The sequence below is a fragment of the Pseudomonas fluorescens genome (assembly GCF_902497775.2).
GTDB lineage: Bacteria > Pseudomonadota > Gammaproteobacteria > Pseudomonadales > Pseudomonadaceae > Aquipseudomonas > Aquipseudomonas putida_F.
Genome location: NZ_OZ024668.1, coordinates 1,241,177 through 1,297,675, shown reverse-complemented (window position 1 = coordinate 1,297,675; position 56,499 = coordinate 1,241,177). Strand labels below are relative to the sequence as shown.

The following is a 56,499-nucleotide window of genomic DNA, read 5'->3' as shown; positions in this document are numbered from 1 at the left end:
CGCTCGACGCGCAGGGCCTTGAGGGCACGCACGCGGCCTTCGTTGCGGGTACGCCGGGCCTTGATGCCCTGGCGGATCCAGACTTCTTCCTGGGCCAGTTTCTTGTCGAACAGAGCATTGGCGGTCTCTTCAGCCGCCAGTGCCGCTTCCTTGTGCACCAGGAAGCTGGCGTAGTCGCCGTTCCAGTCGATCAGGCCGCCGCGGTCCAGCTCGAGGATGCGCGTGGCCAGGTTCTGCAGGAAGGAACGGTCGTGAGTAATGAACAGCACGGCGCCGCCGAACCCGCTGAGGGCATCTTCAAGCCAGGCAATGGCGCCGATGTCCAGGTGGTTGGTCGGCTCGTCGAGCAGCAGCAGGTCGGGCTCGGACACCAGTGCCTGGGCCAGCAGCACGCGGCGGCGCCAGCCACCGGAAAGCTCGGCCAGGGTCTTGTCGGCCGGTAGTTGCAGGCGGCTCAGGGTGCTGTCGACCAGTTGCTGCAGGCGCCAGCCATCGCGCGACTCAAGGTCGTGCTGGACGTGCATGAGCTTTTCCAGGTCGGCATCGGTGTGGATGTTCTGGCTCAGGTGGTGGTATTCGGCCAGCAGGGCGCCGACGCCATCCAGGCCTTCGGCCACCACGTCGAATACGGTACGGCCGTCGGCCACCGGCAACTCCTGCGGGAGCTCGCCAATCTTCAGCCCAGGGGCACGCCAGACATCGCCTTCATCAGGCTTCTGATCGCCCTTGACCAGGCGCAGCATGCTCGACTTGCCAGTGCCGTTGCGGCCGATGATGCACACCCGCTCACCACGGGCGATCTGCCAGGACACCTTGTCCAACAACGGCGTGGCGCCGAACGCAAGGGACACATCGCTTAATTTGAGCAGGGTCATGATCTTCTCCAAAAACCGGGCGCGCATTCTACCCGACTTGGGCCGGCTTCACATTAGGCAGAGCGTCCTACAGCACCTTCCGACGACAGGCCCCTTCTTTACAACCAGATACAAGCACAATGCTTTCATCCGCCTGCGGCAACCGGCTAAGCTAAGGCAATGCAACTCCAACAGTGCTGGCTTCGCCGTCACTTTTCATGGTCAAACTGCCCGGAAGTCTCATGCGCAGCCGCCTGTTCCGCCTAGTATCCAGCCTGCTTCTCACTGCCTCGGCAGTGGGTGTTGCCCAGGCCACCGACATCACCCAGCAACGTCAATATTACGATGAAGCCAAACGCGCCCTGGCCAAGGGCGACAAGGGTCCGTACCTGCGCTATGCCGATGCCCTGCGCGATTATCCGTTGACGCCTTACCTGGCCTACGACGAACTGACCGCCCGGCTTAAAGGCGCCAGCAACGACGAAATCGAGAAATTCCTCGCCGCCCACGGCGACCTGCCCCAGGCCAACTGGATGAAGCTGCGCTGGTTGCGCTGGCTGGCCGAGCGTGGTGACTGGGCGACCTTCACCAAATACTACGATCCGAAGCTCAATTTCACCGAACTGGACTGCCTCAACGGCCAGTACCAGCTCAGCCATGGCCTGCGCGCCGAAGGCTACGCCAGTGCCGAGAAGCTCTGGCTGGTTGGCAAGTCGCAACCGGCAGCCTGCGATGCCCTGTTCGAACGTTGGGCCGCCGAAGGCCAACTGACCGAGCAAAAACGTTGGGAACGCGCCAAGCTGGCGGCACAGACCCGCAACTATGCGCTGGCCAACACCCTGGTCAAGAGCCTCAACACCCTGGCGCCACAAGGCCGCCTGCTCATCGACGTGGCGCAAAAACCCGAGCTGCTCAACCAGCCCGGACGCTTCGCCCCGGTCAACGAGGCGATGTCCGACGTGGTCAGCCTGGGCCTGCGCCGCCTGGCCCGCCAGGATCCGGAGCGGGCCATGAGCCTGCTCGATGACTACGCCAACCGCATGCACTTCTCCCGTGACGAGAAAGTCGCCATCGCCCGCGAAATCGGCCTGACCCTGGCGCGTCGCTACGACCCGCGGGCGCTGGACCTGATGACCCGCTACGACCCGGAGCTGCGTGACAACACCGTCACCGAGTGGCGCCTGCGCCTGCTGCTGCGCCTGGGCCGCTGGGAAGATGCCTACGAGCTGACCAAACGCCTGCCGCAAGACCTGGCCACCAGCAACCGCTGGCGCTACTGGCAGGCGCGCAGCCTGGAGCTGGCACAACCGAAGAACCCGCAGATCCCGCTGCTGTACAAAACCGTGGCCCGCGAGCGCGACTTCTACGGTTTCCTCGCCGCCGACCGCTCGCAGACGCCTTACCAGTTGAACAACAAGCCGCTGGTGCTGAGCCAGCAGCTCGTCAGCAAAGTCCGCAACACCCCGGGGATCAAGCGCGCGCTGGAATTCCACGCCCGCGGGCAGATCGTCGATGGTCGCCGCGAGTGGTACCACGTCAGCCGTCATTTCAACCGTGACGAGATGGTCGCCCAGGCCAAGCTGGCCTACGACATGCGCTGGTACTTCCCGGCAATTCGCACCATCAGCCAGGCCAAATATTGGGACGACCTGGACATCCGTTTCCCGATGGCCCACCGCGACACCCTGGTGCGCGAAGCCAAGGTGCGCGGCCTGCATTCGAGTTGGGTGTTTGCCATTACCCGCCAGGAAAGCGCGTTCATGGAAGATGCCCGCTCCAGCGTCGGCGCCAGCGGCCTGATGCAACTGATGCCGGCCACCGCCAAAGAGACCGCACGCAAGTTCAGCATCCCGCTGGCTTCACCGGCGCAGGTGTTCAACCCGGACAAGAACATCCAGCTGGGCGCCGCCTACCTGAGCCAGGTGCACAGCCAGTTCAACGGCAACCGCGTGCTTGCCTCCGCCGCCTACAACGCCGGCCCCGGCCGTGTGCGCCAGTGGCTGCGCGGCGCCGACCACCTGAGTTTCGACGTTTGGGTCGAGTCGATCCCGTTCGACGAGACGCGTCAGTACGTGCAGAACGTACTGTCGTATTCGGTGATCTACGGGCAGAAGCTCAATTCACCGCAGCCGCTGGTGGATTGGCATGAGCGGTATTTTGACGATCAGTGATTGATGCCATCGCGGGGCAAGCCCGCTCCCACAGTGCAATGTTGTGGGAGCGGGCTTGCCCTGCGATAGAAGTCCACAGCCGAACTACTCCAGCACCGTCACCGCCATCCCCACCTCAAGCACCCCCGCCCCATCTGCCACCAGGTTCTGGCCAAACAGCACATCCCCTTCCTTCTGCCGATAGGTTCTGAGGGTCGCCAGTGGCTCGCGATCCGGGCTGCGCTCGCCGGTCTGCGGGTCGATGGTGGTCATGATGCAGCGCTCGCAGGGCTTGAGCACACGGAACTCGACTGCGCCGATACGGATGCGCTTCCAACCATCCTCGGCAAAGGCATCACTGCCCTCCACCACCAGGTTGGGACGAAAGCGCAGCATCTCCAACGGCCGCCCGACCTTGGCGACCAGGTCATCCAGCGACGCCTGGCCAATCAGCAGCAACGGGAAACCGTCGGCGAACGCCACACGGTCGCTGTTCAAACCATAACCATTGGGTAGGTAACGCGCGCGTTGCTCGGGCACATGCACCAGGCGCACTTCCTTGCCGATGAACTCGCTGAGCCACTGGGCAGCGGCGTCGCCGGCATCCGGCACGCGAAACGTATCGCGCCAGATGGTGATGCCGCGCAGGTCGCTATCGGGGTGCGGCACGGCAACGTGCAAGGCGGGGTAGCCCGGCGCCTGCAGGATGAGGCTGCCATCGGCATGGTGCAAGGCTGCCAGCTGACTCATCTGCGGGTACATGCGCTGGGTCAGGAAACGCCCATTGTCGCGTTCCACCAGCAGCCAGCGGCGGTCCCCGCTCAAGCCCAGAAGGTCCAGCGAGGAAGTCTGCAGCGCCTCGCCGCGCGCTGATTTGAGCGGGTATCGGTACAACGCACTCAGGCGCATCATGACCTGCCTTGTGTCGGTTAAAACCCTAGCTTATACCGACTCAGGCCGTGGCTTCATCCAGCATCAGCCGTTGGCGCACGACATCGACCAGTTTGTCGGGCTGGAATTTGGACAGGAAGTTGTCGCAGCCAACCTTCTTCACCATCGATTCGTTGAAGCTGCCCGACAGCGACGTGTGCAGCACCACATACAACGAACGCAGGCGCGGGTCGTTGCGGATTTCGGTAGTCAGGCGATAACCGTCCATTTCCGGCATCTCGGCATCGGTGAAGACCATCAGCAGCTTCTCGCAGACATCCTCGCCGGCATCGGCCCAGCCCTTGAGCATGCGCAAGGCCTTGAGGCCATCACTGGCCACGTGCATCTTCACCCCCAGTTGCGACAAGGTGTCGCGCAACTGTGCCAGGGCTACGGTGGAGTCGTCGACCAGCAACACTTCGCGACCGCGGGCACGGGCCAGCACCGGATCTTCGAGCTTGTCGCGCGACACCTTGGCGCTGTACGGGACGATTTCAGCCAGCACCTTCTCGACGTCGATGATTTCCACCAGTTGCTCGTCGACCTTGCTGATCGCCGTCAGGTAATGCTGGCGACCGGCGCTGGTCGGCGGCGGCATGATGGCTTCCCAGTTCATGTTGACGATGCGGTCGACACCGCCCACCAAAAAGGCCTGCACCGAGCGGTTGTACTCGGTGACGATGATGGTGCTGCCCGGGCCTGGCTCCAGCGGACGCATGCCGATGGCCTGGGACAGGTCGATCACCGGCAGGGTCTGGCCACGCAGGTTGACCACGCCGCAGACGTACGCATGACGCTGCGGCATCAGGGTCAGCTTGGGCATCTGTAGCACTTCCTGGACCTTGAACACGTTGATCGCGAACAATTGCCGGCCCGCCAGGCGGAACATCAGGATTTCCAGGCGGTTCTCGCCTACCAGCTGCGTTCTTTGGTCTACCGTGTCGAGAATGCCAGCCATCGAAGAGCCCCCAGATGTGTCGAAAATGATCCCAATGGCCCTGTATCGGCCGTTTACCGCAGAGCTTGACCCCTTGAAGAAAATGCTCTGCAGCCCATTGATGTCATTTTACCATCATGCTTTACTGCGCTCACCTCTCCGCGGTTGCAAACACCCGCAAAGGGTCGTATCGAAACCACCGTATCAGGGAATCCCCTAGTGACAATCGGGTGAGACCTGATGTTCGCAATATCCATTAGCCATTAATGTGACGCCATTCTCATTGCATGAACGGAGTCAGGCTTTTGTCAGCGATCGCCTCATGGTGGCCAGCCCCTGCTCCAGCCTTTCGCGCTGGAGCCAAATGATGGCTAACGACGCACTGCACAACAGCGCCCTGCAGGATTTCCTGATCGACGCTCAGGTGCTGCTGACCAAGGCAGAAGAATGCCTGCTGCACCTGCAACTGATCGACAACGATCCGGATGCCTGCCACTGCCTCAACGATACCCTGGCGACCCTGGTGGAACGCGCGCAGGCCCTTGGCCTGGTCGAAGTCGCGGCCTACAGCCAGCAATTGCAAGCGCTGCTGGAGCCGGCGCAGGCGCAACCGGCGCTGCAAGGTGAAGCCCTGCAAGCCCTGGAAAGCTGCCTGACCCTGCTGGCCTGGCAATTGGAATTGATCGATCCGCACACCGGCCGCCTGAGCCTGGACACCGAGGAACAGGTGCAGTTGCTCGACACCCTGGCCAGCGCCCTGAGCCCGCAAGACGCTCTGGCCTGCGCCTCATGCATCGAAACCCGGCACACCTGCGAACACCCCGCCCCGTCACTGACTGCGCCTGACGCCGCGCATGTCACTGCACTTTCTTCGCCAATCAGGGGCAACTAAGGGACATAACAACACTGCCCTGATGAAGATAACCAGCCTTTTGACGAGTGCACACTAAGCTCAAACTTAGTGTATTTTCCGGCACCTCTAATTGCCTGAAAGAAACACTCCGTTTAATTGATATCGGACAAAAATACTGTTCCGCAAACTGATGGCAAAGTGCTAGATTCGAAGGCAATCGGAACCGCCGTGCCAGCCCGTAAAATCTGGCTATTCAGTCAGTTATCAGAGTTCGCGACCAATTGTATTTGAAGTGATACCATGCGCGCTGATGAACACCTGCAGCGCACCCGGATCCACAAGATGCCGAGCGCAGACTTTCATCCCCGTAACCCCAGCGCCGGCATTTAAACGTTATTGAAGGCAATTCGACAAAAGCCTCTAGTTCGACCTTTGCAAGGCTTTCAACAGCGATATTTCAGTGGCTTCATTTTCTATGTTCTCAAGCCTCAAGACACTCAAGTGCTGGCGCCCCGGAGCCGCTCTGTTGCGCTGGGCGACCGCCCTGCTGTGCCTGGCTTCGGTTGCCGTCAACCTGGCCTTGTACCTGCTTGAGCGACCGCTGCCGGCGGCGGCCCTGGCCCTTCAGCTGATTGCCCTGCTGAGCATTGCCTGGCAACTGCGCCAGTGGGCGCGTTCGATTGCCCTGCGCCCGGCGGAACTGGCCGACCGGCTGCTCAAGGTGCAGGAAAGCGAACGCCAGCGCCTGAGCCGCGAACTGCACGACGACATTGGCCAGTTGCTGACTGCCGCCAAGCTGCAAGCCGACTGGCTGCAACGCCGCGCCCCGGCCGAACTGCAGGAGCACTGCAGCACCTTGCGCAGCACGCTGGACGATACCCTGGCCAACGTGCGCGATGTCACGGCGATCCTCAATCCAAGGCAATTGGCCAGCCTGGGCCTGGAGGCCAGCCTGCGCGCGCACCTGCTGCGCGCCCTGGAAAACACCGACGTGCACTGGAGCCTGGAGTGCCGCCAGCGCCTGGGCGGCCTTCCCGAAGACATGGCCATTGCCGCCTTTCGCATCACCCAGGAGGCGGTGACCAACATCCTGCGCCATGCCAAGGCCAAGAACCTGATGGTGCGCATCCAGCGTCAGCCCGAAGGCCTGGCGCTGTCGATCAGTGATGACGGCCTGGGCTTTTCGCCTGCCAGCAGCCCGGCCGATGAAGGCCAACGCGGCATGGCCGGAATGCTCGAGCGCGTCGGCCTGCTCAATGGCACACTGTCGGTCAACAGCCAACCCGGCCTGGGCACCCAGATCGACGCCCTGTTTCCCTGGCCTGCGCGCACCCTTGAACGCGCCAAGACAAGTAACGCCCCATGACCTGTACATTGCTGTTGGTCGATGACCACTCACTGATCCGCGCAGGAGTTCGCGCGCTGGTATCCGACATACCCGGTTATGCCGTGATCGGCGAAGCCAACGACGGCAGCCAGGTGCCCGAACTGGTCATGAAACTGGACCCGGACATCGTCCTGCTGGATATCTCCATGCGCTGCACCAGTGGCCTGGACGCCCTGGCCCGCTTGCGCACCGCTGGCTGTCGCAGCAAGGTGCTAATCCTTTCCATGCACACCGACCCGGAGCTGATCATGCAGGCGCTGGAAAGCGGCGCCCATGGTTATCTGCTCAAGGACACCACTGCCACCGAGCTTGAGCAGGCCCTGGCCGCGCTGCGCGGCAACGAGCGCTACCTGAGCCCGGCGATTGCCCACACGGTGATCAACCAGGCGCTGCTGCGTGCCCAGTCGAACAAGCCGGAAGCGGCCGAAAAGCACAACCTCACCGCCCGCCAACTGGAAATCCTGCGCCTGATCGTGCGCGGCAAATCGACGCGGGAAATCGCCCAGGGCCTGGGCCTGAGCATCAAGACCGTGGAAACCCACCGCTCGCAGATCATGAAACGCCTGCAGATCTACGACGTCGCTGGCCTGGTGCTGTTTGCCGTGCGCGAACAAATCATCAGCCTCGACGACTGAGCAGCGGCGAATCTGCTGGCAGGTGCACGCGCAAAGCCGCCGGCAGCGCCTGAAAGCGCAGGTCGTCGCCCTGCAGCGGCTCGCCATCGAGGTTGATGTCCAGGCCTTGCGAGCTCTTGATCTCGACCCACGGCAGGCGCGCACGAACAAACATGCTGTCCAGCCCGAGACCATCGCTGAGCAAGCCGCGCAAGGTACCGACCACTTCCTGGGGCGCTGGCAGGATGCTGATATCGAGCAAACCATCATCGACGTGCGCCTGCGGGCACAGCACGTGCCCGCCTCCGGCCTGTCGACCGTTGCCGATGCCCAGCGCCAGCAGCTCGCCCTGCCATTGAAAATCCGGGCCATGCAACTCGACCGAAGCGGCGCGCAGCTCGCTGAAGCGCGACAGCCCGGTGAACAGGTAGGCCGCAGCGCCGAGGACCTTTTTCAGGTCTTCGGAGGTGTTGGCGGTGACCTGGCTGCCGAATCCACCGGTAGCCATATTCAGAAAAACCTGCCCACCGACCTCGCCCAGGTCAATGGTCTGGGCGGGCACCTCCAGCAACGCCAGGGCCTGTGCCGGCTCCAGCGGCACGCCGGCGGCCCGGGCGAAGTCATTGGCGGTGCCCAGCGCCAGCAACACCAGGCTGGCGTCGGTATCGGCACGGGCCATGGCCTCGGCGACATCGCGCAAGGTGCCATCCCCCCCCGCAGCCACCAGGTGCGGATAGCCGGCTGCCAACGCTTCTTCCACCAGACGCTGGGCGTCACCGGCCTCCCAGGTCAGGCGCACATCCAGCTGCCAGCCACGCTCACGCATGGCGGTCACGGCTGCGCGTACCTCCTCGTTCATGGCCTGCTTGCCATGCAGGATCACCAATGCCTTTTGCTGCGCCATGTGTGCGTTCCCCAAAGAATTGAGCGTCGAGTATCTCGACCTTTTCTTACGTGCCTTTACTGCATCACCGTTAACGTTTCAGCAGAAATTCGCACACGATTCACACAAATATCATTGAAAGCTTCGTCGCCGAGGGGCATCATTCGACAAATATTTGGCCTTCATGGACGACGCCAGTGGTAAAAGTCAGTTTATTGACTCATTGCGCAAAAGCCTGCCAGGTTGCTCTGTTTACTTTTGCCGCACTGCCCAGGCAGTGCCCCTGACTCGAGGCTGTGAGATGAGTGTTCTGATCCCTTGCATCATCGCTGGCGGCGCCGGCACCCGCCTGTGGCCGGTTTCGCGCGAAACCATGCCCAAGCCGTTCATGCGCCTGCCCGATGGCCAGAGCCTGCTGCAAAAGACCTTCGCCCGCGCCAGTCGCCTGGCTGATGTCGAGCGGGTCCTGACGGTGACCAACCGCGAGGTGTTCTTTCGCACCCAGGACGAGTTCCGCCAACTGAACAAGGCCAACCTGGCCCTGGACTACATCCTGGAACCCTTTGGTCGCAACACCGCCGCCGCCATCGCCGCCGCCGCCCTGCACTGCGCCCGCCTGTATGGTGAAGATGCGCAATTGCTGGTGCTGCCTGCTGATCATCTGATCAGCGACCTCAACGCCTTCGACCAGGCTGTCAGCCAGGCCCGCTCGCTGGCCGCCCACGGCTGGTTGACCACCTTCGGCCTGGTGCCGACCCGCGCCGAAACCGGTTTTGGCTACATTGAAAAAGGCCAGGCTCTGGACGCCAACGGCTTCAAGGTCGCACGCTTTGTCGAAAAGCCCGACAGCGACACCGCCCAACAGTACCTCGATGGCGGCCAGCACCTGTGGAATGCCGGAATGTTCTGCATGCGCGTCGATGCCATTCTGCACGAACTGGAACAGCACGCCCCGCAACTGCTGGCGGCGGTCAACCACTGTTTGGCCCAGAGCCCGTGCAAGGAAGGCGCACGCGAGTGCCAGGTGGAGCTGGACCCGGACAGCTTTGCCCAGGTGCCGGACATTTCCATCGACTATGCAGTGATGGAAGTCTCGCAGCAGGTCGCGGTACTGCCCAGCCAACTGGGCTGGAGCGATATCGGCAGCTGGGAGGCAGTGCGTGAACTCAAGGCCGGCGACCATCAGGGCAACCGTTGCACCGGCGAAACCGTGCTGCACGATGTGCGCAATTGCTACATCGACTCGCCACGACGCCTGGTCGGCGCGGTGGGCCTGGACAACCTGATCATCATCGACACCCCCGATGCCCTGCTGATTGCCGATGCCGCACGCAGCCAGGAGGTCAAGGTGATCGCCCAGCAGCTCAAGCGCCAGGGCCACGACGCCTTCCGCCTGCACCGCACCGTCAACCGCCCGTGGGGCACCTACACCGTGCTCGAGGAAGGCCCGCGGTTCAAGATCAAGCGCATCATGGTGCGTCCCGAGGCCTCGCTGTCGCTGCAGATGCACCATCACCGCAGCGAGCACTGGATCGTGGTCAGCGGCATGGCCTGCGTAACCAACGGTGAAGAAGAGTTTCTGCTCGACACCAACGAATCGACCTTCATCAAACCCGGGCGGGTGCACCGCCTGACCAACCCGGGCGTGATCGATCTGGTAATGATTGAAGTACAAAGTGGCGAATATCTGGGCGAGGACGACATCGTGCGCTTTACTGATATCTATGGACGCGCCCCGGAGCCAGCCGCAAGCTGACTGCCACGACGCGTCCATTTTTATTTGCATGCCGTTACCCGCCTGAACACAGAGGAAAGGGGTCATGCGCGTACTGTGGACACTACCTTACCTGCCCTGGCCGACCACCAGCGGCGGTAAAACCCGGCAATACCACCTGCTGCGCAACCTGGCGCAGCGCGGTCACCGCATTACCCTGCTGGTGCAGTCGAAAATCCCTCCCAGCGAGGCGGCACGACAGGCGTTGGAGCCCTTGCTCGAACGCCTGATCGTGCTGCCCAGGCGCCCCTTGCACAGCCCGCTGAACCTGCTGGCGGCGATCTACGCCAGCTACCCGATGCGCGCCAGCATCAATGGCCTGGCGCCGCACCTGCGCCACTGCTTCGAGCAATTGCTGGAAGAGTCCTGGGACGTCATCCAGATCGAACACAGCTACAGCTTCCAGCCGTTCGAGAAAGCCCTGCAGGCGCGCGGACTGCCGTTCGTGCTCAGCGAGCACAATATCGAATCGATCAACGGCGCCGCCTGTCATGACCGTTTGCCGTTGTGGCTGCGGCCATTCAATGCCTTCGATCGCTGGCGCTATCGGCGCTGGGAAAACCGCGTACTCAGCCAGGCTCATGAAGTGGTGGCGGTCAGCGCGACGGACGCCGAGCACATCAGCCAGGCGACCGGCTCGGCGGTTTCGGTGGTGATCAATGGCGTGGATTGCGCGCATTACCAGGATATCCAGCCATCGCTGTGCAGCCAGCGCCTGCTGTTTGTCGGCAACTTCGAGTACGGCGCCAACCTCGAGGCCATCGAATGGGCACTGGAGGACATTCTGCCGCAAGTCTGGCTGAGCAACCCGGCGGTGCGCCTGGCAGTAGTTGGCCACGCCCTGCCGCCCAGCTGGAAGTTGCGCTGGCCTGACCCGCGGATCGAATGGATCGGTTACCTGCCTGACCTGCGCGAGCTGCAACGCAACTCGGCGATCTTCTTTGCGCCACTGCGTTATGGCGGCGGCTCAAAGATCAAGGTACTGGAAGCCATGGCTGCCGGGCTGCCAGTGGTGACCACCGCCAAGGGCGTGTCAGGCCTGCAGGTGATTCAGGGCGAGCATTACCTGGCCAGCGAAGACGGCGATCAGTTGGCGTTGATGATTACCCAGCTGCTCAATCAACCCTGGCGGTTGCGCCAGCTGTCGCAAGCGGCGCGTGAGTTTGTCTGCAGCCGCCACGACTGGAGCATCGCCGCAGCCCAGCTGGAAAGCGTGCATGCGCGCCCCAGCCTGCGCGCGCCGAGTGGTGCCGCCCTGATCGACGGCACCCTGCTCAGCCGTTCAACCAAGTAGCTCGCTCAAGGGAATGAACTGCACGATATCGCCCTTGCCCGGGGTCTGGCCCTCACGGACTTCGACCAGCCCCTGGGCCCAGGCGGCGCTGCGCAGCACCCCCGAACTCTGGTTCTTGTAGATCAGCGCACTGCCCTGCTCCAGACGGCCACGCAGGTACTCGCGGCGGCTGCCGGCCTTGGGCCAGTCGAAACCTGCGGGTACCGGGAACTGCAGCGGCGTGACCTCGGCAACGCCCTGGCGGCGCAGCAGGTAAGGCCGGGTCAGCAGGCCGAAGGTCACCAGGGTCGAAGCCGGATTGCCCGGCAGGCCGATGACCGGCACACCTTTGTAATGACCGAATGTCAGCGGTTTGCCGGGCTTGATCGCCAGCTTCCACAACGACAGCTCACCCTCTTCACGCAGGGCGATACCCAGGTAGTCCGCCTCACCCACCGAAACGCCTCCGGTGGAAAGAATCAAGTCAACGTCCTGCAACCCGGCCAGACAATTGCGGGTTTTCTCCAGGTCGTCGGCAAGAATGCCGGCATCGATCACTTCGCAGCCCAGGCGTTGCAGCCAGCTGCCGAGCAGCCGCCGGTTACTGTTGTAGATCTGCCCGGGGCCCAAGGGCAAACCGGGCTCGACCAATTCGTCACCGGTGGACAGCACCGCTACTTTCACTCGCCGTACAACGGTCAATTCGGCGCAGCCCAGTGACGCGGCCAAGCCCAGCTCGATGGGCCCAAGGCGCGTGCCTGCAGCCAATACCGCTTCGCCCACCCGGGTTTCCTGCCCTTGCGGGCGAATGTTCTGACCGATGCGCAGTGGCTCGGTGAAGCGCACGCGCTGGTCGCCCAGGACCTCGGCGTTCTCCTGCATTTCGACGCAGTCAGCCCCCACCGGCAACGGCGCACCGGTGAAAATCCGCGCGCAGGTACCAGGCTGCAGCGGCTCGGGCGAATGCCCGGCAAAGACCCGCTGGCTGACCGGCAATGGCTCGCCCGTCCAGTCGGCCAGGCGCAGCGCGTAACCGTCCATGGCACTGTTGGGCCAGGGCGGCAGGTCGAGGCTCGACACCAGTTCGTGGGCCAGCACGCGACCTTCGGCGGCGGCCAGGGCGACCTGCTCGCTGCCCTTGATTGGCGCAGCTTCGGCCAGCGCCAGCAGTTTTTCCAGGGCTTCTTCAACCGGCATCAGTGGACTGTGCATGGGCGCCTCAACCACGGCTTTCGCAGGGTGCAGCCTGCTTGAGGTGGGTAACGAAGTTGCACGGGCGATGACGGGCATCGAGCTGTTCGGCGAGGATGCCGTCCCAGCCGGTGCGCACGGCATTGGTCGAACCCGGCAGGCAGCACACCAGGGTGCCATTGGCAAGGCCCGCCAGGGCCCGGGACTGCACAGTGGAGGTGCCGATATCGGCCAGGGAGATATGACGGAACAGCTCGCCGAAGCCATCGACCTGCTTGTCCAGCAGGCAGGCCACGGCTTCCGGGGTGCTGTCGCGCCCGGTAAAACCGGTACCGCCAGTGATCAGCACCACCTGCACCTGCTCATCGGCGATCCAGGTGGCGACCTGGGCGCGAATCTTGTACAGATCGTCCTTGAGCAGCACCCGCGCCGCCAGGGCGTGGCCGGCCTCGGTCAGGCGGTCGACGAACACCTGGCCGGAGGTGTCGGTTTCCAGGGTGCGGGTATCGCTGACCGTCAATACGGCAATATTCAGCGGCACGAAAGGTACATCTGCCTTGGCTTTCATGGGACCTTGAATCCATTGATAGGAACGAATGAGCGGTGTTATATCACAGCCCTGGCTGCCTCGCGCCCGCCAGCGGCCCAGGCATTGTTGCCGGTCAATAATGCTAGTTTGCCGCTATGCTGCAATCTGCATGGAACTTGCGCAGGCGCTATGCGTCTCAAGAAACATTACGCACCATCCTTTACTGGAGAAACACAATGATTCAACGGACTCTTCCCGCTTTCCTGCTCGCCCTGGGTCTTGGCACTCTGGCTGGCTGCGCCTCGCCGACCGTCATCACCCTGAACGACGGCCGCGAAATCCAGGCGGTCGATACTCCGCAATACGATGAAGACTCGGGCTTCTACGAATTCGAACAACTGGACGGCAAGCGCACCCGCATCAACAAGGATCAGGTCCGTACCGTCAAGGACCTGTGATCTGATCGACAAGCCGCTTCAGGGGCTTGTCGAGGAGAAGATTTTGAGTAATATTTTCTCCATCGGAGTGTAGCGCAGCCAGGTAGCGCGTCTCGTTCGGGACGAGAAGGCCGCAGGTTCGAATCCTGTCTCTCCGACCAGATTACTCAGTGAAAAGCCCGCCCTCGTGCGGGCTTTTTCGTGCCTGACAGACGAGCAGCACTGGCCAGCATTGCGCGGCGGCGACGCTGCCAGCAAAATGCGCGCCTTTTTGAATATTGAGGTTGATTCACATGCGTAAGACTCTTGCCGCCCTGACCCTGGGCCTGCTGTGCGCACAAGGCGCCATGGCCGGTGATGGCCAGACCGCTGTAGGCGGTGGCCTGGGCGGTGTTCTGGGTAACGTGGTCGGGCAAAAGCTTGGCGGTAGCACCGGTGCGGCCATTGGTGCCGGCGTCGGCGGTGCAGCGGGCAGTGCCATGGGCGCGAAGAAAGGCAACAAGACCAAGGCGGCCATTGGCGGCGGCCTGGGTTCGGCCGGCGGCTCGCTGGTAGGCGGCAAACTGGGCGGCAGCACCGGCTCGGCGATTGGCGCTGGCCTGGGCGGCGCGGCCGGTGGCGCGCTGGGCAACAACCTGGCGGACAGTCATCGCAAGAAGCGCCACTGATTTTTAACCTTATCGCGGGACAAGCCCGCGCCTACACATCTGTAGGGTTTCGGCACTTCCAAAAACAAACAAGCCCCTGAAAAGGGGCTTGTTTGTTTCTACCAAAGCGAAAGCTTACAGCGCAGGCTCAGCCTGTACCGCAGCCGGAGCTTCTTCCGGCAGCACCGGAACGTACAGCAGGCCCAGACGCGAGCTGCTCCATTCACGGGTCTTGTTGGTCAGCTCAAGGTTGTTGTTAAGCTTCTGGCCATAGGTCGGAACGATTTCCTTCAGCTTGGCCTGCCACTCAGGGGTCTTGATGCGATCCTTGAAGGTCTTTTCCAGCACGCTCAGCATGATCGGCGCAGCGGTCGAAGCACCTGGCGAGGCGCCCAGCAGTGCGGCGATGGTACCGTCCTGGGCAGCGACGACTTCGGTGCCGAACTGCAGAATGCCGCCGTGCTCAGGGTCCTTCTTGATCACCTGAACGCGTTGACCGGCCTGCAGCAGTTTCCAGTCCTCGTTCTTGGCGTTCGGGAAGTACTCGCGCAGGGCCGCCATGCGGTCATCGAAGCTCAGCATCAACTGACCCATCAAGTAGGTGCTCAGGTCGATGTTGTCGATACCGGCGTGGGTCATCGGCATGATGTTGTGAGTGGTCAGCGCGGCAAACATGTCCAGCAGCGAGCCGTTCTTCAGGAACTTGGTCGAGAAGGTGGCGAACGGGCCGAACAGCAGTACTTCCTTGCCGTCGATCACGCGGGTGTCCAGGTGCGGAACCGACATCGGCGGTGCACCGACCGAAGCCTTGCCGTACAGCTTGGCCTTGTGGCGGGCAACGATGTCCTGGTTGTCGGTCATCAGGAACTGGCCACCCACCGGGAAACCGGCGTAACCGTCTGCTTCAGGGATACCCGACTTCTGCAGCAGCTTCAGGGCGCCACCACCGGCACCGATGAAGACGAACTTGGCCTTGACGCTGCTCTCGACACCTTTGTTGGCCAGGTCGGCGACGACCACGGTCCAGGTGTTGTCGGCGTTACGGACGATGTCACGCACTTCATGCTGGACATGCAGCTTGACGTTGTCGTGCTTGGTCAGCGAGGCGATCAACTGGCGGGTGATCTCGCCGAAGTTGACGTCGGTGCCGATCGGCATGCGCGTGGCGGCGATCTTCTGGTCGGCGGCACGGCCTTCCATCACGATCGGTACCCACTTCTGGATCTGCGCGTGGTCTTCGGAGTACTCCATGCCACGGAACAGCGAGCTGTGCTGCAGGGCTTCATGACGCTTCTTGAGGAACTCGACGTTCTTGTCGCCCCAGACGAAGCTCATGTGCGGCACGTTGTTGATGAACGACTTCGGGTTGCTCAGCACGTTCTGCTCGACCTGGTAGGCCCAGAACTGCTTGGAAATCTCGAACTGCTCGTTGACGCCTACAGCCTTGCTGATATCGATCTTGCCGTCGGCACCTTCGCTGGTGTAGTTCAGCTCGCAGAAAGCGGAGTGACCGGTACCGGCGTTGTTCCAGGCGTTGGAGCTCTCTTCGGCGACCTTGTCCAGGCGCTCGTAGATGTCGATCGACCAACCGGGTTCCAGCTCATTGAGGTAGGTACCCAGGCTTGCACTCATGATGCCGCCGCCGATCAGCAGCACGTCTACGGTTTTCTCGGGCTCACTGGGCTTGGAGCAACCGATGACACTCAGGCACAGGAGCGTCAGCAGGATTTTTTTCATAGTTCAATCCAATTGAAGTGAAGTAATTGGCAATGACCGCAGGTCCCGTAGTGCACGCCCGGATTCTTGTTGTTGCTCGCGCAGTCCAAGGCTTAGCGTAGCTGGTGCTCAGGCAATCGGCCTGAACACGCGCGCAATGGATGGCGGCTGGGGTTGTTCGATGGATCGGGAACGGTCGTCTCGCCAGACGCGGGGCATGGCCGCCGCTGTCAGGGTGGGTCGCCTTAAAGCAGGAAACGGGCCAACTTTTACAAGACCAACGGCTAATAGCTAGGACGAGTCGTCGCACCCCAACTTTAACGGTTTAGCTGGCGACAATCCGCCACATGTACTGCCTCAAGGCCAGTCATGTGGCGGATTGTCGCCCTTATTCAGGCGCTCAGGCGCGCCGTCACTTCACCGAGCTGCCCGGACAACCCGTGCAAATGCTGCCCCGCCTGCTCGGTCTGCTGCACCGCTTGCTGGTTGGTGGTGGCAATACGGGTGATCTCCACCAGGTTGCGCGAGATGTCCTCAGCAACGCTGGTCTGCTCTTCAGCGGCGGTGGCGATCTGCCGGTTCATATCGCGGATCGCCTCTACGGCAACAGTGATGCGCTGCAGCATCTGCCCGGCCTGCTGCACCTGTTCGGCGCCCTCCTCGCTGCGCTGCTGGCCGCTTTCGATGGCCTTGACCGCTGCCACGGCGCCGGACTGCACGGCGCTGATGATCTGGTTGATTTCAGCAATGGAGGCCGCAGTGCGCTGGGCCAGGCTGCGCACTTCATCGGCGACCACGGCAAAGCCACGCCCGGCCTCGCCGGCCCGCGCCGCCTCGATGGCGGCATTGAGCGCCAGCAGGTTGGTTTGCTCGGCGATGCCGCGAATCACTTCCAGGACCTTGCCGATGCGACCGCTGTCGGTTTCCAGGTGGCGAATCACCGCCGCGGTACCGGCGATTTCCTGGTTGACCACGGCGATGGTGGCGATGGTCGCCTGCATCACCCGCTCGCCGGCCTGGGCGCCGTGGTCGGCTTGGTCGGCGGCGCGCGCGGCGTCGGCGGCATGGCGAGCGACTTCCTGGGCGGTCGCCGACATTTCATGCATCGCCGTGGCGACCTGGTCGGTACGCTGGAACTGATCGTCGGTGCCGCGGGCCATGTTGCCGGCAATGCCGCGCAGTGCACCGCTGGCGCTTTCCAACTCACCGGCGTTGCGCTGCAGGCGGCTGAAGGTGTCGGCAAGAAAATCACGCAGGGTGTTGGCCGCTACCGCCAGCCGTCCCAGCTCATCCTGACGATCGCTGGCGACCCGCGCCGCGAAGCGCCCCTGGCTCAACTGGGCGACATAGTCGATCAAGCCGCGAATCGGCTCGATCAGGCTGCGGTTGACCAGCCACAGGCTGAACAGCCCGACCAGCACCGCCGAGCCGAACATCACCAGCAAGCCCAGCCAGACCGTGCGCTCAGCCGACTGGTTAATGGCCTGGGCGCGCGCCTGGGCATCATTGCGCAGTTGCGTGACCAATTCGCTCATCTGCTCACTGGCCGCGCGGTCGACGCCTTTTACCGCCTGGTCACCCGCGACCGGATCGCCGCCCGCCGCCAGAAACGCCTGCCGACCACGAGCATAGGCCTCACCCAACTGCCGATGGCTGTCCTTGAGCTGCTCGGCACGGGCCTTGAGCGGCTGCTCGCCGTGAGCGATCAATTGCTCAAGGATGCCTTGCACCTGCTGCTCGCGGGCCAGGAACTGCTGCCAGTACTTATCCAGTTCGGCGGGCTGCTTGCCGCGCAGCAGCACGTTCTTCCACTCCTGGACCTGGACCTTGAACTGAAGGTTGGCTTCATCGATCAACTGCGAGGCCTGCAACGGCCCGTCGATCAACTGGCCGTAGCCTCGCACGCTGGACGACAACAACTGAAAGCACACCAGGGCGATCAGCAGGATCGCCACCAGGCTGCCGCCGAGCAGGGCGAGAATTTGCACTCTGAGGGATTTACGCAACATCGGAAGAAGTCCCGAAACAAGGAATAAGGGAACGACGCCATTGGCGCCGACCAGGCAAAGACGTCCCTGTCCTCGTTCACTGGCCACTGACGGCGGGCCAAAAAAAAGCTGCCATCGATCGATAGCAGCCAGGTTCGAGCATTACGCAACAGCTGGAACAGATAGTCTCAAGGGATTGCTACAGAAATGTGACAGCCTGTAGGAAGCTGTCACATTTCCGTCACGCTATTGAACTGCAACGCCGCCAGCCGTGCGTACAAGGGGCTCTCGGCGATCAACTGGCGATGGCTGCCAATGGCCACCAGACGGCCCTGGTCGATCACCGCAATACGATCCGCATGTTGCACCGTGGCCAGGCGATGGGCGATCACCAGGGTGGTGCGCCCGCTCATCAAGGTTGGCAACGCCTGCTGGATCAGGTGCTCGCTCTGGGCGTCGAGGGCGCTGGTGGCTTCGTCGAGCAGCAGGATCGGGGCGTCCACCAGCAGGGCCCTGGCAATCGCCAGGCGTTGGCGCTGGCCACCGGACAGGCCCAGGCCGGCATCGCCCAGGTGGGTCTGGTAGCCATGGGGCAATTGCAGGATGAACTCATGGGCATGGGCACTGCGGGCGGCGGCCTCGACCTGGGCGACCGTGGCATCGGCGCGCCCGTAGCGGATGTTGTCTTGCACTGTGCCGAAAAACAGCGCCGGGTTCTGCGCCACCAGGGCAAAGTGGCGGCGCAGGTCCTGGGGATCCAGGCGGCTGACGTCCTGGCCGTCGAGCAGGATGTGTCCTTGCTGCGGGTCGTAAAAACGCAGCAACAGGTCGAACAGCGTCGACTTGCCCGCCCCCGACGGCCCGACCAGGGCCAGGGTTTCGCCTGGCTCGACGGTAAGACTCAGGCCATCGATGGCCGGCGGCGTGGGCCGCGATGGATAGGCGAAATGCACATCCTGCAACTCGACCCGGCCACTGACCCGCGGCGCCGAACGCTGCAGGTCTTGCGCGGGAGCAACGATCTCGCTGCGCGCCGCCAGCAGCTCGGCGATCCGCTCGGCCGCGCCGGCGGCGCGCTGCAGCTCGCCGATCACTTCGCTCAGGGTACCGAAGGCACTGCCGACGATCAGGCTGTAGAACACAAAAGCGGCCAGCTCACCGCCAGAGATACGCCCGGCGATCACATCCATGCCACCGACCCAGAGCATCACCCCGACCGCGCCCAGCACCAGCACGATCACCAGGGTGATCAGCCAGGCACGCTGGAGAATGCGCTTGCGCGCCACGTCGAAGGCCGCCTCGACCGTCGCGCCGAAACGTTGCTGGTCGCTGGCCTGATGGTTATAGGCCTGCACGGTCTTGATCTGGCCGAGGGTTTCGGCCACATAGCTGCCGACATCGGCGACCCGGTCCTGGCTTTGCCGCGACAGGCTGCGCACGCGCCGGCCGAAGATCAGGATCGGCGCCAGCACCAGCGGCAAGGCCAGCACCACGATGCTGGTGAGCTTGGGGTTGGTGACAAACAGCAGGACGATGCCGCCCAGCACCATCAGGGCGTTGCGCAGGAACAGCGACAACGACGAACCGATCACCGATTGCAGCAAGGTGGTGTCGGCGGTCAGCCGCGACTGGATCTCCGAGCTGCGGTTGCTCTCGAAAAAGCCCGGGTGCAGGTAGATCAGGTGATCGAACACCTGCTGGCGGATATCGGCCACACAACGCTCGCCAATCCATGACACCAGGTAGAAGCGACTGAAGGTGCCGATCGCCAGGGCCAAAACCAAAAGCAGGAACAAGCCGATGGACTGGTTGAGCAGGTGCGGCGACTGGGTCATGAAACCCTGGTCGACCAGCAGGCGAATGCCCTGGCCCATGGACAGGGTGATCGCTGCGGTGATTATCAGAGCCAGCAAGGCCAACAACGCCTGCTTGCGGTAAGGACGGATGAAACGCCAGCCCAGGCGCATGGCCTGGCGCTGGCGCGAAGAAAACCGGTTGAGCATGGAGTACGCCGTTTGTCCGCTGTTTGCAGCAGCCTACACCGGACCGCTGATCGAGCGCCAAGGAACTCCGGGCAATGATCAGGCATCGGAACCAGAACCTGGGCATATAAGACCCAGGCTACAGCTGACTAGACCGTTTCGGTCTAAAGTACCACTGGAGGTTTACTCAACTTTCTGGTGGACTGGACCCGTCGCACAGTGATACCCAAAAGAGCTGTCACAGGCCGGTCACGAGGCGATTCTAGTCTGAGCTTGCAACCTGATGAGGAGACAGGAAATGAGCTTGCAACATCAAGGCAATACCCAGGAAAAATCGGTGCAGAACCCGCAAGCGCCGGTAGGTGGTTCGATCATCGGCCCGGATGGCAAAGAAATCATCATCACCGAAGAGATGGTCCAGCAAGCCTGCAAGAAGCTGGAAGAAAGCCGCGAAGCCCCCGCCAAGAAAGACTGACCCACCCGAATTCTTCAACCCGGCGCACGCGCCGGGTTTTTATTGCCCGCGATTCAGACCAGCACACCACCCAGAGCACGGACCATCTGCGCCAGCTGCGGCGCTTCTCCGTGCAGGCGCACCGCCAGGCCTTCGATCTCGCGGCGCGGCGGGTAGTGTTTGCGCAGGTTGTCGAAGGCGGCCTTCTGCTGCACCGGGTCGCGGCTCAGGCTGCGGCGAAAATCGGCATCGTCCCGGCGCGGGTCATACACCGCGCGGCACAAGGTAGCCAGAGCCCAGGCCGGATCGGCCTCAGCCTGCAAGGCGATTTCGGCCAGCCACGGCTGCGGCAGCAGGTCGGCCAGTTGCACCTGCTCAGGCTCGCCGCGCCAGGTGCAGAACGCCTGGTAGATCTGCGCCGTGCCGCGTTGCTTGCCGTCCAGGCTGTAACCAGCAATATGCGGGGTGGCAATCACGCAAAGGTCGGCCAGGGCCAGGTCGACCTGGGGCTCGCCTTCCCAGACATCGAGCACCGCCTGTACATCATCGCGCTCGCGCAGCAGCTGGCGCAGGGCCTGGTTGTCGACCACCGGGCCACGGCTGGCATTGATCAACCAGGCGCCAGGGCGCAGACGGGCCAATTGCGCCTGGCCCAGCAGGTGCCAGGTCGGCAACTCGCCGTCACGGGTCAGCGGGGTGTGCAGGCTGATCACGTCGCACTGTTCAAGGATCTGCTCCAGGCTCACATAGTCGCCGCCCTCGCGCGCCTGACGCGGCGGATCGCAGACCAGCACCTGCCAGCCCAGCGCACGCAGCACCTCGATCAGGCGCCCACCGACCTCCCCGGCGCCCACCACCCCGTAGGTGCGCGCAGGCAAGCGGGCGCCGTCGAGCTCGGCCAAGGTCAGCAGGCTGCCGAGCACATAGTCGACCACCCCGCGGGCGTTGCAGCCCGGCGCGCTAGACCAGTGGATACCGGCCTCGGCGAAATACTCCAGGGCCAGGTGATCGGTGCCGATGGTGCAGGTGCCGACAAACTTCACCTGGCTGCCCTTAAGCAAATCGCGGTCGACCCTGGTGACCGAACGCACCAGCAGCACATCGGCATCCTTGACGCAGGCAGCATCGATTGCCCGCCCGGGGTAGCGGCGGATCTCGCCGAAGCCGGCAAAGAAGGCATCGAGCAGCGGGATATTCTCGTCAGCAACAATCAGCATGGCGCTCTCCTATCGGGGTGCGCAGTGTAGGCCGATACGGGTGGGCCGATCCACAGGCAGGCAAGGTTCCTGACTGCCGCGTCAAGGCGTAGACTAGCCGGCTTTGCCCATCTTTTATGTGGACACCTGCCTTGTGACACCGATGACTGCCGACACCCAAACCCCCGCCCTGTCACGCCCGACGCGGATTCGCACCGAGCTGCGCGGCCTGCTGATGCTGGCCACGCCCATCATCATTGCCCAGTTGGCGACCACCGCCATGGGCTTTGTCGATGCGGTGATGGCCGGCCGGGTCAGCCCGCGCGACCTGGCTGCGGTGGCCCTGGGCAACTCGATCTGGATTCCGGTGTACCTGCTGATGACCGGCACCCTGCTGGCCACCACGCCCAAGGTCGCCCAGCGCTATGGCGCCGGCCAGCATGCCGAAATCGGCCCGCTGGTGCGCCAGGCGCTGTGGCTGGCGCTGAGCGTTGGCCTGATCGCCAGCGGCCTGTTGCTCAGCGCCGAACCGATCCTGCAGTGGATGAAGGTCGACCCGCAGTTGGTGGCGCCGAGCATGGGCTATTTGCAGGGCATCGCCTTCGGCTTCCCCGGCGTCGCCCTCTATTACGTGTTGCGCTGCTACAGCGATGCCCTGGGCCGGACCCGGCCGAGCATGGTCATTGGCTTGTCCGGCCTGCTGCTGAACATCCCACTGAACTATGTACTGATTTACGGCCACTTCGGCATGCCGGCCCTGGGCGGCGTCGGTTGCGGCTGGGCCAGCGGCATCGTCATGTGGTTCATGGCCCTGAGCATGGCCGCCTGGACCCGCTGGGCCCCAGCCTATGCCCAGAGCCGGGTGCTGGTGCGCGTCGACAAGCCGCAATGGCCGGTGATCAAGCGCCTGGTCGGCGTCGGCCTGCCGATCGGCATTGCGGTGTTCGCCGAGTCGAGCATTTTCGCGGTGATTGCCCTGCTGATCGGCAGCCTCGGCCCGACCGTGGTTGCCGGGCACCAGATTGCCCTGAACATCAGCTCGCTGCTGTTCATGATTCCGTATTCGCTGGGGATGGCGGTGACCGTGCGGGTTGGCCAAGCTGTTGGCGCCGGGCTGCCACGCCAGGCGCGCTTCGCCGCCCTCGTGGGGCTGGGCGCGGCGCTGGTGTTTGCCTGCTTCTCGGCCAGCCTGATCCTGCTGATGCGCGAGCCAATCGCCTCGATCTACACCCCGGACACCGCAGTGATCCAGATTGCCGCGATGCTGATCGTGTATGCCGCGCTGTATCAGTTCTCCGACGCCATCCAGGTGATTGCCGCCGGGGCCCTGCGCGGTTACCAGGACACCCGGGTGACCATGATCCTGACCCTGTTCGCCTACTGGGGCATCGGCTTGCCGGTGGGCTACGTGCTGGGCCTGACCGATCTGCTCGGCCCGGCCAGCGGCCCTAACGGCCTGTGGGAAGGCCTGATTGCCGGCCTGACGTGCGCGGCCCTGATGCTGGCGATTCGCCTGGCGCGCAGCAGCGCCAAACACATTCGCCGCGCCGAAAAGCGCTAGTCGAGCTTCTTGCGGATCCAGTACAGGTAAGTGCCCGCCTCTTCCTGCTGCTGGACCAGCTGGTGGTCGAGGAACACGCAGAACTTGGGGATATCGCGACGGGTCGAGGGATCGGTGGCGATCACCTTGAGCAGGCCGCCGGGGGCCAGGTCGCGAATGTGCTGGTGCAGCATCATCACCGGCTCCGGGCAGTTCAGGCCGGTGGCGTCGAGGGTGGCGTCGGGGGTGAGGTCAGTCATGTAGAACTCCGGAAACAATCAGCTATTGTCGCTCATGCAGGCGACAGGGTCATCTTCACTGGACTCACCGCCGGCAACGCCGGCTCCCACAGGTTGTGTTGGCAACCTTGCCAGCAAGGGCCTCAACGCGGTTTCAGATCCAGGCGGCGCAGGTGGCAGGTCACTTCTTCACGGTCGTGATACAGCTGCTTGCAACCGATCGACACCTTGACCTTGCGCGCCTTGAAGCCTTCCTCGATGCGCTCAAGCAAGCGCCGCACCTCGGCATAGCGCTGCTTCATCGGCAGCTTGAGGTTGACCACCGCTTCCCGGCACAGGCCCTCGCCCAGCCAGGTTTCCAGCAAGGCGGCACTGCGCGCCGGCTTCTCGACGATGTCGCAGACCATCCAGTCCACAATCTGCTTGGGCTTGTAGGTAAAACCGTCAGCCATCAGGTGCTGTACCAGGCCGGTGTCCATCAGGCTTTCGGCCATCGGCCCGTTGTCGATGGCCGTTACCAGCATGCCGCGCTTGACCAGCTGATAGGTCCAGCCGCCTGGCGCCGCGCCGAGGTCAACCCCGGTCATGTCATCGGACAACCGCGCATCCCATTGGTCACGAGGGATGAAGTGGTGCCAGGCCTCTTCCAGCTTCAGGGTCGAACGACTCGGTGCTTCACGGGGGAACTTCAGGCGCGGGATGCCCATTGGCCACATTGCCGAATTATCTGCCGCCGCCAGGCCGACAAACACCCGCCGGCCACTGACGAAGGTCAGCAGCAAACGTGGCTTGCTCGGGTCTTCAACCAGGCGCCCGGCCTTGCTCAGGGCCTTGCGCAGCGGCACTTCGAACTTGCGGCAGAAGGTCGAAAGCTCCTTGCCGTCGTTGGTGTCCATCACCTCCAGCCACAGGCTGCCGCATTGCGGATAGTCCGCCAGCGCTTCGAGTAGCACGCTGATGCGGTCGGTTTCCGGCAGTTCGATGAACGCGCCGCGGGCCCATTGCCGGGGGAAGATCAGCTGGGCAAAACGCAGCTCGCACATCATCTGCTCGGCACCTTCGGCGTCATTGCAGATGAATTCGGCGCAGGCGCTCTGCGGCTTGGCCTTGGCGTAGCCGGCGACGTTCAGGCGCGCGGCATGCTCGGCGATTTCGGCACAGACTTCACTTTCGAAACCGGGCCGGCAATGCATAAACAGGGTATTCATCTTCACTCCAGGACGGCTGGCGCCCAATCACGCCAACCCTGACCGGGCGCAATACGCAGCGCCGGTAAATCGGCGAATGATAAAGGAAGTTCGGAACCTGCGACACGTCCCGCCGGTCCAGTACATGGTCAGGTCCGCCAAACAGGGCTAACCTGACCGTTCAGCCAGGTCCGTGCCGTGCGGACTGTCACAGAGGCGGTGAACCGGCGACAGCAGGGAAGATTGCCGTTCACCGGCGCAGAAGGAGTTGGTAATGCCCTCGCTCGATAGCCTGAAAACCCTCAAGACCCTGACGGTCGATGATCGTCTCTACCACTATTACAGCCTGCCCGACGCCGCCCATAGCCTCGGCGACCTGCAGCGCCTGCCGATGTCGCTCAAAGTGCTGCTGGAAAACCTGCTGCGCTGGGAAGACGGCAAAACCGTCACCAGCGGCGACCTCTCGGCACTGGCCAACTGGCTCAAGGAGCGGCGTTCCGACCGCGAGATCCAGTATCGCCCGGCGCGGGTACTGATGCAGGACTTCACCGGCGTTCCGGCGGTGGTCGACCTCGCCGCCATGCGCGCGGCCATGGCCAAGGCCGGCGGCGACCCGCAGCGGATCAACCCGCTGTCGCCGGTGGACCTGGTCATCGACCACTCGGTGATGGTCGACCGCTACGCCAGCCAGCAGGCCTTCGCCCAGAACGTCGACATCGAAATGCAGCGCAACGGCGAACGCTACGCCTTCCTGCGCTGGGGCCAGAACGCCTTCGACAACTTCAGCGTGGTACCGCCGGGCACCGGTATCTGCCACCAGGTCAACCTCGAGTACCTGGGCCGCACGGTCTGGACCCGTGAAGAAGACGGGCGCACCTATGCCTTCCCCGACACCCTGGTCGGCACCGACTCGCACACCACCATGATCAACGGCCTGGGTGTGCTGGGCTGGGGCGTGGGCGGCATCGAGGCCGAGGCGGCGATGCTCGGCCAGCCAGTGTCGATGCTGATTCCGGAAGTAATTGGCTTCAAGCTGACCGGCAAGCTGCGCGAAGGCATCACCGCCACCGACCTGGTGCTGACCGTGACGCAGATGCTGCGCAAGAAAGGCGTGGTCGGCAAATTCGTCGAGTTCTACGGCGACGGCCTGGCCGACCTGCCCCTGGCGGACCGCGCCACCATTGCCAACATGGCGCCAGAGTACGGCGCTACCTGCGGCTTCTTCCCGGTCGACCAGATCACCCTCGATTACCTGCGCCTGTCGGGCCGCCCGCAAGCCACGGTGAAACTGGTCGAGGCCTACTGCAAAGCCCAGGGCCTGTGGCGCCTGCCCGGCCAGGAGCCGGTGTTCACCGACGCCCTGGCGCTGGACATGAACGAAGTCGAAGCGAGCATGGCCGGGCCCAAGCGCCCGCAAGACCGCGTAGCCCTGGGCAATGTCAGCCAGGCCTTCGATGACTTCGTCGGCCTGCAACTCAAGCCATCGAGCAAGGAAGAAGGCCGCCTGGAAAGCGAAGGCGGTGGCGGCGTGGCGGTGGGCAATGCCGACCAGGCCGGCGAAGTCAGCTATGAACACCAAGGCCAGCAATACCAGCTCAGAAACGGCGCAGTGGTGATCGCGGCGATCACCTCCTGCACCAACACCTCCAACCCCAGCGTGATGATGGCGGCCGGGCTGGTGGCAAAAAAAGCGGTGGAAAAAGGCCTGCAGCGCAAACCCTGGGTCAAGAGCTCCCTGGCGCCCGGCTCCAAGGTGGTCACCGACTACTACAAGGCCGCTGGCCTGACCCAATACCTCGATGCCCTGGGCTTCGACCTGGTCGGCTACGGCTGCACCACCTGCATCGGCAACTCCGGCCCGCTGGACGAGGCCATCGAGAAAGCCATCACCAGCGCCGACCTTACTGTCGCCTCGGTACTGTCGGGTAACCGCAACTTCGAGGGTCGCGTGCACCCGCTGGTGAAAACCAACTGGCTGGCCTCACCGCCGCTGGTGGTCGCCTACGCCCTGGCCGGCAGCGTACGCGTCGACATCAGCCGCGAACCGCTCGGCATCGGCAAGGATGGCCAACCGGTGTACCTGCGCGACATCTGGCCCAGCCAGAAGGAAATCGCCGACGCCGTGGCCAGCGTCGATACCGCGATGTTCCACAAGGAGTACGCCGAGGTGTTCGCCGGCGACGCCCAGTGGCAAGCCATCGAGGTACCGCAGGCGGCCACTTATGTCTGGCAGGACGATTCCACCTACATCCAGCATCCGCCCTTCTTCGACGACATTACCGGGCCGCTGCCGGTGATCGAGGATATCCACGGCGCCCGGGTCCTGGCCCTGCTGGGCGACTCGGTGACCACTGACCACATATCCCCAGCCGGCAACATCAAGGCCGACAGCCCGGCCGGACGTTACCTGCGGGAAAAAGGCGTGGAACCGCGCGACTTCAACTCCTACGGCTCACGCCGTGGCAACCATGAAGTGATGATGCGCGGCACTTTCGCCAACATCCGCATCCGCAACGAAATGCTCGGCGGCGAAGAAGGTGGCAATACCCTCTATGTGCCCACCGGCGAGAAGATGGCGATCTACGACGCGGCCATGCGCTACCAGGCCGACCACACACCACTGGTAGTGATTGCCGGGCAGGAATACGGCACCGGTTCCAGCCGCGACTGGGCCGCCAAGGGCACCAACCTGTTGGGGGTCAAGGCGGTGCTGGCGGAGAGCTTCGAACGTATCCACCGCTCCAACCTGGTGGGCATGGGCGTGCTGCCACTGCAATTCAAAACCGGGCAGAACCGCAAGAGCCTGGCCCTGGACGGTCGCGAGCGCATCGACATTCTTGGCCTGAGCCACGCCCAGGTGCAGCCGCACATGACCCTGACCCTGAAAATCACCCGTGAGGATGGTCGCCAGGAACAGATCGAGGTGCTGTGCCGAATCGACACCCTCAATGAAGTGGAGTACTTCAAGGCGGGGGGTATCCTGCACTATGTGCTGCGGCAATTGATCGCAGCCTGAAGTGACGGCCCGGTCCCTGGTGACCGGGCCTTTGCCTTGTGCCGCAGACAACGTACGATAAGCAGTAATGGCCAAAGGATGGCCGACAGGCGTGTCCTCGCGCTCAGTAGCGCAGTCGAAGGGTTCACGTTTTGCTTTTCAAAGGATGTCTCATGCTTGCTCCGCAATGGATCGGCCTGGCGCTGCTCGGCCTCGGTTATATCTTCGCCCTGTTCAAAGGCAATCTCGGCCTGTTGGCCCTGCCCAGCCTGATTGCCCTGCTTTGCGCCGGCTTGCTGGTACGCCGCGCCAGCCTGTGGCAGAAGCTGGTCGGCCATGCCCTGTTCGTGGTCCTGGCCTTCGGCCTGGCCCTGCATATGCTGCCAGGCTTCAGCGGCGCCAAGGTCATCGACAAGGTGCGCTTTAGCAGCGACGCCCTGCCCTTTTCCATGTACCTGAACCTCGACAAGCCGCTGATTGGCTTCTGGCTGCTGCTGGCTTGCCCCTGGGTGCTGGCCTTGAAAAACAAGCGCCCACTGGCAAGCCTGGCCTGGACCCTGCCGCTGGTGATCGCACTATGCCTGGGTGGCGCCTGGCTGCTGGGGATGATCGCCTGGGCGCCGAAGTGGCCTGAACAGGCCTGGATCTGGGCCATGAACAACCTGCTGCTGGTGTGCCTGACCGAAGAGCTGCTGTTTCGCGGCTACCTCCAGGGCGGCCTGCAACGTTTGTTGAAGAACCAGAACCTGGCGCTGCTGCTGGCCGCCGCGTTGTTCGGCCTGGCCCACCTGGGCGCTGGCTGGCAATGGGTGCTGCTGGCCGGACTTGCCGGTATCTGCTATGGCCTGGCTTATCGATATGGCGGACTTTTCGCCGCTGTGCTGTGCCATTTCGGCCTGAACCTGGCGCACTTTGCCGGGTTCAGTTACCCAATGCTGGCACCGTTGTGAACTTGCGGTCATTAGCTGACTTTTGTGTCAAAAACATGAAAGAATGCAGCTAATTTGTTGAATTTTGCACGAATGACTTAGCGCAGGTCAGATCAGGACTCCTTGATCGAAATCAAGCCCTGCAAATATTCATTCAACAAAACCCCCGGCGTGCCGATACCTCTCGAAAGCCTTGCGGATTGAACAGCTAATGCGTAACAACCAGCCGATTACCCAGCGCGAACGGACTTTCCCAGCTCAGCAACGATTGATTTCGACCACTGATGCCAAGGGCGTTATCACTTACTGCAACGACGCCTTCGTCGAAATCAGCGGCTTCTCTCGCGAGGAGCTGATGCGCGCACCGCACAACCTGGTTCGTCACCCGGATGTGCCGCCTGCCGTTTTTGCGCATATGTGGACTACGCTCAAGCAAGGCCTGCCCTGGATGGGCATCGTCAAGAACCGCTGCAAATCGGGTGACCATTACTGGGTCAACGCCTATGTCACGCCGGTGTTCGAGAACAATCAGGTCGTGGGCTTCGAATCGGTACGGGTCAAGCCCACCGCCGAGCAGGTCCGCCGCGCCGAAGCACTGTACCAGCGCATCAACCAGGGCAAGCCGGCCATCCCGCGCCGCGACAAGTGGCTGCCGGTGATGCAGGACTGGTTGCCGTTCATTCTCGTCAGCCAGATCGGCTTTCTGATCGGCAACTGGCTCGGCCACTCCTGGGGTTTTGCCCTGGCCGCCGGCCTCTCGGTACCGCTCGGCCTGCTCGGTCTGAGCTGGCAGCAACGCGGCCTCAAGCGCCTGCTGCGCCTGGCCGAACAGACCACCTCCGACCCGCTGATCGCGCAGATGTACACCGACAGCCGCGGCGTGCAGGCGCGCCTGGAAATGGCCATGCTCAGCCAGGACGCGCGGATGAAAACCTGCCTGACCCGCCTGCAGGACACCGCCGAACACCTTAACGAACAGGCGCGCCAATCCGACACCCTGGCTCACAACAGCTCCTCGGGGCTTGAGCGCCAGCGGGTCGAGACCGAACAGGTCGCCGCCGCCGTCAACCAGATGGCCGCCACCACCCAGGAAGTGGCCAACCACGTACAGCGCACCGCCGATGCCACCCAGGAAGCCAATCGCCTGACCGGGCGCGGCCGTGACATCGCCGGGGAAACCCGCGAAGCCATCCAGCGCCTGTCGGCTGCCGTCGGCGAAACCGGCCTGACCGTGACCCAGCTGGCCCGCGACAGCGACGAAATCGGCGGGGTGGTCGATGTGATCAAGGGCATTGCCGACCAGACCAACCTGCTGGCCCTGAACGCGGCCATCGAAGCGGCCCGGGCCGGTGAGATGGGTCGCGGCTTTGCCGTGGTGGCCGACGAGGTGCGCCAGCTGGCGCAACGCACTGCTGAGTCCACCGGGCAGATCCACGGCCTGATCGCCAAGCTGCAACAAACCGCCAACAGCGCCGTGCAGACCATGGAAAGCGGCCATCGCCAGGCAGAAGAAGGCGTGGCGCGGGTGATGGAAGCAGACCAGGCATTGGTGGGTATCAGTGAAGCGGTGGCCAACATCACCGACATGGCTACGCAGATTGCCGCCGCTACCGAAGAGCAGACTGCGGTTGCCGACGAAATCAGCCGCAATATCAGCACCATCGCCCAATTGGCCGACCAGACCTCGGAACAGGCCCAGCATTCGGCGCTGCTCAGCGAAGAGCTGACCCGCACCGCCACCAGCCAGTACTCGCTGGTGGAGCGCTTCAACCGCTAAGCCAAACTGCGCATCGCCCCTGGTGGTGCGCAGTTTCCCGCCTTACCAGTCGAGCGTCAGCCGGCTTTCGAAATAACGTTCTTCAGCGTTCAACGGGTCCTTGAAACGAAGGCTTTGCGCCAGCAGTTTCAAAGGCTTGCTGTAGTCGTCCGGCCCCTGGACGATATTCGGATAGAACGGATCGTTGCAGATACTCGCACCCAGGGCAGTCATGTGCACGCGCAACTGGTGTGTCTTGCCGGTTACCGGCGAGAGCCCGTAGCGCCACAGCTCGCCGTTTTTCTCCAGCACCTGGGCCAGGGTTTCGCTGTTGCTCACCCCCTCCACTTCCTGCATGCGAAAGAACGGCTCGCCGTTGACCAGACGGCTCTTGTGCACCAGTGGAAACTCACGCTCGGGCAAGGCGCGGGCGATAGCCTGGTAGCGCTTGTCGATCTGCCGGTTGGGGAACAACGACTGGTAGGCCGAGCGGCTCTGGGGGTTGGCCGAGAACAGCACCAGCCCGGCAGTGTGCCGGTCGATACGGTGCAAGGGCACCAGGTTGGGGTTGTCGAGACGGCGGATCAACCGGCGCAGCAAAGTCTGTTCGACATACTCGCCCGTTGGGGTGACCGGCAGGAAATGCGGCTTATCGGCCACCACCAGGTGCTCATCGATGTGCAGGATGGTTTCTTCGACCGGAATCGGCTTTTCGTTCGGCACTTCGCGAAAATAATGGATGCGCAAGCCCGGGCGGTAGGCAAGCGTAGCGCTGATCGGCGCGCCCTGGGCATCGAGTACCCGACCGCGGGCGATGCGATCGAGCCACTGCTCGCGGCCGATGGCCTTGAAGTGCTCGCTCAGGCAATCGACGACTGTCGCCCAGTTGCCAGGCGGCAGGCAGACAGTACTGGCTTGATGCTGAGCCGGATCGAAAGGAGGCGTGGCCATGGGAACACTCAGGACAGATGGACCGGCCATTATCCCCCATGCCCGTGCGCTCAGCCAGCTTCGGCGGCCGCAGCCTCGGTGAACTCCTTGAGCCAGCGCAGCACCTCGACCGCCTCCCAGCGGCTAGGGTCGTAGAGCGCATACAACAACCCCTGATAACCGACCACATCCAGTGGCCGGTGGTAGCCCGCGCGCTGGAACAGGGCTTCGATCTCGGCGAAGCAGGTGTTGAAGTGCACTTTAGTGAACGGCGTCTTGCCTTCCAGCACCAGGCCGTCAAGGCGCAACTCGAGTACCGCTTCACTCACGACCTCGACAGCCATTCGATTGACGGAGTATTTCAGTTGTTCGACATTGACCATTGATCCGGACCCTCGACGCAAGCGCCATCCCTGTACTGTATTTATATACAGCATATTCAGAGATGTCGCCTGCGTCAATCAGACTGCTGCTGTCAGACCAGACCCGGGAGATAGCCAGTCCCTTTGCGCACCGTCAGCAATTGACGGCGCGGTTGCCCCCGGGCAACGCTCAGGTGCACCCATTGGTCGTACTCAAGAATCAACTGGTCGAACACCAGGTCGCTGTCTGCCAGCCGTTGCGCCAGCGCGGCCGGCGTCAGCCCGGGGACATTGAAGTCAACCGCCAGGCCCTCGGTATGCGCACTGCCGGGGGAACCGCCAATTTCCTCATTCAGCTCCATCGAGCGAAAGCCGCTGCTGACCAGCACCGGTGCGCCGACCAGCTCGCGCACCTGCTCCAGCGTCGCGCACAACCAGCGCAGATTGCCCAGGACGCGGGTATCGGGCTGGTTATCGATGCCCCGACGAGCCGCGGTCTCCGAGACGGTCATTTCTTCGAGGGTGAAGTGTTCGGTCAGGTACATGGTGCCGCTCCTTGGCGAGGTGAGAGAAGCCAAGGATTGTCCACATCGGCACAGCGCCGCGCACGACGGGAAAGATATCCGTCAGGGCCGAACCATCAACCCAGGAACGTCACGACCTGCTCGGCATCGAAGGGCCAGCGCAACTCGGCCCCTGTATCGCAACGGCGCAACACTGGAATGAGCAGACCATAGGTGTCGATCATGCCCTCGTGCTCGGCGATATCGACCAGTTCGACCAACAGGCCATGCTCGACAAATGGCATCAGCAGCGCCTCGGCCACTTCACACAGGTGACAGCCCAGGGTGCCGAACAATTGGCATTCAGGAGGCATTTATGGGTACCAGCATTTGTAGGAACGGATCATTATTCTAGGTCTGCAACCGGGGCCAGTCGAGCGCCGCCCCTGAAGCCGGCGAATAACATTGAAGTGCTGATGCACATCAACGGCTAAATGGCGCAAGTCGTTCAGACTTAATGGTTTTTTCGCTGTTTTCGCAAGGGAGTGTTTTGTGTTTGCCAACCTGTTGATCATCCTGGCCTCATCGCTGGTCGTCATTGCCGTGTTCCGGCGGCTGAGATTGCCGCCCGTTCTCGGCTACCTGTGCGTGGGCCTGTTCGTCGGGCCCACGGCATTGGACTGGGTCAATGAGAGCGAGGAGTTACCGGACCTTGCCGAAATGGGCGTGGTCTTTTTGTTGTTTTCCCTGGGGCTGGAGTTCTCCCTGTCGAAAATGCTTGCCTTGCGCAAGGTGGTGTTTGGCCTGGGCAGCCTGCAGGTGATCTGCACCAGCATCCTCCTCGCCGGGCTGCTGGTTCTGCTCGGTATGCAGTCCAACGTGGCGTTGATGCTGGGCGCGGGCCTGGCGCTGTCGTCGACGGCGATCGTCAGCAAGGAGCTGACCAGCCTCGGTGAAATCTTCAGCAGTCATGGCCAAAATGCCATCGGCGTACTGCTGTTCCAGGACGTGGTGGCCGTGTTGCTGCTGACCCTGGTACCGGTGTTTGCCGGACAGGGCGGCCAAGCCTGGTACTGGGCCTTGCCGCTGACCCTGGGCAAGACCGTGATCCTCTTCTTCGGCCTGCTGCTGGCCAGCCGCTGGCTGCTGCCGCGCCTGTTCCATGAGGTGGCCAGCTCGCACTCGGCTGAGCTGTTCGTCTTGCTGGCCCTGGTGATCGTCCTGCTGACCGCCTGGCTGACCCACCTGCTGGGCCTGTCCCCGGCCCTGGGCGCCTTCCTTGCCGGCATGTTGCTGGGTGAAAGCAACTACCGGCATCAGATCGAAGCCGATATCCGTCCGTTCCGCGACATCCTGCTAGGGCTGTTCTTCGTCAGTATCGGCATGCTCATCGACCTGCAGCTGTTCGCCACCCATGGCTGGCAGCTCCTCGCCCTGACCCTCGCCCTGCTGCTGATCAAAGGCTGTGTGGTGGCTGCCTTGGTGCGGGTGCGCGGCAGTGATGCCGAGACCGCCTGGCGCAGCGGCCTGGCCCTGGCCCAAGGCGGTGAGTTCTGTTTCGCCTTGATGGCGCAGATGCAACAGAGCCGCCTGCTGCCAGAAGAGCTGGGCAACCTGCTGCTGGCCGCGACCTTCTGCTCGATGCTGGTCACCCCCCTGCTGCTACGTGCGGCCCCGGCGATCGCCGCACGCCTGCACCGCAAACCCAACCAGGAAATTCATCTGGAAGAGATCGAAGCGCAAAGCGCCTCGATGCACGGCCACGTGCTGATCTGCGGCTATGGTCGGGTCGGCCAGTCAATCGGGCGCTTCCTGCGCCGTGAGGATATTCCCTTCATTGCCCTGGATGACGACCCGGTGCGGGTCCAGGAAGCCGCCGCTGGCGAAAGCTGCGTGCACTATGGCGACTCGCGCCGCGGTGAACTGCTCAGCGCCATCGGCCTTGAGCGGGCGCGGTTGCTGGTGATCGCCGTGGACAAGACTGATATTGCCCTGAGCGTGCTCAAGGCCGCGCGCGAGCGTCATGCCCACCTGCAGATTCTGGTACGCACCCGCGACGACAGCCAGCGCGAAGAACTGCGCGCTGCAGGCGCCACGGCGGTGGTGCCGGAGCTGCTGGAGTCGAGCCTGATGCTGGCCTCCCATGCCCTGGTCATGCTCGGCCTGCCGCAAGAGCAGGTGCAGCAACGGGTCGATGAAGTGCGCAAGAGCCGTTACCGCTTGCTGCATGCCTTCTACCATGGTGCCCAGACCAGCCCGGTCGACAGCGAGGGCCTGCCCAAGGCAATGATGCACGCGGTCAACCTCGGCGCCGAAGCCTATGCCTGCGGCCGCCCCTTGAGCGAACTGGGCCTGGAGCAGTTGGGCGTTGAACTGCAGGCGGTACAACGCCAGGGCGAAGAGCTGAATGTGGACACCGGCACCTGCCTGCACGCTGGCGATGCGGTACTGGTCAGCGGCCCGCTGAGCGCCGTGGAAGCCTGTGAGGCACGCTTGCTCGCCGGGCGCTGAGCGGTTCAGTCCTGACTGGTGGCGCCGATCTTGTGAATCGACAGGTCGGCGCCGTAGTACTCCTGCTCCTGGCTCAGGCGCAGGCCGTGCAGCAGCTTGATGCTGCCGTACACGGCAAAGCCGCCGAGCAAGGCCACCAGCACTCCGGCCAGGCTGCCGATCAGCTGGCTGATCAGGCTCACCCCGCCCAGACCGCCCAGGGCGCTCTGACCAAAGATCCCACAGGCTATCCCGCCCCATACCCCGCACAGGCCATGCAGCGGCCATACACCCAGGACGTCATCGATCTTCCAGGTGTTCTGCGCGGCGATAAAGCACCAGACAAACAGAGCCCCGGCAATCGCCCCGGTGGCCAGCGCGCCCACCGGGTGCATCAGGTCGGAACCTGCGCACACCGCTACCAGCCCGGCCAGCGGGCCGTTGTGCAGAAAGCCCGGGTCGTTGCGTCCGACCAGCAAGGCGGCGACGGTGCCGCCAACCATGGCCATCAACGAGTTGACTGCCACCAGGCCGCTGACCCCTTGCAGGGTTTGCGCGCTCATGACGTTGAAGCCGAACCAGCCGACAATCAGAATCCACGAACCCAGGGCCAGAAACGGAATGTTCGACGGCGCAAAGGCCACCAGCTTGCCGTCGCGATAACGGCCATTGCGCGGCCCCAGCAGCAATACCGCCGCCAGCGCCAGCCAACCGCCCATGGCGTGCACCACCACGGAGCCGGCGAAGTCATGAAAGCCTGCACCAAAGCGCGCCGCCAGCCAGGCCTGCAGGCCAAAGTTGCCATTCCAGACGATGCCTTCGAAAAACGGATAGACGAAGGCAACGATCAGCACCGTGGCGCACAATTGCGGGGCAAAGCGCGCCCGCTCGGCGATCCCGCCGGAGATGATCGCCGGAATCGCCGCGGCAAAGGTCAGCAGGAAGAAGAACTTCACCAGGCTGTAGCCATGCTCCTGGCTCAACACCTGGGCCGGCTGCAGAAAAACCACACCATAGGAAATCCAGTAGCCGATAAAAAAGTACGCCAGGGTCGAGACGGCAAAATCGCTGAGAATCTTCGACAAGGCATTGACCTGGTTCTTGTGCCTCACCGTGCCCACCTCAAGGAAGGCGAAGCCTGCGTGCATGGCCAAGACCATCACCGCACCGAGCAGGATGAACAGCGTGTTGGAACCGTGGACCAGGGTGTCCACTGCGCTTTGCAAATTTTCCATGGAGTAGGCAGGCCTGCAAAAAAGCACCAAGACAGCTCAAAAACACTCCCTCGTGCACCAGCCTGGATCGTTATGGCGGCCACCTCCCTGGCCGATCCGGGTAGTACGGGAGTTTTTCCTTGGGTTTGTCGTGGATTGGGTTAAGGTTTACAGGTCCGGCATTGGCCCGCGCCCAGAAGCGGCGCAGGCACCGGTCCTGGCGCACCACGGCAAAGCAAAAGCTGTACCAGTGAATTGCACTTGAACCTTCGCCCGCGCCCACGACTCGAAATAGCCACACACTCTATTAGGGAGAGCCCCATGGCCAGCAAATCGGCAAAGACTGCTCAAGACATATTGATGGCTGACTTCCAGGCCCTGGTACGCGATACCGAGAAGCTGCTGGAACACACTGCAACCCTGGCCGGTGATCAGGCCGACGACCTGCGCGAGCAGATCCACGACAGCCTGCTGCGCGCCCGGGAAACCCTGCAACTGACCCAGGACTCGGTACGCGAACGCGGCCAGGCGGCCCTGACCGCCACCGAAGACTACGTGCAGAGCAACCCCTGGCAGTCGATCGGCATTGCCGCCGGCGTAGGTTTTTTGATCGGCCTGTTGGCCACCCGCCGCTGAGGACCGAGCATGGAAAGCGAACCACTGGCCGGCGCCGGCCCCTCCAGCAAGCGCCTTGGCGCTGCGGTACTGGGCCTGTTGCATGGCCACGTCGAACTGTTCGGCATCGAACTGCAGGAGCAAAAAGCTCGCACCCTGAGCCTGCTGCTGTTCGCCGGACTGGCCCTGGTCTTTGCCTTGCTGTTGCTGACCGCCCTCTCCGGCCTGGTGCTGGTGATGCTCTGGGACAGTTATCGCCTGGCCGGGATCATCGGCCTGTGCGTGTTCTACGGGCTGGCAGCAATATTCTGTGGCCTGCGCCTGAAAGCGGCGGTGTTCGATGAATCGTCGCCGTTCAGTTCGACCCTCGAAGAGCTTGCCAAGGACCGGGAGCGCCTGTTGCCATGAGCCTGCCAGAACTGCCGCAAACCACCAATCGCCGGGAACTGCGCAAGGCCCTGGTGCGTCTGCGCCTGGAGATGCACCGCCAGGAAATTCGCCATGAGTCCGGGCAACTGCTCAACCCCCTGACCCGTTTGCGCTCCATGGGCGACTCACTGCAAGGCGGCCTGGGCATCAAGCACGCGCCACTGTGGGGCATTGGCGCCGTGGTGCTGCTGGGTTTCCTGACCGGCAAAGGCGCCCGCAGCGGCAGCGTCAGCCGCCTGGTGCGCCTGGGCACCAGCCTGATTCCGTTGTTGAAGCTGGCCATGCAAGGAACAGGTAGCAAGCGTTAAAAAGCAAGAGCGAAGCGAATTGTGCTTTTGATCTTGATCCACCGGCCCCGTTAACCAGAAGGGCCGAGTGGAGGTGTTGCGAAGGGGCTAGTGCGCAGCACCTTCGGCGTTAGCCGAAGTTGCGAAACGTAGAGTTGCTTGCAACTCGTAGTTCGCAATGCCCCGTAGCGACACCGGAACGTTTGCTTACTTTTTTTCGACTGAAAAAGTAAGCCGCCGTAAAGGCGGAAGGGGCCCGCCAGTACACCCGATCAAATGGATAAGCCCACAGATCGCAAGAACACACTTGCACCCCCGACCCAAACCACGAAGCTACCCCCTGCCCCCCCCGCACCGGAGAAATGGCCTTGGATTGGCACACCCTGCTCACCCGCGAACGCCTCGGCAAACCCCTGCACAGCCCCGAAGAACTCGGCCGCAGCCCGTTCCACAAAGACCACGACCGGATCATCTTCTCCGGCGCCTTCCGCCGCCTGGGCCGCAAGACCCAAGTCCACCCGGTGTCCAGCAACGACCACATCCACACCCGCCTGACCCACTCCCTGGAAGTCAGCTGCGTCGGCCGCTCGCTGGGCATGCGCGTCGGCGAAACCCTGCGCGCCAGCCTGCCGCAATGGTGCGAACCCAGCGACCTGGGCATGGTCGTGCAGTCAGCTTGCCTGGCCCATGACATCGGCAACCCGCCGTTCGGCCATTCCGGCGAAGACGCCATCCGCCACTGGTTCCAGCAAGCCGCCGGACGTGGCTGGCTGGACGCCATGAGCGAAGCCGAACGCGCCGACTTTCTCAACTTCGAAGGCAACGCCCAGGGCTTTCGGGTGCTCACCCAACTCGAGTACCACCAGTTCGACGGCGGCACCCGGCTGACCTACGCCACCCTCGGCACCTACCTCAAGTACCCCTGGACTGCACGCCATGCCGATGCCCTGGGTTACAAGAAACACAAATTCGGTTGCTATCAGAGCGAACTGCCCCTGCTTGAACAGATCGCCCGCAAGCTCGGCCTGCCGCAGATTGAAGAACAACGCTGGGCGCGCCACCCGCTGGTGTACCTGATGGAGGCAGCCGATGACATCTGCTATGCGCTGATTGACCTCGAAGACGGCCTGGAGATGGACCTGCTCGAGTATGCCGAGGTGGAATCACTGCTGTTGAGCCTGGTAGGCGACGATCTACCGGAAACCTATCGCCAGCTAGGCCCCGACGATTCACGTCGACGCAAACTGGCGATCCTGCGCGGCAAGGCCATCGAGCACCTGACCAACGCCGCAGCACGCGCCTTTGTCGAACAACAGGACGCCCTGCTGGCAGGTACCCTCGGCGGCGATCTGGTCGAGCACATGCATGGCCCGGCCAAGCGCTGCGTACTGCAGGCCAAGGACATTGCGCGCAAGAAAATCTTCCAGGACAAGCGCAAGACCCTGCATGAGATAGGCGCCTACACCACTCTGGAAATCCTGCTCAACTCGTTCTGTGGCGCTGCCCTGGAACAGCATGGCGGACGCACCCCCTCGTTCAAGAGCCGCCGCATCCTCGACCTGCTGGGTAAAAACGCGCCGAGCCCCGACACCTCGCTGCATGCTTCCTTCCTGCGCATGATCGACTTCATCGCCGGGATGACCGACAGCTATGCCAGCGAAATGGCCCGTGAAATGACCGGCCGCTCCAGCCCTGTCTGATCTGTTGCGACGCACTGCCCGAGCATCGGGCAGTGCACTTGCATCGAAATAAGTAGGAAATAACTTACACAAAAAGAACCATTATCAACACAGCTACTCTTTCGCAATCCAGCCTTACTTTAAACCCATACAACACCCGCCCTTGAAAGATCCCCCTGTAATCTTCGCTTGCAAATCTAGTAGGACTTTTCCTATATATCGATTAACACGCCTTTAGTTCATGTGCGACCTGTTCTATCTGCGTTAAGGTGCCACTTCTCTCTGGCACCTTTATGGAAGTTCAACATGTACTCTGTATTCATCGTCGACGATCACCCGGTCATCCGCCTGGCGGTGCGCATGCTTCTGGAGAACGAAGGTTATCGAGTGGTCGGGGAAACGGACAACGGCGTAGACGCCATGCAAATGGTTCGCGAGTGCCTGCCTGACTTGATCATCCTCGACATCAGCATCCCGCGCCTGGACGGCCTGGAAGTGCTATCGCGCTTCCATGCCATGGGCATCCCCAAAAAAATGAAAATCCTGGTACTGACCGCGCAATCGCCAGCGCTGTTCGGCAGTCGCTGCATGTATTCGGGAGCCGATGGCTATGTGTGCAAAGCAGAAGAGCTCTGCGAACTGCTCAGTGCGATAAAAGCCATACTCTGCGGAAACAACTACTTCCCCAGCCAGGCCATCAACCCCGTAGGCCGGCAGAGTGATTCGACATCGGAGCTGGACCTGTTCAAACAAGTCAACGATCGTGAACTGATGGTTCTGCAACTGTTTGCCCAAGGTCGCAGCAACAAGGAAATTGCCCAGGGCATGTTTCTCAGCAACAAGACCGTCAGTACTTACAAGAAAAGACTGATGCAAAAACTCAAAGCCAATTCACTGGTCGAATTGATTGAAATGGCGAAACGCAATGCACTGGTTTGAGGCCACTCATGCCTAGGCAACGCCTGTCCCTGTTGCTGTGCGCCGCGCTGGCCTGCCTGAGCCTGGCCGCTCAGGCTGACGAAGTCGCCTCCAGCCCGTTCACGCTGTTCAGCCGTGCCGATCCGCTTCCGACGAAACTGCCGCTGACCCCGACCCAGCAAGCCTGGGTTCAAGGCAAGGGCCAACTGGTTCTGGGGACTTCGGCGCCGGACTACCCGCCTTTTGACATGACCGCCAGCGGCCGTGATTACGAAGGTCTGACCGCTGATTTTGCCGGGTTGATCGGCTCGGCACTGGGTCTGCCGATCCAGGTACAACGTTTTGCCACTCGCCAGGACGCGGTAAAGGCCCTGGTACAAGGGCAAATCGACTTGCTGGGCAGCACCAACGGCTTCGAGGCCGCGACCCCAGGCATTGCGCTGTCCAAGCCTTATGCTGTCGATCAACCGGTGCTGGTCACCCGCGAGAACGAACCACGCCCGCTCGACATGGGCCTGGCGGGCCTGCGCCTGAGCATGGTCTATCACTACCTGCCGATGGATGAAGTGCTGGCCAATTATCCCGATGCCACCATTCAGTCATACCCGTCCTATCAGAATGCACTTAACGCGGTCGCTTTCGATCAGGCCGATGTGTTTCTTGGCGACACCATCTCGACCCACTACCTAATCAACCAGGGCCATTTGCAGAACGTCAAGATGGCCAACTTCGGCAAGCACGAGCCCGTTGGCTTCAGCTTCGCCGTGCACAACGACAATCAGACCCTGCTGGAGCTGGTCAACGCCACCCTCGACCTGGTGTCCAGCAGTACGCGAGAAAGCATCTTCAAACGCTGGAGTGCCGGCAGCGATGTGTTGCTGACCGACCGCAAGCTGCAGTTGTCACAACGTGAAGAGCGCTGGCTGAGCGGCCACCCGGTGGTACGGGTGGTGGTCAACGAGACCGCTGCGCCGCTGACCTTTTTCGACAGCTCCGGCAACTTTCGCGGGATTGCCGCCGACTTGCTGGAGCTGATCCGCCTGCGTACCGGATTGCGCTTTGAAGTACAGCGGGCCAGTGGCATCAGCGATATGATCGACCGCCTCAATCATGACCAGGCTGATGTCATCGCCGCAATTTCACCCAGCCCTCGTCGCGCCGGGACACTGGCGATCAGTCGCCCTTACCTGGAAAACTCCTACGTACTGATCACACAAAAGGGAGCCGATGCACCCGATTCCCTTGAGCAGATGAACGGTAGGCGTCTGGCCCTGACCCGCGACAGCCCCTTGTACGAAGACTTGCGCCAGCGCTTTCCCGGCATTCAACTGGTCGAAACCGAGAGCACCTACTACTCCACGTCATTGCTGGCCAGTGGTCATGTCGATGCAGCCATCACTGCGTTGATCAATGCCAACTTCGCCCTGGCTTCCCAACGCGACCTGATGATCCGCTCCTCGGTGGGCGCCGAACCGGCCACCTTTGCCATGGCCACTGCGCGCAACGCCCAGGAACTGGCGTCAATCCTCGACAAGGCGCTGCTGAGCATCGCGCCAGAGGAACTGGGCATCATCAATAGCCGCTGGCGCGGCTACAGCACGGAAACCGACGCCTACTGGCAAAAGTACCAGCGCCTGATTCTCCAGGTGATCCTGGGCACCAGCCTGCTGTTGCTGCTGTCACTGGCCTGGAACGCCTGGATGCGCCGCCAGATCAAACAGCGCGAGGCTGCCGAACTGGCCCTGAACGACCAGCTCGAATTCATGCGCGCCCTGCTCAACGGCACCCCCCACCCCATGTACGTTCGCGATCGCGCCGGCTTGCTACAAAGTTGCAACGACAGCTACCTGGAGGCTGTCGAGGCGCAACTGAGCGATGTGCTGGGCAAAAGCATCGAGGAAAGCACCCTGGGCGACAGCTGCTATGCCAGCCAGATTCAAGCCGACTACCAGAAGGTCATGCGCGAAGGTATCCCGCTGATCGTCGATCGGCCGTTGTTGCTCAAGGAACGGGAGCTGACCATCTACCACTGGATCCTGCCTTATCGAAATTCACTGGGCGAAGTCCAGGGCATCATCGGTGGCTGGATCGACATCAGCGAGCGACGCCAGTTGATTCAGGACCTGCGCCTGGCCAAGCAGCGGGCCGATGATGCCAATCGGGCCAAAAGCGTCTTTCTGGCAACCATCAGCCACGAGATACGCACACCGATGAATGCCATCATCGGCATGCTCGAACTCACGCTCAAACGGGCGGATCAGGGGCATATCGATCGCCCCGCCATCGAGGTTGCCTACAAATCGGCCAAGGAACTGCTGGCCTTGATTGGCGACATCCTCGACATGGCGCGAATCGAGTCCGGCCACCTGACCCTGGCGCCGGAGCCGGTCAACCTGGCGGAACTGGTCGAATCGGTCGGCCGCGTGTTCGATGGCGTGGCCCGGCAGAAAGACCTGCTGCTGCGCCTGCAGATTGCCCCGCAGGCCTACTGTGAGGTCCTGCTAGACCCGCTGCGGTTCAAACAGATCCTGTCGAACCTGGTCAGCAACGCGATCAAGTTCACCGAAAAGGGCCAAGTCACCGTGCACCTGGCCCTGGAGCCCGGCCCCACGCCCGACCAGCCGACCTTGAAGGTAACCGTACAGGACAGTGGCATCGGTATCAGCCCGCAGGACCAGCAGCGCCTGTTCCTGCCCTTCGCCCAGGCCAATCCGGACAGCAACCTGGCCCGCAGCGGCACCGGCCTGGGCCTGGCGATCAGCCGCGACCTGTGTGAGTCGATGGGCGGCAACCTGACCTTGCACAGCATTTTCGGTCAGGGCACCCGCGTGTGCATAAGCATGCCCATGACCCTGCTGGCAGAAACCCCCAAGCCAGCCGTGGCAACGCCAGAGCCCTGTGCGGTACTGCCGCCCTTGCGCGTGCTGGTCATCGATGATCACCCGGCCAACTTGCTGCTGATTGCCCAGCAACTGAACTTCCTGGGGCTTGAGCACGAAAGTGCCGACAATGGCCTCAGTGGCCTGAGCACCTGGCGCCGCGGCCAATTCGATGTGGTGATCGTCGACTGCAACATGCCCCAGTTGAATGGCTATCAGTTCACCCAGGCGGCACGGGACCACGAACAGCAGTATCAATGGGCGCCCTGCACCATCCTTGGCTACACCGCCAACGCCCAGCCGGAGGTCCGCGAGCGCTGCCGCCAGGTCGGCATGAATGACTGCCTGCTCAAACCCATCAGCCTCAGTGATCTGGGGCGGCGTCTGGCCGAAGCCGCCGTGGTGGCGGCCCACCCGAGCGCGCCTGCGCCATTGCCATTCGACGTGCAGGGGCTGGAGCCGGTGGTCGGCAAAAACATGAGTGATTTGCGCCAACTGCTCGAAGAACTGCTGCGCAGCTTCAAACGCGACCGTGCCTCACTCGAGGCCATCGATGCGCTGGGCGACACAACGCAACTGATGAATCAGGCCCACAAGATTCTGGGGCCGGCACGCATCATTCAAGCCGACAGCTTGATTCGGGCCTGTGAGCGACTGGAAGCCGATTGCCAGAGTAACCAGGCAGCATCGGTGCTGGAGCATCGCCAGCAGCAGCTGCTGAGCGTCTTGAGCGCGCTTGAAAACGCGCTGCAGGGGTACTTGCAAGAACAACCCGCCCAAGCATCGGGTGAAAAAACCTGAGCGGACGGTGGGGCAGAAACGAAAACGGCGGCCACTGGGGCCGCCGTTTCAGCAGGATCAGGAAGCCGAATTAACCGGCTTTTCCGGATACCAGGCGTCCAGCAGCGGGCTGACTTCGATCTTGGTCAGCTCGGCGCGGCCTTTGAGCCAGCCTTCAACAGTTGCACGCTGCTCTTCGGTGACCGAGCCACGCTTGGCGCTGCAGACCAGACCGAAGTCGTCGCCGCCAACATAGTCCAGACCATTGGCATCCATGGCGTCGTCCAGGAACGCATCAAGGAAGGCGTCAATGGCTTCGTCGGACAAATCTTCCTTGAATTCCAGGTTCAGCTCAAAACCCAGCTCCTGGAATTCATCCACGCAGAGTTTTTTGCGCAGACGGCGGGAACGGTTAGTGGCCATGAAACAATCCTCTTGAGTATTAACGCGCGGCACTTTACCAGTTTCACCGCACGATTGCCGGAATAAAAGCCGATAAGCTGTTGTTTGATCCTGTATTCGCAGGCCCATGGGCGATCTGCTTGGGGCATAATGCGCGCTATATTTTTCCGTATCGGGGCCTTCACCTTTTTTCGCTCCGTTTTTTTCACCCCTCGCTCGCAGGGTTTTATTGCACATGATCAGATCTCTTCGCCCTCTTCTGCTTGCCGGCCTGCTGATGCCACTGGCGCTCTCCAGCCACGCGGCCGCGGTCAACACCACGCTGTCACCGAAAGTGCAGCAGGCGCTTAAAACCAACAAACTGCAGGACTCGGCCCTGTCGCTGGTCATGCTGCCGCTCAACGGCCCGGGCACGCCGACCGTGTTCAATGCCGATGTCTCGGTCAACCCGGCCTCGACCATGAAGCTGGTCACCACCTACGCCGCGCTGGAAATGCTCGGCCCCACCCACCAGTGGAAAACCGAGTTCTACAGCGACGGCCCGCTGCGCAATGGCGTGTTGCAGGGCAACCTGTACCTCAAGGGCGGTGGCGACCCGAAACTGAACATGGAAAAGCTCTGGCTGCTGATGCGCGACCTGCGCGCCAATGGCGTACAGACCATCAGCGGTGACCTGGTGCTCGATCGCAGCCATTTCGTCCAGCCGCAACTGCCGCAGTTCAATGATGATGGCGGCGACGAAAACAAACCCTTCCTGGTCAAGCCCGACTCGCTGCTGATCAACCTCAAGGCCCTGCGCTTCGTCGCCCGCAACGACGGCGGCAAGGTCCTGGTGTCGGTCGAGCCGCCGATTGCCAACATCCGTATCGACAACCAGGTCAAGGCGGTCAACTCCAAGCAGTGCAGCGGCGACGTACGCTACAACCCGGTGGTACAGGCCGACGGCGTCAGCGTCGTGGTCAGCGGCCAGCTGGGCGATGGCTGCAACTCGCAGACCTACCTGTCGCTGCTCGATCACCCGACTTACGCCGCCGGTGCCGTGCGCGCCATCTGGAACGAGCTGGGTGGCAGCATCCAGGGCCGCGACCGGGTCGACAACGTGCCAAAAAGCGCCCGACTGCTGGCCCGCGCCTACTCCCCGGACCTGGTGGAGATCATCCGCGACATCAACAAATACAGTAACAACACCATGGCCCAGCAGCTGTTCCTGAGCCTGGGCGCGCAGTTTCGCACTGACGCCGATGGCGACGACGCCCGCGCCGCCCAGCGCGTGGTGCGCCAGTGGCTGGCGAAAAAAGGCATCACCGCGCCACACCTGATCATGGAAAACGGCTCGGGCCTGTCCCGCGCCGAGCGGGTCAGCACCCGGGAAATGGCGGCGCTGCTGCAAGCGGCCTGGAACAGCCCGTATGCCGCCGAGTTCATCAGCTCGATGCCGCTGGTGGGCATGGACGGCACCATGCGCAAGCGCCTCAAGCGCACCGCCATGACCGGTGAAGCACACATCAAGACCGGCACCCTGAACACCGTACGGGCCATTGCCGGCTTCAGCCGTGACAGCAACGGCAACACCTGGGCGGTCGCCGCGATCCTCAACGATCCGAAACCCTGGGGTGCTTCGGCCGTGCTCGATCAGGTCCTGCTGGACCTGTACCGCCAGCCAAAGCTGGTCAACAGCACCGCTGCCGTCCAGCCCTGAGCCTGGCTCAGGGCAGTTCGCCCTCGACCCGGTCGCGGCCAGCCTGCTTGGCCGCGTAAACCCCCGAGTCGGCGCGTAGCAGCAAGGCATCGGCGCCCTCCCCGGGGCGCCAGCCGGCCACGCCGAAACTTGCCGTGACCATGCCGACCCCATCCACCGGCACGCTGCGCAGGCCCTGCCAGAGCTCCATGGCCAGGGTGTAGGCCTGCTCGCCATTGCTGCCCGGGCACAGAACCATGAACTCCTCGCCACCCAGGCGGCAGAACACATCGGTGCGGCGCAGGCGGTGATTGATGCGCTGGCACAGGCTACGCAGCACATGGTCACCCACGGCGTGGCCATGCAGATCGTTGATGCGCTTGAAGTGATCGATATCCAGCATGATCACCGCCAGGTCCTGATTATCGCGCTGGGCCCGCTCCAGTTCCGCTTTCAGGCGCTCCTGAAAGTAGCGGCGGTTGTGGATGCCGGTCAGCGAGTCGGTCACCGACAATGCGCGCAACTCCTCCTCCACCCGCTTCAGATCAGAGATGTCCGTCAGGTAACCATGCCACAGGGTGCCGCCCTGCTCGGCCGGTTCCGGCGTCGCCTCGCCGCGGATCCAGCGCGTCCCGGCCACCGGCAGCAGTACCCGGTATTCTTCGCGCCAGGGCGTCAGGTGATCGGCGGAGTAACGGATCGACGCGCGCACCCGCGCCAGGTCGTCGGGGTGAATGCGCTCGAACACGGCCGTGGCGTCTTCGCGCAGGCGCTGCGGGTCGATCTCGTAGATATCGCGCAAGCCCTCGCTGGCGTAACTGAAGCAGGAGCTGCCGTCCGGGTCGAGACGGAACTGGTAAATGCCGCCGGGCACCTCGGCGCTGAGCTTTTCCAGCAGACGGTCACGGGCTGCCAGGGCCTCGTGCACGCGCTTGCGCTCGGTGACGTCGATACAAATAGCCAGGTGACCGACCCACAGACCGTGCTCGTCGAGCACCGCGGTGACCATCATGTTGGCCAGCAGGTGGCTGCCATCCTTGCGCAACAGAGTCCACTCGCCGGGCTCGCTGTCGCCCTCCTGGACCGTCTCGGCAAACATCGCCTGGGCCGGGCTGACCTCGCGGCCATAACGCTGGCTCAGGGCCCGGGCGCGGGCTTGCAGTTCCTGGGGTGACACCATGTCCTCCAGGGTCAGGCGACCGATGACTTCAGCGCTGTGATAGCCGAGCAAGCGTTCGGCGCCGGCATTGAAGGTACTGATCACCCCGCGCAGGCTGGTGGCAATGATCGCCACCTGGGTGGCGGCATCGAGCACGCTGCGCAACTGGTTGTGGGTATCGCGCAGCGATTGCTCGCTGACGCGCAGTTCGGCGGTGCGCTGTTCGACCAGGGTCAGGGCCCGCTGGCGCTGGCCGAACAAGCTGAACAACAAGGCGCTGAGCAACAGGCTGAGCAAGCCGCCGAGCAGTACCACGGCATTGACCGCCGACGAACGGTTGGCCTCCATGAACGCAAGGCTGGGCTGGATATCCAGTTGATAGTCATGATCGGCCAGGCGCAACAGATGGCTTGCGGTCAGATCGGTGTCAGCGCCTTGATTACCGGACTGGAACAGCACCTCGTGCTCGCCCTGCCCGGACAGGTCGAGAATGCGCACCACCAGGTTGTCCTGGCTCGGGCTGGGCAGGCCTTCGGCCATCAGCTGCTGCAGGCTGATGACTGCCAGTACGTAGCCATCCGGAGACGTCGCAACGTTGCCCGGCGCGAATACCGGAGCGACCATCAACACCCCCCGAGCATAGGCCGGGTCGACATTGGTCAGGTTAAGGGGCGTCGAAACGGCCATGCTCCCTGGTTGCTGGGCGCGATCGAGGGTCGCCTGGCGCAGCGGCTGTGAGAGCATATCCAGGCCTAACGGCTGAGCCTGGCGGCTTAGCGCCTGGGTGTAGAAGACCGGGTAGTAAAGCGCTCGAGGCCCTGCAACCTGCAGGCTGCCGGCGTCATTGAGTTCGTGGATTGCAAAGGGTTGCTCGAGGGTATGCGACGCGCGCTGTTCGAAGGCTTCACGCTCCTCGCCCGCCACTCGCGGCGCCCAGGCATAGGTCTGGGTGCGGTACAGCAAAGGCTGGGCATAACCGTTGAACTCGGCGAGGGTAACGCTTGTGGAGAACACGAAGAAGCGGCGCAGGCCGTCCAGACGCTGCACCTGATCCTCGAAGCGTTCTTCGATACGGCTGTAACGCTCACTGGCAAGCAGCTCGAAACGTTGCCGCAGTTGCTGGCGGTACAGGTCATGGGTCGCCAGTGCCAGCAGCGCTGTCAACAGGCTGCCGGCCACAAACGCCACACCGGCCACCAGCCAGGCGGAAACTTCTTCGCTGACAAAGCCGAGCATTTTCGGACGAGCGGCGTGCATCGACATAGAAAGCACTCAAAACGCCAGCGTCCAGCGGATCGCGGGCTCTGATTGAGTTATAGCCATTAGCCATTAACGTAGCAATCATCGCCCGCGACAATCAGCCGATCAGCGCGCCTGAATTTTCCAGGCCCGGTGAATCTTGCTGTTGCGGGAAAAATCCGGGTCCAGGGTCTGGGCACTGATCTCTTCCACCGCGTAGCGTTCAGCCAGGTTTTCGTCAAGCTGGAACTTGCGGAAGTTGTTCGAGAAGTACAGCACACCCCCCGGCGCCAGGCGCGCCACGGCCAGGTCGAGCAACTCGACATGATCGCGCTGCACGTCGAATACCCCTTCCATGCGCTTGGAGTTGGAGAAGGTCGGCGGATCGATGAAGATCAGCTCGTACTCCTCGCGGCAGGCCTGCAGCCAGGCCATGACATCACCCTGCTCCAGGCGGTTCTTGTCCGAGAAACCATTGAGCGACAGGTTGCGCCGAGCCCAGTCCAGGTAGGTTTTGGACAGGTCAACGCTGGTGGTGCTGCGCGCGCCACCCTTGGCCGCATGCACACTGGCGGTGGCGGTGTAGCAGAACAGGTTGAGGAAGCGCTTGCCGGCCGCCTCGCGCTGAATACGCATGCGCATCGGACGGTGGTCGAGGAACAGCCCGGTGTCCAGGTAGTCGGTGAGGTTGACCAGCAATTTGACGCCGCCTTCCTGAACTTCCAGGAACTGGCCCTGGGTGCTCTGGCGCTCATACTGGCGGGTGCCGCTCTGACGCTCACGGCGTTTGACCACCACCCGGCTCTGGTCGATGCCCAGGGCCAGGGGAATCGCAGCCAGGGCATCGAACAGGCGCGCCTGGGCTTTTTCCGGGTCGATCGAGCGTGGCGCGGCATATTCCTGCACGTGCACCCAGTCCTGGTACAGGTCGATGGCCAGGGCGTACTCGGGCATGTCGGCATCGTACAGGCGGTAGCAGCTAACGTTCTCGCGCTTGGCCCACTTGCCCAGTTGCTTGAGGTTTTTCTGCAGGCGGTTGGCGAACATCTGCCCGCCTTCGCTCAAGCGCGCCGGCTCGCTGGCCACAGCGGCCGGCGTACGCTGCTCGGCAGCTTCGCCATTGCGCTCTGGCTGACGACGTTCGCCGGTAACGAACTGGTCCGGCTGGACCTTGATCAGCAGCAGCTTGCACGGTAGCGCGCCGTTCCAGAAGGCGTATTGCTTGTGGCTGCGGATACCCATGCGCTTGCCCAGGTCCGGCGCGCCAGTGAACACCGCCGCTTCCCAGTTCAGGCAAGCCTGACGCAGGCGCTCGCCGAGGTTCTGGTAGAGGTACAGCAGGCTCGCTTCGTCGCCCAGGCGCTCGCCATACGGCGGGTTGCAGATCACCAGGCCTTTCTGGTTCTGGTCCGGGCGCGGCTCGAAACTACCGACTTCACCCTGGTAGATCTTCACCCAGTCGCTCAGGCCGGCGCGCTCGACGTTGTTACGGCCCGGCTGGATCAGCCGCGGGTCGGCTTCATAGCCACGAATCCACAGCGGCGGGCGGGCAAGACCGGCTTCGGCGCGGGCCAGGGCCTCGTCATGAAGTTTGCGCCACAGTGCTGGCACGTGGCCAAGCCAGGCGCTGAACCCCCAACGCTCGCGGCGCAGGTTCGGCGCGATATCGGCGGCGATCATTGCCGCTTCGACCAGGAAGGTCCCCACACCGCACATCGGGTCGGCCAGGGCGCCGCCTTCGGCAGCAATGCGTGGCCAGCCGGCACGGATCAAAATCGCCGCCGCGAGGTTTTCCTTCAGTGGCGCGGCGCCTTGCTGCAGGCGGTAACCGCGCTGGTGCAGGCTGTGGCCGGACAGGTCCAGGGACAGGATCGCCTCACCGCGCTCCAGGCGCAGGTGCACGCGCAGGTCGGGGTTGAGCTTGTCCACCGACGGGCGCTCGCCGCTGCTGGTACGCAGTTTGTCGACGATCGCGTCCTTGACCTTCAAGGCACCGAAATGGGTGTTGTCGATACCCGAGCCGTGGCCGCTGAACTCCACTGCCAGCGAGCCGCTGGCCTCCAGGTGATCCTGCCACTCGACGTCGTTGACGCCGTCGTAGAGGTCGTCGGCATTCTTCATGTTGAAGCGCTTGAGCACCAGCAGCACGCGGTTGCCCAGGCGCGACCACAGGCACAGCCGGTAGGCGGTTTCCATGTCGGCCGTGCCGCGAATCGCCGAAGTGTGCTCGCGCACCTCTTCAAGGCCGAGGCCGCGGGCCTCTTCGGCAAGCAGGCCTTCAAGGCCTTTGGGACAGGTGAGGTAAAGTTCGAAACGGTCCGACATGGGGTATCCAGAGCCTTGAGCAATAAAGTGGAAAGGCAAGCGCATCGCCCTTCCGATGTTTAATCGAACGCCTTTCCACAGCGCTCGAGTGGCGCTCTTTTTAGCGCCGGGCCGCCCGCCAATCCGACTTTTGCCAAGGGCTGAAAAGTCTTTGATTGCCGGGCAGAATGAAAAATTCAGGCAAAAAACCGGGAAAAATGACCCTTCGTCGTTTCGCCTTCATTGTTACAAATTATCACATAGCGGTGGCCAGATGACTTCGCAGCAGGCCAAACCCTGATCATAGCGGGCTTTGCGCCAGATCCTAATCAGACGCATTTATTTACTTATCCTGTGACCCTATGAAAGGTTACGTCCTTATGACAAAACGATCATTCACACTGTGTCTTGCATTGGTTAGAACTGGTCTCAGGTTGTCACCGCAACGGTACAACACTTGCGCTCGCGACGCCGGCAGCGAGCACAAACCGGCAGAACGATTCTGCCCGACCTTCTAGAGGTCGACGGGACATTACAGTCAACAAGTGAGGGCAACACCCTATGAGAAGACTTAAGCGTGATCCGTTGGAAAGAGCATTTTCACGTGGCTACCAATACGGGGTCACCGGCAAATCCCGCGAGCTTTGCCCCTTTACTCTACCGTCTGTACGCCAGGCATGGATCAATGGCTGGCGCGAAGGACGCGGCGACAACTGGGACGGTATGACCGGCACTGCGGGTATCCATAGACTCAACGAACTTCACGCCGTTGGCTGAACGAGGAACTGAATCCGATTACCATGCGCGCCCTATCCGGGCGGCGGGCTGAGGCCCAGGGGCCCCTTGAGGGGGCCCTTTTTTATGCCTGCGGTTTCAGTGCGCCATGGCCGCGATGGCGTCCACTGCCTCGCGGATCAGGGCCGGCCCCTTGTAGATGAACCCCGAATAGATCTGTACCAGGCTGGCACCGGCGGCAATCTTCTGCGCCGCATGCTTGCCTTCGGTAATCCCGCCTGCGGCGATGATCGGCAGCTTGCCGCCCAGCTCACCGGCCAGCACCTTGACGATATGGGTGCTCTTTTCCAGCACCGGCGCGCCCGACAGGCCGCCCGCCTCGTCACCATGCAGCAGCCCTTCGACGCCTTCGCGGCCAAGGGTGGTGTTGGTGGCGATCACCGCGTCCATGCCCGACTCGATCAGGGCCGAGGCGACCAGCGCGGTTTCTTCATCGCTCATGTCCGGGGCGATCTTGATCGCCAGCGGCACATGCTTGCCGCGCTCGCTGACCAGTTGCGAGCGGCGCTCGGCCAGGGCGTCGAGCAGTTGCTTGAGCGAATCGCCGAACTGCAGGCTGCGCAGGCCCGGGGTGTTCGGCGAGCTGACGTTGACGGTGATGTAGCTGGCCTGGTCATAGACCTTGTCGAGGCAAATCAGGTAGTCATCGACCGCGCGTTCGACCGGGGTGTCGAAGTTCTTGCCGATGTTGATACCAAGGATGCCGCGGTATTTGGCCGCACGCACGCGGTTGAGCAGGTTGTCGACGCCCAGGTTGTTGAAGCCCATGCGGTTGATGATCGCCTCGGCTTCGGGCAGACGGAACAACCGCGGCTTGGGGTTGCCCGGCTGTGGGCGCGGGGTGACGGTGCCGATTTCAACAAAGCCGAAACCCAGCTGGGCAAAGCCGTCGATGGCCGCGCCGTTCTTGTCCAGACCTGCCGCGAGGCCAACCGGGTTGGCGAAGTTCAGGCCCATGACAGTAACCGGCAAGGAGACCGGCGCCTTGGTCAGCAGCCCGTTCAGGCCCAGGCGGCCACCGGCGCCGATCAGGTCCAGGGACAGGTCGTGGGAAGTCTCCGGGGAGAGCTTGAACAGCAACTGGCGGGCCAGGGTATACATGGGCGGCGTGAACTCGGGTGGCGGCGGTGGGGCGGCGATTATAGCCGGGTACCCACCGTTTCGGCGACTTCGTTTGATTAGTCGAATTTGAATGCAGAATTGTCCAATCCTGAACCAATGTCCAAGGACTGCGGCGGTGAGGCCGGATTGGGAACTGGCCGATCAGTACTGTGATAGAAAGGGGTCAGGATCAAGCCCGCCAAAATTCCAACTATCGGGGCGACTATCCATTTCCGCTGGTCATCCGTCAAACCCGTGGTTGCAAGAAGATTATCGGCTACAGTTGAACCGGTGGAGATTATCGAAAATGCAATAATCCGCGGAATACCTACCTTTTCCATGCGTCCTAGCAAGTCCCGCCAACCGGGTACCTTCCAGTCGAGTCTCAGGTGATTCTCGGAAGTGTCATCTACTGAATGCTGAGCCTCAACGTCTTGCGCCACTGGGACTTTTGACATCCATGCAGATAACGTTTCGTTGACGGCTGGCTCTCCTGACTCGATCCCAGCATTGATTAACGCCCCCACGAGGGTAGCCGTCCACCCTGGTCCCATCGCAAGCCCCACCGCTTCGGCAATGAACTGCTGCAATCCGTAAACAACCGACCCAATGCCGTGGGCTTTACCATTTAGCGCAGTGTCGCTACCCAGATTATGAACGCTCGCAAATCCGTCCCTGGCGATACAGTACGCCATAAGCCCCGGTGCGGACTTGGCAATCGTGCTAAAGATCGAGACTGGATTGGTGAACACCGCAGCGGCGAGAATAAGCCCCGCGCCTGCAAAGAGTGACAGTTGGGACGCTCGGGACGCGGATGTCGCGCTACCTGTCAATTCGTGATGGACGAAGGCACCCGCCGCCAGGAGCAACGGGATCGCGGTGAAGGTGGCACCAACCGCTACTGCAGCAGGCCCAGACAAGTTCCTGCTTATCAAGTTGTTGACGACGCCACGCAAAACGGTCAAGGCAAACACCGATGGCATGTTGACTGTGGCGGAAGTACCAAGATTTTGCAGGAAATCCGAATTCTTTATGCTGTTCCAAAAAACCTCTGCTACTGCAACGCGCTCCTCAACGGTAGTCGTAGAGTGGTTGGTGCTAGAGCTCGTGACCATCTGAGCAATCGGGTGATTGGATGACGGATCGCCATTTGTAACAAAGCCCTCGATAATCCGCACAATATCCAACTCATCGGGCGACATATCCCTGGACAGCTCGTCGAACAGTTTGTCTAACTCGAGGCTAAAATCTTCAACATCATCGGTGAGCGAATGAATCGCTTGACCTAATTTAGGTCCCGAAGAATTTATTGATTGGAAGTCAGACGTCGAGACATCTCTTGCGGCAGGCTTTTCAGTTACGGTGGGTAGAGTGTTTGACAAAGGACCTATTTGCATTTGGTGACTACTCCCAGATGTTTAAGAACTACCACTCAACCTCTTCCCGACTGTCCTCATCACGCTGAGGGTTCATCGCCTCCTGCAAAAACGCCTTCATCTGCAGGTCGACGCCGAACAGGCGGGTGTACACTCCCCGCACCTCCTGATACAGCAGGTCCTCTTCCAACCCGTCGGCCTTGAGCTGCTGCAATACCTGCAGCACCACCGCCAGTTGCGCGGCCACGGTGCGGTAGGCCGGGCCACCCTGCCCATCCGGCCAACCATGAATGAACTGGTACAACGCCTGGGCACCCTGCCCGGCCATGCCCAGCAACTGCTGGTACAGGCTGTCGAACTGTGCTGGCGCCTGGGCCATGCGCGATTCCAGGCTTTGCACGGCCTCATTCATGCGCACCTGCGGTTGTGCAGCGTTTTCAATGCGCATCTTCATTCCCTCCAGCAACGGGGTCCGGCACCTGTAACCAGTGACTGAGGCTGTTCGCCAGGGTCTCCCGCGCTGCCTGGTCCAACTGCGCGTCAACGCGGCTCAGACCCTCACAGCGCACCAGTAACTGTTCGCTCAACTGCACTTCGATCTGCCCGGGATCAAACTCCAGGGCCTGCTCGCCCAGTTGCAGGCGATAGTGACTCTGCTGCTGATACTCGACCTGCACCTCGCCCGGCCACTGACGGCGCAACGCAGCGAGCAGCCGGGCGTGCTCGCCCTTGCTGTGCAGCGGTGCCAGCACTTGCAGAGGCATGCCGCTGCAACTACCGGCCACAGGCCACTGCCCCACCAGCGCCTCGATCCACTCAACCTGTCCAAGCACCTCGCGCAGGACACTGCGCGCAGTGTCCACCACCTCCTGGCGCAATTGCGCGGCCAGGCGCTGGCTGTGCAGCAAGGCCTCGGCCAGCTCGTGCGCAGCCTGCAGGATGCCCTCGGCATAGCCCTGTTGCCTGGCCGCCTGGCTTACCGCCTGGGCCTGCCGTTGCGCCTGGGCGAGTTGTTGTTTGGCCGCCTTCCGGGCTTGCCGCTCAAGGGCCTGGCAACGGCGCGCCAGCGCCCGCTCGGCCTGGCGCACATGCACCGGGTCCAGGCCTGGAAGTTGGGCTTCACAACGCAATGAATCGAGCATGCTGCACCGCCATTCGCAAAAGGCCCTGGTCTGCTTGTGCTGCCGGAAGTTGTGCCTGATGGGCAACCACTTCGCTGGAAAACTGCAGGGGCAGGCGCGCCAGCAGCGCCGCAGGTATGTGCGCTTGCCAGGCCAGCAAGCTGTTGAGCCCGGCGGCTTCCAGGCGCGGTTGCAGGGCCAGGGTCGAGAACTCATCGAACCCGGGCCGCACGCCCAGGGCACAACAGGCAAAGGAGCGCGTTGCCAGCGGCAGTTGCTCGCTCACACCGTCCCGGACCAGTGTCGGCCACAGCCGGTGAGCGCCGAGCAGACGCGCCACCTGTGGCAACAACAACCAGTGCTCCAGCCATAGCCGGGCAATCTCGTGCTCCGGCCAGGTCGACGGCATGGGCGGCAGGTCCAACCCCTGCACCAGCATTTCGTCCACTACCTGCAACAATGCCGGGGCGCGAAAGGTGGCCGGCAGATCAAGTCGCTCGGCACTGAGATAGCGCGATGGCTGCCGGGCGATCTGTTCGATCCACTCAACTGACGGCGACATCACCTGCCCTCCGCCGCTGGTACCACAGCCATCCGCCAGCACCTGCAAGGCCGGCCACCAATAACAGCAACAAACCGAGCAAGGGCCCCGACAGGCCGCGGCTTGGCATCCCCTGCGGCGCGTTGTGCTGAATCGCCACCCGCGGGGTCAACACCACCGAGATACGCTCGTAATCCACTTCGCTGAAGCTGTTCTTGAGAAAGCGCTTGAGATCATCAATGAGGATTTCGACTTCGCTATCGGGCTCGTGCACCACCAGCGCCGACAGATGCACCGGCGCACTGCTGCGCCCACCTTCCCCGGCAGACAGGTCGTAACTGACATGCACCCGCGCCGAGACCACGCCACTCAAGGCCACTACCGACTGCTCCAAGCGTTGCTCGATGGCTGAGTACAGCCGTGCTTTCTCCGCCCGGGGCGAGGCCACCAGGGCATCGGCGGGAAACATTTGCGCCACCTCCATTCGGGCTTTTGAAGGCAGCCCATACTGGGTCAACAAGTCCACGGCAGCGGGAAAGTCCACCTGGGCGACCAGGACGCTGTAGCCATTCTTGCCGGTGTCGATTTTCTGCACCGCAATGTTGTTGCGCTGCAGCAAGGCCACCACTTCATTGGCCTGCTGTTGATCCAGCCCCTGCAACAACAAAGGCTGGCGACAGCCAAGCAAGAACAGGCAAAGCAACAACCCGAGCAGCCACCTCATGACTGGCGCAACAAGGTTTCGGCAGTGCCCACAACCTTGCGCACCAGGGTATTGAGCAAGTTGATATCGACGTTGTACTGCCCGGTCTGTTCCTGCAACTGCGCCAAGGCCTCGGGACTGGTGATGTCCGGGCGCTGCAACATCTGTTCAATGCTGGCGACGTGAAGATCGCTCGCCTGGGCCGATTCGGCAAAGGTTTGCAGCAGCCGGTCCTGCAATGACACCGGCGCGCCGTGGGTACTTTCCTGAAGCACTCGCGGTGCGCCCAGGCTGGCAATGGGATCGATAGCCATTGATGAAATACTCCAAAGTAAGTGACAAGCCCTCAGGCGGTTAACGCGCCGCCTGGATGATTGCCATATCGATATCCTTGAACCCCTTGATCGTGTTGGTCTGCGCGTTGCGGAACACGGTGTAGGAGGAAAACGCCGCCTGATACGCCGCCAGCAACGTCGGGTCCGAGGCGTCGGCGTGCAAGTCTTCCAGGGCTTTGTCCAGGGCTTCCTTCAAACCCTGGGCACCCTGCTCGAAC

The 56,499-nt window shown here is 62.5% G+C and carries 50 protein-coding genes, 1 tRNA gene and 1 pseudogene (2 of these 52 only partly in view); 23 read left to right on the top strand and 29 right to left on the bottom strand.

Going from position 1 to position 56,499, the window contains the following annotated elements; translation table 11 throughout:
- Positions 1-875, bottom strand: partial view of an ATP-binding cassette domain-containing protein gene (locus tag F8N82_RS06090; RefSeq protein ID WP_038994323.1) — the start only. 1,036 nt of this gene lie to the left of the window's left edge; 875 of the gene's 1,911 nt are visible here — the first part of the coding sequence; its start codon is at positions 873-875; the stop codon falls past the left edge of the window.
- Between the two features lie 221 nt (positions 876-1,096).
- On the opposite strand from F8N82_RS06090, the gene F8N82_RS06085 reads away from it, so the two are divergent.
- The gene (locus F8N82_RS06085) at positions 1,097-3,025 is read left to right on the top strand and encodes a transglycosylase SLT domain-containing protein (protein ID WP_038994321.1); all 1,929 of its coding nucleotides are present in this window, start codon (positions 1,097-1,099) and stop codon (positions 3,023-3,025) included.
- Positions 3,026-3,109: 84 nt separating this feature from the next.
- On the opposite strand, the gene F8N82_RS06080 is transcribed toward F8N82_RS06085, so the two are convergent.
- Together F8N82_RS06080 and F8N82_RS06075 are read right to left on the bottom strand one after the other, a co-directional pair.
- Positions 3,110-3,916, bottom strand: a complete 807-nt coding sequence (locus F8N82_RS06080; protein ID WP_038994320.1) for an MOSC domain-containing protein — start codon at positions 3,914-3,916, stop codon at positions 3,110-3,112.
- Positions 3,917-3,956: 40 nt separating this feature from the next.
- Entirely contained in the window at positions 3,957-4,892 is a 936-nt protein-coding gene (locus F8N82_RS06075; RefSeq protein ID WP_038994319.1) for a chemotaxis protein CheV, read from the bottom strand.
- A gap of 343 nt (positions 4,893-5,235) precedes the next feature.
- Here F8N82_RS06075 and F8N82_RS06070 point away from each other — a divergent pair, with 343 nt between their 5' ends.
- From F8N82_RS06070 to F8N82_RS06060, 3 genes are all read left to right on the top strand, one after another.
- On the top strand, positions 5,236-5,763 hold the full coding sequence (locus F8N82_RS06070; protein ID WP_371857222.1) for a histidine kinase: 528 nt from the start codon (positions 5,236-5,238) through the stop codon (positions 5,761-5,763).
- Positions 5,764-6,199: 436 nt separating this feature from the next.
- Entirely contained in the window at positions 6,200-7,090 is an 891-nt protein-coding gene (locus F8N82_RS06065; RefSeq protein WP_038994317.1) for a sensor histidine kinase, read from the top strand.
- Positions 7,087-7,746 (top strand): response regulator, encoded by a 660-nt coding sequence (locus tag F8N82_RS06060; RefSeq protein ID WP_038994316.1) that lies wholly within the window; start codon positions 7,087-7,089, stop codon positions 7,744-7,746. Before F8N82_RS06065 ends, F8N82_RS06060 begins: the two co-directional genes overlap by 4 nt.
- Here the strand turns inward: F8N82_RS06060 and yegS are convergent.
- On the bottom strand, positions 7,730-8,629 hold the full coding sequence (gene yegS, locus F8N82_RS06055) for a lipid kinase YegS (protein WP_038994315.1): 900 nt from the start codon (positions 8,627-8,629) through the stop codon (positions 7,730-7,732). The genes F8N82_RS06060 and yegS overlap by 17 nt on opposite strands.
- Before the next feature lie 280 nt (positions 8,630-8,909).
- Here yegS and F8N82_RS06050 point away from each other — a divergent pair, with 280 nt between their 5' ends.
- Positions 8,910-10,364: a mannose-1-phosphate guanylyltransferase/mannose-6-phosphate isomerase gene (locus F8N82_RS06050; RefSeq protein ID WP_038994314.1), complete on the top strand. Its 1,455-nt coding sequence runs from the start codon at positions 8,910-8,912 to the stop codon at positions 10,362-10,364.
- Between the two features lie 64 nt (positions 10,365-10,428).
- The gene (locus F8N82_RS06045) at positions 10,429-11,676 is read left to right on the top strand and encodes a glycosyltransferase family 4 protein (protein ID WP_038994313.1); all 1,248 of its coding nucleotides are present in this window, start codon (positions 10,429-10,431) and stop codon (positions 11,674-11,676) included.
- Here the strand turns inward: F8N82_RS06045 and glp are convergent.
- Complete coding sequence (gene glp, locus F8N82_RS06040) at positions 11,665-12,867, bottom strand: gephyrin-like molybdotransferase Glp (protein WP_038994312.1); 1,203 nt, start codon at positions 12,865-12,867, stop codon at positions 11,665-11,667. The genes F8N82_RS06045 and glp overlap by 12 nt on opposite strands.
- Positions 12,868-12,874: 7 nt before the next feature.
- Positions 12,875-13,414 carry a molybdenum cofactor biosynthesis protein B gene (moaB, locus tag F8N82_RS06035; RefSeq protein WP_036996416.1) on the bottom strand — a complete coding sequence of 180 codons (540 nt, stop codon included), beginning with the start codon at positions 13,412-13,414 and terminating at the stop codon, positions 12,875-12,877.
- Between the two features lie 197 nt (positions 13,415-13,611).
- Between moaB and F8N82_RS06030 the strand changes: the two genes are divergently transcribed.
- The 3 genes from F8N82_RS06030 to F8N82_RS06020 all read left to right on the top strand — a co-directional run bounded on the left by F8N82_RS06030 (position 13,612) and on the right by F8N82_RS06020 (position 14,480).
- Positions 13,612-13,833, top strand: coding sequence for a YgdI/YgdR family lipoprotein (locus tag F8N82_RS06030; protein ID WP_010223359.1), 222 nt, complete (start codon positions 13,612-13,614; stop codon positions 13,831-13,833).
- Positions 13,834-13,896: 63 nt separating this feature from the next.
- Positions 13,897-13,973, top strand: a tRNA-Pro gene (locus F8N82_RS06025).
- A gap of 132 nt (positions 13,974-14,105) precedes the next feature.
- Positions 14,106-14,480, top strand: a complete 375-nt coding sequence (locus F8N82_RS06020; protein WP_038994310.1) for a bacteriocin — start codon at positions 14,106-14,108, stop codon at positions 14,478-14,480.
- Positions 14,481-14,594: 114 nt separating this feature from the next.
- On the opposite strand, the gene mqo is transcribed toward F8N82_RS06020, so the two are convergent.
- From mqo to F8N82_RS06005, 4 genes and pseudogenes are all read right to left on the bottom strand, one after another.
- Positions 14,595-16,196 carry a malate dehydrogenase (quinone) gene (gene mqo / locus F8N82_RS06015; protein ID WP_038994309.1) on the bottom strand — a complete coding sequence of 534 codons (1,602 nt, stop codon included), beginning with the start codon at positions 16,194-16,196 and terminating at the stop codon, positions 14,595-14,597.
- 371 nt (positions 16,197-16,567) lie between these two features.
- On the bottom strand, positions 16,568-17,281 hold the full coding sequence (locus F8N82_RS27520; RefSeq protein WP_371857232.1) for a methyl-accepting chemotaxis protein: 714 nt from the start codon (positions 17,279-17,281) through the stop codon (positions 16,568-16,570).
- Between the two features lie 171 nt (positions 17,282-17,452).
- Positions 17,453-17,611, bottom strand: a pseudogene (locus tag F8N82_RS27515) (HAMP domain-containing protein); the annotation flags it as partial.
- A gap of 782 nt (positions 17,612-18,393) precedes the next feature.
- Positions 18,394-20,166: an ABC transporter transmembrane domain-containing protein gene (locus F8N82_RS06005; protein ID WP_038994307.1), complete on the bottom strand. Its 1,773-nt coding sequence runs from the start codon at positions 20,164-20,166 to the stop codon at positions 18,394-18,396.
- 277 nt (positions 20,167-20,443) lie between these two features.
- On the opposite strand from F8N82_RS06005, the gene F8N82_RS06000 reads away from it, so the two are divergent.
- Positions 20,444-20,620, top strand: coding sequence for a PA1571 family protein (locus tag F8N82_RS06000; protein ID WP_167336586.1), 177 nt, complete (start codon positions 20,444-20,446; stop codon positions 20,618-20,620).
- Between the two features lie 53 nt (positions 20,621-20,673).
- Here F8N82_RS06000 and pdxB read toward each other — a convergent pair whose 3' ends face one another.
- Positions 20,674-21,816 carry a 4-phosphoerythronate dehydrogenase PdxB gene (gene pdxB, locus F8N82_RS05995; protein ID WP_038994306.1) on the bottom strand — a complete coding sequence of 381 codons (1,143 nt, stop codon included), beginning with the start codon at positions 21,814-21,816 and terminating at the stop codon, positions 20,674-20,676.
- A 142-nt stretch (positions 21,817-21,958) separates the two neighbouring features.
- Between pdxB and F8N82_RS05990 the strand changes: the two genes are divergently transcribed.
- Entirely contained in the window at positions 21,959-23,356 is a 1,398-nt protein-coding gene (locus F8N82_RS05990) for an MATE family efflux transporter (protein ID WP_038994305.1), read from the top strand.
- On the opposite strand, the gene tusA is transcribed toward F8N82_RS05990, so the two are convergent.
- Positions 23,353-23,595 (bottom strand): sulfurtransferase TusA, encoded by a 243-nt coding sequence (tusA, locus tag F8N82_RS05985; RefSeq protein ID WP_038994304.1) that lies wholly within the window; start codon positions 23,593-23,595, stop codon positions 23,353-23,355. The two genes, F8N82_RS05990 and tusA, sit on opposite strands and share 4 nt — an antisense overlap.
- A gap of 122 nt (positions 23,596-23,717) precedes the next feature.
- Positions 23,718-24,782, bottom strand: a complete 1,065-nt coding sequence (gene rlmM / locus F8N82_RS05980; RefSeq protein WP_038994303.1) for a 23S rRNA (cytidine(2498)-2'-O)-methyltransferase RlmM — start codon at positions 24,780-24,782, stop codon at positions 23,718-23,720.
- 253 nt (positions 24,783-25,035) lie between these two features.
- Between rlmM and acnA the strand changes: the two genes are divergently transcribed.
- From acnA to F8N82_RS05965, 3 genes are all read left to right on the top strand, one after another.
- The gene (gene acnA, locus F8N82_RS05975; protein ID WP_038994302.1) at positions 25,036-27,777 is read left to right on the top strand and encodes an aconitate hydratase AcnA; all 2,742 of its coding nucleotides are present in this window, start codon (positions 25,036-25,038) and stop codon (positions 27,775-27,777) included.
- 152 nt (positions 27,778-27,929) lie between these two features.
- On the top strand, positions 27,930-28,706 hold the full coding sequence (locus F8N82_RS05970) for a CPBP family intramembrane glutamic endopeptidase (protein ID WP_038994301.1): 777 nt from the start codon (positions 27,930-27,932) through the stop codon (positions 28,704-28,706).
- A gap of 190 nt (positions 28,707-28,896) precedes the next feature.
- Positions 28,897-30,462: a methyl-accepting chemotaxis protein gene (locus F8N82_RS05965; RefSeq protein WP_038994300.1), complete on the top strand. Its 1,566-nt coding sequence runs from the start codon at positions 28,897-28,899 to the stop codon at positions 30,460-30,462.
- A gap of 42 nt (positions 30,463-30,504) precedes the next feature.
- On the opposite strand, the gene F8N82_RS05960 is transcribed toward F8N82_RS05965, so the two are convergent.
- From F8N82_RS05960 to F8N82_RS05945, 4 genes are all read right to left on the bottom strand, one after another.
- Positions 30,505-31,392 (bottom strand): pseudouridine synthase, encoded by an 888-nt coding sequence (locus F8N82_RS05960; protein WP_038994299.1) that lies wholly within the window; start codon positions 31,390-31,392, stop codon positions 30,505-30,507.
- Between the two features lie 50 nt (positions 31,393-31,442).
- On the bottom strand, positions 31,443-31,754 hold the full coding sequence (locus tag F8N82_RS05955; RefSeq protein ID WP_038994298.1) for a hypothetical protein: 312 nt from the start codon (positions 31,752-31,754) through the stop codon (positions 31,443-31,445).
- Positions 31,755-31,846: 92 nt separating this feature from the next.
- On the bottom strand, positions 31,847-32,278 hold the full coding sequence (locus tag F8N82_RS05950) for a D-Ala-D-Ala carboxypeptidase family metallohydrolase (RefSeq protein WP_038994297.1): 432 nt from the start codon (positions 32,276-32,278) through the stop codon (positions 31,847-31,849).
- A 95-nt stretch (positions 32,279-32,373) separates the two neighbouring features.
- The gene (locus tag F8N82_RS05945; RefSeq protein WP_038994296.1) at positions 32,374-32,610 is read right to left on the bottom strand and encodes a glutaredoxin family protein; all 237 of its coding nucleotides are present in this window, start codon (positions 32,608-32,610) and stop codon (positions 32,374-32,376) included.
- A 178-nt stretch (positions 32,611-32,788) separates the two neighbouring features.
- Between F8N82_RS05945 and F8N82_RS05940 the strand changes: the two genes are divergently transcribed.
- Entirely contained in the window at positions 32,789-34,747 is a 1,959-nt protein-coding gene (locus F8N82_RS05940) for a monovalent cation:proton antiporter family protein (RefSeq protein WP_038994295.1), read from the top strand.
- Positions 34,748-34,752: 5 nt separating this feature from the next.
- Here F8N82_RS05940 and F8N82_RS05935 read toward each other — a convergent pair whose 3' ends face one another.
- Entirely contained in the window at positions 34,753-35,961 is a 1,209-nt protein-coding gene (locus F8N82_RS05935) for an ammonium transporter (RefSeq protein ID WP_038994294.1), read from the bottom strand.
- A gap of 300 nt (positions 35,962-36,261) precedes the next feature.
- Here F8N82_RS05935 and F8N82_RS05930 point away from each other — a divergent pair, with 300 nt between their 5' ends.
- From F8N82_RS05930 to F8N82_RS05905, 6 genes are all read left to right on the top strand, one after another.
- Positions 36,262-36,576: a DUF883 family protein gene (locus F8N82_RS05930; RefSeq protein ID WP_038994293.1), complete on the top strand. Its 315-nt coding sequence runs from the start codon at positions 36,262-36,264 to the stop codon at positions 36,574-36,576.
- A 9-nt stretch (positions 36,577-36,585) separates the two neighbouring features.
- Positions 36,586-36,963 (top strand): phage holin family protein, encoded by a 378-nt coding sequence (locus F8N82_RS05925; protein ID WP_038994292.1) that lies wholly within the window; start codon positions 36,586-36,588, stop codon positions 36,961-36,963.
- On the top strand, positions 36,960-37,292 hold the full coding sequence (locus F8N82_RS05920) for a hypothetical protein (RefSeq protein WP_038994291.1): 333 nt from the start codon (positions 36,960-36,962) through the stop codon (positions 37,290-37,292). The genes F8N82_RS05925 and F8N82_RS05920 overlap by 4 nt, the downstream gene beginning before the upstream one ends.
- A 347-nt stretch (positions 37,293-37,639) precedes the next feature.
- A complete protein-coding gene (locus F8N82_RS05915; RefSeq protein ID WP_038999243.1) occupies positions 37,640-38,971 on the top strand; it encodes a deoxyguanosinetriphosphate triphosphohydrolase in 1,332 nt (443 codons plus the stop codon).
- A gap of 285 nt (positions 38,972-39,256) precedes the next feature.
- Positions 39,257-39,889 (top strand): response regulator transcription factor, encoded by a 633-nt coding sequence (locus tag F8N82_RS05910; RefSeq protein ID WP_038994290.1) that lies wholly within the window; start codon positions 39,257-39,259, stop codon positions 39,887-39,889.
- An 8-nt stretch (positions 39,890-39,897) separates the two neighbouring features.
- Positions 39,898-43,548: a transporter substrate-binding domain-containing protein gene (locus F8N82_RS05905; RefSeq protein ID WP_038994289.1), complete on the top strand. Its 3,651-nt coding sequence runs from the start codon at positions 39,898-39,900 to the stop codon at positions 43,546-43,548.
- A 57-nt stretch (positions 43,549-43,605) separates the two neighbouring features.
- Here F8N82_RS05905 and F8N82_RS05900 read toward each other — a convergent pair whose 3' ends face one another.
- Positions 43,606-43,950: a YggL family protein gene (locus F8N82_RS05900; protein WP_038994288.1), complete on the bottom strand. Its 345-nt coding sequence runs from the start codon at positions 43,948-43,950 to the stop codon at positions 43,606-43,608.
- Positions 43,951-44,164: 214 nt separating this feature from the next.
- Here F8N82_RS05900 and dacB point away from each other — a divergent pair, with 214 nt between their 5' ends.
- A complete protein-coding gene (dacB, locus tag F8N82_RS05895) occupies positions 44,165-45,628 on the top strand; it encodes a D-alanyl-D-alanine carboxypeptidase/D-alanyl-D-alanine endopeptidase (RefSeq protein ID WP_038994287.1) in 1,464 nt (487 codons plus the stop codon).
- Between the two features lie 7 nt (positions 45,629-45,635).
- Here the strand turns inward: dacB and F8N82_RS05890 are convergent, their stop codons facing one another.
- Complete coding sequence (locus tag F8N82_RS05890; protein ID WP_038994286.1) at positions 45,636-48,029, bottom strand: sensor domain-containing diguanylate cyclase; 2,394 nt, start codon at positions 48,027-48,029, stop codon at positions 45,636-45,638.
- 102 nt (positions 48,030-48,131) lie between these two features.
- A complete protein-coding gene (rlmKL, locus tag F8N82_RS05885; RefSeq protein ID WP_038994285.1) occupies positions 48,132-50,330 on the bottom strand; it encodes a bifunctional 23S rRNA (guanine(2069)-N(7))-methyltransferase RlmK/23S rRNA (guanine(2445)-N(2))-methyltransferase RlmL in 2,199 nt (732 codons plus the stop codon).
- 540 nt (positions 50,331-50,870) lie between these two features.
- Between rlmKL and rmf the strand changes: the two genes are divergently transcribed.
- Positions 50,871-51,086: a ribosome modulation factor gene (gene rmf, locus F8N82_RS05880; protein ID WP_010223328.1), complete on the top strand. Its 216-nt coding sequence runs from the start codon at positions 50,871-50,873 to the stop codon at positions 51,084-51,086.
- Between the two features lie 96 nt (positions 51,087-51,182).
- Here rmf and F8N82_RS05875 read toward each other — a convergent pair whose 3' ends face one another.
- The 8 genes from F8N82_RS05875 to sctF form a co-directional block, all read right to left on the bottom strand.
- The gene (locus F8N82_RS05875) at positions 51,183-52,205 is read right to left on the bottom strand and encodes a quinone-dependent dihydroorotate dehydrogenase (protein WP_038994284.1); all 1,023 of its coding nucleotides are present in this window, start codon (positions 52,203-52,205) and stop codon (positions 51,183-51,185) included.
- A gap of 77 nt (positions 52,206-52,282) precedes the next feature.
- On the bottom strand, positions 52,283-53,602 hold the full coding sequence (locus tag F8N82_RS05870; protein ID WP_038994283.1) for a hypothetical protein: 1,320 nt from the start codon (positions 53,600-53,602) through the stop codon (positions 52,283-52,285).
- Positions 53,603-53,630: 28 nt separating this feature from the next.
- Positions 53,631-54,029, bottom strand: coding sequence for a hypothetical protein (locus F8N82_RS05865; protein ID WP_052251407.1), 399 nt, complete (start codon positions 54,027-54,029; stop codon positions 53,631-53,633).
- Positions 54,019-54,723 carry a hypothetical protein gene (locus F8N82_RS05860; RefSeq protein WP_038994282.1) on the bottom strand — a complete coding sequence of 235 codons (705 nt, stop codon included), beginning with the start codon at positions 54,721-54,723 and terminating at the stop codon, positions 54,019-54,021. The genes F8N82_RS05865 and F8N82_RS05860 overlap by 11 nt, the downstream gene beginning before the upstream one ends.
- A complete protein-coding gene (locus tag F8N82_RS05855; RefSeq protein ID WP_038994281.1) occupies positions 54,701-55,264 on the bottom strand; it encodes a hypothetical protein in 564 nt (187 codons plus the stop codon). The genes F8N82_RS05860 and F8N82_RS05855 overlap by 23 nt, the downstream gene beginning before the upstream one ends.
- A complete protein-coding gene (locus F8N82_RS05850) occupies positions 55,248-55,967 on the bottom strand; it encodes an EscJ/YscJ/HrcJ family type III secretion inner membrane ring protein (protein ID WP_038994279.1) in 720 nt (239 codons plus the stop codon). Before F8N82_RS05850 ends, F8N82_RS05855 begins: the two co-directional genes overlap by 17 nt.
- Complete coding sequence (sctI, locus tag F8N82_RS05845) at positions 55,964-56,260, bottom strand: type III secretion system inner rod subunit SctI (RefSeq protein ID WP_167336585.1); 297 nt, start codon at positions 56,258-56,260, stop codon at positions 55,964-55,966. Before sctI ends, F8N82_RS05850 begins: the two co-directional genes overlap by 4 nt.
- A gap of 40 nt (positions 56,261-56,300) precedes the next feature.
- Positions 56,301-56,499, bottom strand: the 3' portion of a protein-coding gene (sctF, locus tag F8N82_RS05840) for a type III secretion system needle filament subunit SctF (RefSeq protein WP_038994278.1). It continues 59 nt past the right edge of the window; 199 of the gene's 258 nt are visible here — the last part of the coding sequence; its start codon lies off the right edge, out of view; it ends in the stop codon at positions 56,301-56,303.

Bases quoted from the DNA above. Each gene is read 5' to 3' on its own strand.
- F8N82_RS06085 (WP_038994321.1), top strand. From the start codon at position 1,097: ATGCGCAGCCGCCTGTTCCGCCTAGTATCCAGCCTGCTTCTCACTGCC.
- F8N82_RS06080 (WP_038994320.1), bottom strand. From the start codon at position 3,916: ATGATGCGCCTGAGTGCGTTGTACCGATACCCGCTCAAATCAGCGCGC.
- F8N82_RS06075 (WP_038994319.1), bottom strand. From the start codon at position 4,892: ATGGCTGGCATTCTCGACACGGTAGACCAAAGAACGCAGCTGGTAGGC.
- F8N82_RS06070 (WP_371857222.1), top strand. From the start codon at position 5,236: ATGATGGCTAACGACGCACTGCACAACAGCGCCCTGCAGGATTTCCTG.
- F8N82_RS06065 (WP_038994317.1), top strand. From the start codon at position 6,200: ATGTTCTCAAGCCTCAAGACACTCAAGTGCTGGCGCCCCGGAGCCGCT.
- F8N82_RS06060 (WP_038994316.1), top strand. From the start codon at position 7,087: ATGACCTGTACATTGCTGTTGGTCGATGACCACTCACTGATCCGCGCA.
- yegS (WP_038994315.1), bottom strand. From the start codon at position 8,629: ATGGCGCAGCAAAAGGCATTGGTGATCCTGCATGGCAAGCAGGCCATG.
- F8N82_RS06050 (WP_038994314.1), top strand. From the start codon at position 8,910: ATGAGTGTTCTGATCCCTTGCATCATCGCTGGCGGCGCCGGCACCCGC.
- F8N82_RS06045 (WP_038994313.1), top strand. From the start codon at position 10,429: ATGCGCGTACTGTGGACACTACCTTACCTGCCCTGGCCGACCACCAGC.
- glp (WP_038994312.1), bottom strand. From the start codon at position 12,867: ATGCACAGTCCACTGATGCCGGTTGAAGAAGCCCTGGAAAAACTGCTG.
- moaB (WP_036996416.1), bottom strand. From the start codon at position 13,414: ATGAAAGCCAAGGCAGATGTACCTTTCGTGCCGCTGAATATTGCCGTA.
- F8N82_RS06030 (WP_010223359.1), top strand. From the start codon at position 13,612: ATGATTCAACGGACTCTTCCCGCTTTCCTGCTCGCCCTGGGTCTTGGC.
- F8N82_RS06020 (WP_038994310.1), top strand. From the start codon at position 14,106: ATGCGTAAGACTCTTGCCGCCCTGACCCTGGGCCTGCTGTGCGCACAA.
- mqo (WP_038994309.1), bottom strand. From the start codon at position 16,196: ATGAAAAAAATCCTGCTGACGCTCCTGTGCCTGAGTGTCATCGGTTGC.
- F8N82_RS27520 (WP_371857232.1), bottom strand. From the start codon at position 17,281: ATGCATGAAATGTCGGCGACCGCCCAGGAAGTCGCTCGCCATGCCGCC.
- F8N82_RS06005 (WP_038994307.1), bottom strand. From the start codon at position 20,166: ATGCTCAACCGGTTTTCTTCGCGCCAGCGCCAGGCCATGCGCCTGGGC.
- F8N82_RS06000 (WP_167336586.1), top strand. From the start codon at position 20,444: ATGAGCTTGCAACATCAAGGCAATACCCAGGAAAAATCGGTGCAGAAC.
- pdxB (WP_038994306.1), bottom strand. From the start codon at position 21,816: ATGCTGATTGTTGCTGACGAGAATATCCCGCTGCTCGATGCCTTCTTT.
- F8N82_RS05990 (WP_038994305.1), top strand. From the start codon at position 21,959: ATGACTGCCGACACCCAAACCCCCGCCCTGTCACGCCCGACGCGGATT.
- tusA (WP_038994304.1), bottom strand. From the start codon at position 23,595: ATGACTGACCTCACCCCCGACGCCACCCTCGACGCCACCGGCCTGAAC.
- rlmM (WP_038994303.1), bottom strand. From the start codon at position 24,782: ATGAATACCCTGTTTATGCATTGCCGGCCCGGTTTCGAAAGTGAAGTC.
- acnA (WP_038994302.1), top strand. From the start codon at position 25,036: ATGCCCTCGCTCGATAGCCTGAAAACCCTCAAGACCCTGACGGTCGAT.
- F8N82_RS05970 (WP_038994301.1), top strand. From the start codon at position 27,930: ATGCTTGCTCCGCAATGGATCGGCCTGGCGCTGCTCGGCCTCGGTTAT.
- F8N82_RS05965 (WP_038994300.1), top strand. From the start codon at position 28,897: ATGCGTAACAACCAGCCGATTACCCAGCGCGAACGGACTTTCCCAGCT.
- F8N82_RS05960 (WP_038994299.1), bottom strand. From the start codon at position 31,392: ATGGCCACGCCTCCTTTCGATCCGGCTCAGCATCAAGCCAGTACTGTC.
- F8N82_RS05955 (WP_038994298.1), bottom strand. From the start codon at position 31,754: ATGGTCAATGTCGAACAACTGAAATACTCCGTCAATCGAATGGCTGTC.
- F8N82_RS05950 (WP_038994297.1), bottom strand. From the start codon at position 32,278: ATGTACCTGACCGAACACTTCACCCTCGAAGAAATGACCGTCTCGGAG.
- F8N82_RS05945 (WP_038994296.1), bottom strand. From the start codon at position 32,610: ATGCCTCCTGAATGCCAATTGTTCGGCACCCTGGGCTGTCACCTGTGT.
- F8N82_RS05935 (WP_038994294.1), bottom strand. From the start codon at position 35,961: ATGGAAAATTTGCAAAGCGCAGTGGACACCCTGGTCCACGGTTCCAAC.
- F8N82_RS05930 (WP_038994293.1), top strand. From the start codon at position 36,262: ATGGCCAGCAAATCGGCAAAGACTGCTCAAGACATATTGATGGCTGAC.
- F8N82_RS05925 (WP_038994292.1), top strand. From the start codon at position 36,586: ATGGAAAGCGAACCACTGGCCGGCGCCGGCCCCTCCAGCAAGCGCCTT.
- F8N82_RS05920 (WP_038994291.1), top strand. From the start codon at position 36,960: ATGAGCCTGCCAGAACTGCCGCAAACCACCAATCGCCGGGAACTGCGC.
- F8N82_RS05910 (WP_038994290.1), top strand. From the start codon at position 39,257: ATGTACTCTGTATTCATCGTCGACGATCACCCGGTCATCCGCCTGGCG.
- F8N82_RS05905 (WP_038994289.1), top strand. From the start codon at position 39,898: ATGCCTAGGCAACGCCTGTCCCTGTTGCTGTGCGCCGCGCTGGCCTGC.
- F8N82_RS05900 (WP_038994288.1), bottom strand. From the start codon at position 43,950: ATGGCCACTAACCGTTCCCGCCGTCTGCGCAAAAAACTCTGCGTGGAT.
- dacB (WP_038994287.1), top strand. From the start codon at position 44,165: ATGATCAGATCTCTTCGCCCTCTTCTGCTTGCCGGCCTGCTGATGCCA.
- F8N82_RS05890 (WP_038994286.1), bottom strand. From the start codon at position 48,029: ATGTCGATGCACGCCGCTCGTCCGAAAATGCTCGGCTTTGTCAGCGAA.
- rlmKL (WP_038994285.1), bottom strand. From the start codon at position 50,330: ATGTCGGACCGTTTCGAACTTTACCTCACCTGTCCCAAAGGCCTTGAA.
- rmf (WP_010223328.1), top strand. From the start codon at position 50,871: ATGAGAAGACTTAAGCGTGATCCGTTGGAAAGAGCATTTTCACGTGGC.
- F8N82_RS05875 (WP_038994284.1), bottom strand. From the start codon at position 52,205: ATGTATACCCTGGCCCGCCAGTTGCTGTTCAAGCTCTCCCCGGAGACT.
- F8N82_RS05870 (WP_038994283.1), bottom strand. From the start codon at position 53,602: ATGCAAATAGGTCCTTTGTCAAACACTCTACCCACCGTAACTGAAAAG.
- F8N82_RS05865 (WP_052251407.1), bottom strand. From the start codon at position 54,029: ATGCGCATTGAAAACGCTGCACAACCGCAGGTGCGCATGAATGAGGCC.
- F8N82_RS05860 (WP_038994282.1), bottom strand. From the start codon at position 54,723: ATGCTCGATTCATTGCGTTGTGAAGCCCAACTTCCAGGCCTGGACCCG.
- F8N82_RS05855 (WP_038994281.1), bottom strand. From the start codon at position 55,264: ATGTCGCCGTCAGTTGAGTGGATCGAACAGATCGCCCGGCAGCCATCG.
- F8N82_RS05850 (WP_038994279.1), bottom strand. From the start codon at position 55,967: ATGAGGTGGCTGCTCGGGTTGTTGCTTTGCCTGTTCTTGCTTGGCTGT.
- sctI (WP_167336585.1), bottom strand. From the start codon at position 56,260: ATGGCTATCGATCCCATTGCCAGCCTGGGCGCACCGCGAGTGCTTCAG.